52 protein-coding genes, 4 tRNA genes and 1 riboswitch (1 of these 57 only partly in view) are annotated in these 56460 nt (G+C 62.6%); of the genes, 37 read left to right on the top strand and 19 right to left on the bottom strand.

Annotation, left to right across the window (positions count from 1 at the left end; translation table 11 throughout):
• Positions 1-4188 (top strand): beta strand repeat-containing protein (locus tag NTD82_RS01045; RefSeq protein WP_262127462.1); only part of this gene is annotated, 4188 nt, incomplete at its 5' end.
• 276 nt (positions 4189-4464) lie between these two features.
• On the opposite strand, the gene NTD82_RS01050 is transcribed toward NTD82_RS01045, so the two are convergent.
• Both NTD82_RS01050 and NTD82_RS01055 read right to left on the bottom strand, forming a co-directional pair.
• Positions 4465-4848, bottom strand: coding sequence for a YbaN family protein (locus NTD82_RS01050; RefSeq protein ID WP_262127530.1), 384 nt, complete (start codon positions 4846-4848; stop codon positions 4465-4467).
• A complete protein-coding gene (locus NTD82_RS01055) occupies positions 4841-5428 on the bottom strand; it encodes a YecA family protein (protein ID WP_095160070.1) in 588 nt (195 codons plus the stop codon). The genes NTD82_RS01050 and NTD82_RS01055 overlap by 8 nt, the downstream gene beginning before the upstream one ends.
• 239 nt (positions 5429-5667) lie before the next feature.
• Here NTD82_RS01055 and recQ point away from each other — a divergent pair, with 239 nt between their 5' ends.
• Positions 5668-7800: a DNA helicase RecQ gene (recQ, locus tag NTD82_RS01060; RefSeq protein WP_262127463.1), complete on the top strand. Its 2133-nt coding sequence runs from the start codon at positions 5668-5670 to the stop codon at positions 7798-7800.
• A gap of 117 nt (positions 7801-7917) precedes the next feature.
• Positions 7918-8358 carry a MarR family transcriptional regulator gene (locus NTD82_RS01065; RefSeq protein ID WP_095160068.1) on the top strand — a complete coding sequence of 147 codons (441 nt, stop codon included), beginning with the start codon at positions 7918-7920 and terminating at the stop codon, positions 8356-8358.
• 84 nt (positions 8359-8442) lie between these two features.
• Here the strand turns inward: NTD82_RS01065 and NTD82_RS01070 are convergent, their stop codons facing one another.
• The gene (locus NTD82_RS01070) at positions 8443-10647 is read right to left on the bottom strand and encodes a patatin-like phospholipase family protein (protein WP_262127465.1); all 2205 of its coding nucleotides are present in this window, start codon (positions 10645-10647) and stop codon (positions 8443-8445) included.
• Positions 10648-10716: 69 nt separating this feature from the next.
• Between NTD82_RS01070 and NTD82_RS01075 the strand changes: the two genes are divergently transcribed.
• Entirely contained in the window at positions 10717-10998 is a 282-nt protein-coding gene (locus NTD82_RS01075) for a SelT/SelW/SelH family protein (protein WP_262127466.1), read from the top strand.
• A 3-nt stretch (positions 10999-11001) separates the two neighbouring features.
• Here NTD82_RS01075 and NTD82_RS01080 read toward each other — a convergent pair whose 3' ends face one another.
• Together NTD82_RS01080 and NTD82_RS01085 are read right to left on the bottom strand one after the other, a co-directional pair.
• The gene (locus tag NTD82_RS01080) at positions 11002-11886 is read right to left on the bottom strand and encodes a DMT family transporter (RefSeq protein WP_262127467.1); all 885 of its coding nucleotides are present in this window, start codon (positions 11884-11886) and stop codon (positions 11002-11004) included.
• Positions 11887-11963: 77 nt separating this feature from the next.
• Positions 11964-12728: an AraC family transcriptional regulator gene (locus tag NTD82_RS01085; RefSeq protein WP_262127468.1), complete on the bottom strand. Its 765-nt coding sequence runs from the start codon at positions 12726-12728 to the stop codon at positions 11964-11966.
• Positions 12729-12858: 130 nt separating this feature from the next.
• Between NTD82_RS01085 and NTD82_RS01090 the strand changes: the two genes are divergently transcribed.
• Positions 12859-13680: a UDP-2,3-diacylglucosamine diphosphatase gene (locus NTD82_RS01090; RefSeq protein ID WP_262127469.1), complete on the top strand. Its 822-nt coding sequence runs from the start codon at positions 12859-12861 to the stop codon at positions 13678-13680.
• A gap of 14 nt (positions 13681-13694) precedes the next feature.
• Here NTD82_RS01090 and NTD82_RS01095 read toward each other — a convergent pair whose 3' ends face one another.
• The gene (locus tag NTD82_RS01095) at positions 13695-14006 is read right to left on the bottom strand and encodes a DUF962 domain-containing protein (RefSeq protein WP_262127470.1); all 312 of its coding nucleotides are present in this window, start codon (positions 14004-14006) and stop codon (positions 13695-13697) included.
• 142 nt (positions 14007-14148) lie between these two features.
• Here NTD82_RS01095 and NTD82_RS01100 point away from each other — a divergent pair, with 142 nt between their 5' ends.
• Positions 14149-15228 carry an AraC family transcriptional regulator gene (locus tag NTD82_RS01100; RefSeq protein WP_095156805.1) on the top strand — a complete coding sequence of 360 codons (1080 nt, stop codon included), beginning with the start codon at positions 14149-14151 and terminating at the stop codon, positions 15226-15228.
• Here NTD82_RS01100 and NTD82_RS01105 read toward each other — a convergent pair.
• Complete coding sequence (locus NTD82_RS01105) at positions 15185-16639, bottom strand: TrkH family potassium uptake protein (protein ID WP_095156806.1); 1455 nt, start codon at positions 16637-16639, stop codon at positions 15185-15187. The two genes, NTD82_RS01100 and NTD82_RS01105, sit on opposite strands and share 44 nt — an antisense overlap.
• 129 nt (positions 16640-16768) lie before the next feature.
• On the opposite strand from NTD82_RS01105, the gene NTD82_RS01110 reads away from it, so the two are divergent.
• The gene (locus NTD82_RS01110; protein ID WP_095156807.1) at positions 16769-17323 is read left to right on the top strand and encodes a nitroreductase family protein; all 555 of its coding nucleotides are present in this window, start codon (positions 16769-16771) and stop codon (positions 17321-17323) included.
• Between the two features lie 54 nt (positions 17324-17377).
• On the opposite strand, the gene NTD82_RS01115 is transcribed toward NTD82_RS01110, so the two are convergent.
• The 6 genes from NTD82_RS01115 to NTD82_RS01140 all read right to left on the bottom strand — a co-directional run bounded on the left by NTD82_RS01115 (position 17378) and on the right by NTD82_RS01140 (position 21437).
• Complete coding sequence (locus NTD82_RS01115) at positions 17378-18718, bottom strand: sensor histidine kinase (RefSeq protein WP_262127531.1); 1341 nt, start codon at positions 18716-18718, stop codon at positions 17378-17380.
• 60 nt (positions 18719-18778) lie between these two features.
• Positions 18779-19210: an LTXXQ domain protein gene (locus NTD82_RS01120; protein ID WP_262127471.1), complete on the bottom strand. Its 432-nt coding sequence runs from the start codon at positions 19208-19210 to the stop codon at positions 18779-18781.
• 126 nt (positions 19211-19336) lie between these two features.
• A complete protein-coding gene (locus NTD82_RS01125) occupies positions 19337-20014 on the bottom strand; it encodes a response regulator transcription factor (RefSeq protein ID WP_095156810.1) in 678 nt (225 codons plus the stop codon).
• A 7-nt stretch (positions 20015-20021) separates the two neighbouring features.
• The gene (locus tag NTD82_RS01130) at positions 20022-20414 is read right to left on the bottom strand and encodes a translation initiation factor 2 (RefSeq protein ID WP_095156811.1); all 393 of its coding nucleotides are present in this window, start codon (positions 20412-20414) and stop codon (positions 20022-20024) included.
• A 125-nt stretch (positions 20415-20539) separates the two neighbouring features.
• Positions 20540-20839 carry a YciI family protein gene (locus tag NTD82_RS01135; protein WP_095156812.1) on the bottom strand — a complete coding sequence of 100 codons (300 nt, stop codon included), beginning with the start codon at positions 20837-20839 and terminating at the stop codon, positions 20540-20542.
• Between the two features lies 1 nt (position 20840).
• Complete coding sequence (locus tag NTD82_RS01140) at positions 20841-21437, bottom strand: septation protein A (protein ID WP_095156813.1); 597 nt, start codon at positions 21435-21437, stop codon at positions 20841-20843.
• Between the two features lie 67 nt (positions 21438-21504).
• On the opposite strand from NTD82_RS01140, the gene NTD82_RS01145 reads away from it, so the two are divergent.
• The 8 genes from NTD82_RS01145 to cysC all read left to right on the top strand — a co-directional run bounded on the left by NTD82_RS01145 (position 21505) and on the right by cysC (position 29090).
• Entirely contained in the window at positions 21505-22368 is an 864-nt protein-coding gene (locus tag NTD82_RS01145; protein ID WP_095156814.1) for a PHP domain-containing protein, read from the top strand.
• A 13-nt stretch (positions 22369-22381) separates the two neighbouring features.
• Positions 22382-23011 (top strand): L-threonylcarbamoyladenylate synthase, encoded by a 630-nt coding sequence (locus tag NTD82_RS01150; RefSeq protein ID WP_095157119.1) that lies wholly within the window; start codon positions 22382-22384, stop codon positions 23009-23011.
• Positions 23012-23139: 128 nt separating this feature from the next.
• On the top strand, positions 23140-23838 hold the full coding sequence (locus tag NTD82_RS01155; protein ID WP_175651932.1) for a segregation and condensation protein A: 699 nt from the start codon (positions 23140-23142) through the stop codon (positions 23836-23838).
• 16 nt (positions 23839-23854) lie between these two features.
• Complete coding sequence (gene scpB / locus NTD82_RS01160) at positions 23855-24667, top strand: SMC-Scp complex subunit ScpB (protein WP_262127472.1); 813 nt, start codon at positions 23855-23857, stop codon at positions 24665-24667.
• A gap of 150 nt (positions 24668-24817) precedes the next feature.
• On the top strand, positions 24818-25876 hold the full coding sequence (rluB, locus tag NTD82_RS01165) for a 23S rRNA pseudouridine(2605) synthase RluB (RefSeq protein WP_262127473.1): 1059 nt from the start codon (positions 24818-24820) through the stop codon (positions 25874-25876).
• Positions 25877-26535: 659 nt separating this feature from the next.
• The gene (locus NTD82_RS01170; protein WP_262127474.1) at positions 26536-27951 is read left to right on the top strand and encodes an amino acid permease; all 1416 of its coding nucleotides are present in this window, start codon (positions 26536-26538) and stop codon (positions 27949-27951) included.
• Between the two features lie 99 nt (positions 27952-28050).
• Positions 28051-28464 carry an alternative ribosome rescue aminoacyl-tRNA hydrolase ArfB gene (arfB, locus tag NTD82_RS01175; protein ID WP_095156819.1) on the top strand — a complete coding sequence of 138 codons (414 nt, stop codon included), beginning with the start codon at positions 28051-28053 and terminating at the stop codon, positions 28462-28464.
• A gap of 17 nt (positions 28465-28481) precedes the next feature.
• Positions 28482-29090: an adenylyl-sulfate kinase gene (gene cysC / locus NTD82_RS01180; RefSeq protein WP_262127475.1), complete on the top strand. Its 609-nt coding sequence runs from the start codon at positions 28482-28484 to the stop codon at positions 29088-29090.
• A 69-nt stretch (positions 29091-29159) separates the two neighbouring features.
• Here the strand turns inward: cysC and NTD82_RS01185 are convergent, their stop codons facing one another.
• From NTD82_RS01185 to phhA, 4 genes are all read right to left on the bottom strand, one after another.
• Entirely contained in the window at positions 29160-29291 is a 132-nt protein-coding gene (locus tag NTD82_RS01185; protein WP_256587790.1) for a hypothetical protein, read from the bottom strand.
• A gap of 207 nt (positions 29292-29498) precedes the next feature.
• Positions 29499-30692 carry an amino acid aminotransferase gene (locus NTD82_RS01190; protein WP_262127476.1) on the bottom strand — a complete coding sequence of 398 codons (1194 nt, stop codon included), beginning with the start codon at positions 30690-30692 and terminating at the stop codon, positions 29499-29501.
• Complete coding sequence (locus NTD82_RS01195) at positions 30692-31048, bottom strand: 4a-hydroxytetrahydrobiopterin dehydratase (protein ID WP_110969543.1); 357 nt, start codon at positions 31046-31048, stop codon at positions 30692-30694. The genes NTD82_RS01190 and NTD82_RS01195 overlap by 1 nt, the downstream gene beginning before the upstream one ends.
• A gap of 42 nt (positions 31049-31090) precedes the next feature.
• Positions 31091-31879, bottom strand: a complete 789-nt coding sequence (gene phhA / locus NTD82_RS01200) for a phenylalanine 4-monooxygenase (RefSeq protein ID WP_095156822.1) — start codon at positions 31877-31879, stop codon at positions 31091-31093.
• 271 nt (positions 31880-32150) lie between these two features.
• On the opposite strand from phhA, the gene NTD82_RS01205 reads away from it, so the two are divergent.
• Positions 32151-33710 carry a sigma-54-dependent transcriptional regulator gene (locus tag NTD82_RS01205; RefSeq protein ID WP_262127477.1) on the top strand — a complete coding sequence of 520 codons (1560 nt, stop codon included), beginning with the start codon at positions 32151-32153 and terminating at the stop codon, positions 33708-33710.
• A 101-nt stretch (positions 33711-33811) separates the two neighbouring features.
• Here NTD82_RS01205 and NTD82_RS01210 read toward each other — a convergent pair whose 3' ends face one another.
• A complete protein-coding gene (locus tag NTD82_RS01210; RefSeq protein WP_095156824.1) occupies positions 33812-34072 on the bottom strand; it encodes a DUF2790 domain-containing protein in 261 nt (86 codons plus the stop codon).
• A 404-nt stretch (positions 34073-34476) separates the two neighbouring features.
• Here NTD82_RS01210 and acs point away from each other — a divergent pair, with 404 nt between their 5' ends.
• The 13 genes from acs to astE all read left to right on the top strand — a co-directional run bounded on the left by acs (position 34477) and on the right by astE (position 49168).
• On the top strand, positions 34477-36432 hold the full coding sequence (gene acs, locus NTD82_RS01215; RefSeq protein WP_095156825.1) for an acetate--CoA ligase: 1956 nt from the start codon (positions 34477-34479) through the stop codon (positions 36430-36432).
• A 570-nt stretch (positions 36433-37002) separates the two neighbouring features.
• Positions 37003-37788, top strand: coding sequence for an ABC transporter substrate-binding protein (locus tag NTD82_RS01220; protein WP_262127478.1), 786 nt, complete (start codon positions 37003-37005; stop codon positions 37786-37788).
• A gap of 89 nt (positions 37789-37877) precedes the next feature.
• The gene (locus NTD82_RS01225) at positions 37878-38567 is read left to right on the top strand and encodes an ABC transporter permease (RefSeq protein WP_262127479.1); all 690 of its coding nucleotides are present in this window, start codon (positions 37878-37880) and stop codon (positions 38565-38567) included.
• Entirely contained in the window at positions 38564-39262 is a 699-nt protein-coding gene (locus tag NTD82_RS01230; protein WP_262127480.1) for an ABC transporter permease, read from the top strand. The genes NTD82_RS01225 and NTD82_RS01230 overlap by 4 nt, the downstream gene beginning before the upstream one ends.
• Before the next feature lie 66 nt (positions 39263-39328).
• Entirely contained in the window at positions 39329-40093 is a 765-nt protein-coding gene (locus NTD82_RS01235) for an ABC transporter ATP-binding protein (RefSeq protein ID WP_262127481.1), read from the top strand.
• A 135-nt stretch (positions 40094-40228) separates the two neighbouring features.
• Positions 40229-41209 carry a transcriptional regulator ArgR gene (gene argR, locus NTD82_RS01240; protein WP_095156829.1) on the top strand — a complete coding sequence of 327 codons (981 nt, stop codon included), beginning with the start codon at positions 40229-40231 and terminating at the stop codon, positions 41207-41209.
• Between the two features lie 323 nt (positions 41210-41532).
• Entirely contained in the window at positions 41533-42753 is a 1221-nt protein-coding gene (locus NTD82_RS01245; protein WP_095156830.1) for an aspartate aminotransferase family protein, read from the top strand.
• A gap of 132 nt (positions 42754-42885) precedes the next feature.
• Complete coding sequence (aruF, locus tag NTD82_RS01250) at positions 42886-43905, top strand: arginine/ornithine succinyltransferase subunit alpha (RefSeq protein WP_095156831.1); 1020 nt, start codon at positions 42886-42888, stop codon at positions 43903-43905.
• A 72-nt stretch (positions 43906-43977) separates the two neighbouring features.
• Positions 43978-45003: an arginine N-succinyltransferase gene (gene astA / locus NTD82_RS01255; RefSeq protein WP_095156832.1), complete on the top strand. Its 1026-nt coding sequence runs from the start codon at positions 43978-43980 to the stop codon at positions 45001-45003.
• Positions 45000-46466: a succinylglutamate-semialdehyde dehydrogenase gene (astD, locus tag NTD82_RS01260; RefSeq protein WP_262127533.1), complete on the top strand. Its 1467-nt coding sequence runs from the start codon at positions 45000-45002 to the stop codon at positions 46464-46466. Before astA ends, astD begins: the two co-directional genes overlap by 4 nt.
• 25 nt (positions 46467-46491) lie before the next feature.
• Positions 46492-47841 carry an N-succinylarginine dihydrolase gene (astB, locus tag NTD82_RS01265; protein WP_262127482.1) on the top strand — a complete coding sequence of 450 codons (1350 nt, stop codon included), beginning with the start codon at positions 46492-46494 and terminating at the stop codon, positions 47839-47841.
• 14 nt (positions 47842-47855) lie between these two features.
• Positions 47856-48146, top strand: a complete 291-nt coding sequence (locus tag NTD82_RS01270; protein WP_095156835.1) for a topoisomerase II — start codon at positions 47856-47858, stop codon at positions 48144-48146.
• Between the two features lie 11 nt (positions 48147-48157).
• A complete protein-coding gene (gene astE, locus NTD82_RS01275) occupies positions 48158-49168 on the top strand; it encodes a succinylglutamate desuccinylase (RefSeq protein ID WP_262127483.1) in 1011 nt (336 codons plus the stop codon).
• A 64-nt stretch (positions 49169-49232) separates the two neighbouring features.
• Here the strand turns inward: astE and NTD82_RS01280 are convergent, their stop codons facing one another.
• Positions 49233-49739, bottom strand: a complete 507-nt coding sequence (locus NTD82_RS01280) for a 6,7-dimethyl-8-ribityllumazine synthase (protein WP_095156837.1) — start codon at positions 49737-49739, stop codon at positions 49233-49235.
• Between the two features lie 95 nt (positions 49740-49834).
• A riboswitch (FMN riboswitch) is annotated at positions 49835-49987 on the bottom strand.
• A 225-nt stretch (positions 49988-50212) separates the two neighbouring features.
• On the opposite strand from NTD82_RS01280, the gene alaS reads away from it, so the two are divergent.
• The 8 genes from alaS to mgtE all read left to right on the top strand — a co-directional run.
• Positions 50213-52837 carry an alanine--tRNA ligase gene (gene alaS / locus NTD82_RS01285; protein WP_262127484.1) on the top strand — a complete coding sequence of 875 codons (2625 nt, stop codon included), beginning with the start codon at positions 50213-50215 and terminating at the stop codon, positions 52835-52837.
• A gap of 86 nt (positions 52838-52923) precedes the next feature.
• Entirely contained in the window at positions 52924-54159 is a 1236-nt protein-coding gene (locus tag NTD82_RS01290; protein WP_095156839.1) for an aspartate kinase, read from the top strand.
• Positions 54160-54339: 180 nt separating this feature from the next.
• Positions 54340-54528 carry a carbon storage regulator CsrA gene (gene csrA / locus NTD82_RS01295; protein ID WP_010226667.1) on the top strand — a complete coding sequence of 63 codons (189 nt, stop codon included), beginning with the start codon at positions 54340-54342 and terminating at the stop codon, positions 54526-54528.
• 72 nt (positions 54529-54600) lie between these two features.
• Positions 54601-54691: transfer RNA gene (locus tag NTD82_RS01300), tRNA-Ser, on the top strand.
• A 108-nt stretch (positions 54692-54799) separates the two neighbouring features.
• A tRNA-Arg gene (locus tag NTD82_RS01305) sits at positions 54800-54876 on the top strand.
• A gap of 76 nt (positions 54877-54952) precedes the next feature.
• Positions 54953-55029: transfer RNA gene (locus tag NTD82_RS01310), tRNA-Arg, on the top strand.
• A gap of 78 nt (positions 55030-55107) precedes the next feature.
• Positions 55108-55184, top strand: a tRNA-Arg gene (locus tag NTD82_RS01315).
• 371 nt (positions 55185-55555) lie between these two features.
• On the top strand, positions 55556-56460 hold the 5' portion of the coding sequence (gene mgtE, locus NTD82_RS01320) for a magnesium transporter (RefSeq protein WP_110969527.1). It continues 538 nt past the right edge of the window; the window shows 905 of its 1443 coding nt (coding positions 1-905); its start codon is at positions 55556-55558; its stop codon lies beyond the right edge, outside the window.

Genomic DNA, 56460 nt, shown 5'->3' on the forward strand with positions numbered 1-56460 from the left:
ATTGTTTCTGGCGGGGTAGCCTCCGGTTTCCCACAAACTGCTACGACGCCTTTGGGCAATACGCTGACCGTCACCGGCTACAACGCCAGTACTGGCGTGGTGACCTACAGCTACACGCTGCTGGACAACGAAGCGCATCCAAACGCTGGCGGTATCAACAATCTCACCGAAAGCTTCACCGTCACCGCGACGGACACCGATGGCAGCACTACCAGCGGCAGCCTCGACGTGAACATCGTCGACGACGTACCAACCGCTGCGCCTGACACCAACGCCGTCACCGCAACCGAAGCCCAACTGACCCTGACCGGCAACGTCCTGACCAACGATACCCAGGGTGCCGACCGTGTCACCGGACCGATCACCGCCGGCACCTTCACGGGCACCTACGGCACACTCGTACTGGCAGCAGATGGCTCCTACACCTACACCTTGAATCCCGCTGACCAGGACTTCTTCAACCTGCACGGCGGCGGTACTGGCACTGAGACGTTTGCCTACACCTTGAAGGACGCGGACGGCGACACCAGCACCGCCAATCTGGTTCTCAACATCAAGAACCTCAACGACCCAGTCACCCTCAACGGCCTGAACGTTGCGGGTGGTGAACTGACGGTCTACGAGAAAAACCTTAGCGACGGCAGCAACCCGAACACGCCGGCACTGACCCAAACCGGTACCTTTACCGTCACCGCTCCGGACGGTCTACAAACCCTGAGTGTGGGCGGTATCAACGTTGTTTCTGGCGGTGTGGCTGCTGGTTTCCCACAAACCGCAACGACTCCGCTGGGCAATACCCTGACCGTCACCGGCTACAACCCAAGCACCGGCGTAGTGACCTACAGCTACAAGTTGCTGGACAACGAAGCCCATCCAAACGCCGGCGGCATCAACAACCTCACCGAAAGCTTCACCGTCACCGCGACGGACACCGATGGCAGCACCTCCAGCGGTAGCCTCGACGTAAACATCGTCGACGATGTACCAACGGCTCGTCCCGATGCGGTCTCGGTCATCGAGGGCGATACGGTGATCGGCAATGTATTGACCAACGACACCAAGGGCGCCGATGACCCAGGCAGCAATGTGGTGGTGGGTGTCCGCTCCGGCTCCAACACCGCGACATCGGCCATTGGCTCGCTGAACACCAATGTCGCTGGCACCTACGGCACCTTGACCCTCGATGCCGCGGGGAATGCGGTGTATCACGCCAATCCGAACTCGGTGGCCGCTGCCGGTGCGCAGGATGTGTTCACTTACACCATCCGTGATGCCGACGGTGACGAAAGCACCACGACCCTCACCGTCAATGTGAAGGATTGTGCGCTGATAGCAGGTCAGGACCAGGATGTGACGGTGTATGAAAAAGCCCTGGACCTGATCAAGGATGGCCAAGACCTGGCCGCCGGTACTGTGGTCGGGAGCGATCCCGCTGCTACCACCGAAACCGGCAGTGGGACTCTGGTCGGGTCGGTGTCGGGCGGGTCTGGCGCCATCTCTTACAGCCTGATGGGAAGCTCGACTGGCACCTACGGCCAGATCCTGCTCAATGCCGACGGTTCCTACAAATACACCCTGACCTCTGCACCAAAAACGCCGGGTGGCGCCAACGATGGCGCGAATGTGATGACCGAGTCCTTCACCTACAAGGCGACGGATGCGTTGGGCAACTTCACCACCAGTACCATCCTGATCAACATCGTCGACGATGTGCCGAAGGCCGTGGGTGCAACCCGCTCTGTAACGCCGGGGCAGGTGGACTCTAACCTGCTGCTGGTCATCGACGTGTCGGGCAGCATGAACGATGCTTCCGGCGTGCCGGGGCTCACGCGTCTGCAACTGGCGAAACAGGCCATTGCCGCATTGCTCGACAAGTACGATGACTTGGGCGATGTGAAAGTGCAGATCGTCACCTTCTCCAGCGGCGCCACCGGGCAGTCGGCGGTGTGGGTCACGGTCGACCAGGCCAAGACCATCGTCAACGGCCTTAGCGCCGGTGGTTCGACCTACTACGACTCGGCCACTACCTCGGCGCAGAGTGCCTACACCACTGCCGGAAAAATTGTAGGTGCGCAGAACATTACCTACTTCTTCTCGGACGGTGAGCCGACCTCCGGGCACGCCATTTCCGGCACCCGGGAAACTACCTGGACCAATTTCCTCGATGCCAACGGGATCAAGTCCTACGCCATTGGCTTGGGCAGCGGGGTCAACGCCAGCAACCTCAATCCGCTGGCCTACGACGGCAGCACCCATACCGACACCAATGCCACTGTGGTGACTGATCTCAACCAGTTGAATTCGGTGCTCTCTGGCACGGTACAGGGGGCGCCGATCACCGGCAGCCTGATGAGCGGTGGGTACTTCGGCGCCGATGGCGGCTTCATCAAGTCGCTGGTGGTGGATGGCACGACCTACACCTACGATCCGAAAGGCAATTCCAACCAGGGTTCCTACGCCGCCAGTGGTACTGATCGCGGAACCTTCGACACCGTGACCAACAGCATCACCGTCAAGACGGTAATGGGTGGCTCGCTGGTGGTGAACATGGACAGCGGCGATTTCACCTACACCCCGCCGAAGGACACTGGCAGCAGTCAGGTGGAGAACGTCGGCTTTGTGGTCAGCGACAACGATGGTGACCTGAGCAATGCCAGCCTGGTGATCAATGTCTACACCAACGCCGCGCCAGTGGCGGGGGCCGACCACGTCATCACCAATATTCTCTCGGCCAATATCACGGTGCCGGCAGAGGCCTTGCTGGCTAATGACACCGATGCCAACAACGACCGCCTGACGGCCTCGCCGATCACCTTCAATACTGGCTGGGCCGCCCGGGGCGCCGACTTCACCGTGGGAAGTACTACGCCGACCGTTCCGTTCACGGGCAACGGGGACAGTCCGGCGAACCAGTTGAAGGACATTGCCCGCAGCACGTTTACCGGCACCAGCGGTTCCATGACCGCGGCGCTGATCGTCAGCGGCTATCTGGGGGCTGTCACGACCGCCAACGCCAACGATCAAGACGTGATCACGGTCACCCTGAAACAGGGCGAGAGCCTCAAGCTCGACCATGACCGGCCTGTCGGCAACATACTGATGGAATGGAAGGACGCGTCTGGCAGCTATCAGACGATTGCTGACGGCAGCTCCTTCGTCGCCGCTCATGACGGGCTCTACAGCATTCATGTGGTCAACCTCACCAACACGAGCGGCAGCGGCGTCAACAACGCCGAGAACTACCAGTTGACCATGACCGTCGATTATTCGGGCGCGGCCAACAGCACTCCGCAGTACAACGGCAGCTACACCGTCAGCGACGGTCACGGCGGCACCGCCACCGGCGCGCTGGATATCACCTACCAGGACAGTTCCACCCTGACCGGCACCGCCAATGCCGACACCCTGCTCGGCGGCAGCGGCAACGACACCCTCAACGGGGGAGACGGCAATGATGTGTTGGTGGGCGGCGCTGGCAACGACTCGCTGTACGGCGGCAACGGCAATGACTTGCTGATCGGCGGCCTTGGTAACGATCTGCTCGACGGCGGGGCCGGAATCGACACGGCGAGTTACGCAAGCGCCACGAGCGCCGTGACGGTCAACCTGAGTACCGCTGGCCAGCAGAACACGGTTGGTGCTGGGCTGGATACGCTGGTCTCGATCGAGAACCTGATTGGCTCGGACTACAACGACACCCTTACCGGTGACGGTGGCGCGAACCGTCTGGAGGGTGGCCTGGGCAATGACACGCTCAACGGCGGTGGCGGCGATGATGTGCTGATTGGCGGGCGCGGGGACGACACGCTCACCGGTGGGCCGGGCAGCGACACGTTCCTCTGGCAGCAGGGCGATATCGGCCACGATGTGGTGACCGACTTTACCCCGGGCACCGATCATCTGGACCTGTCGCAGTTGCTCCAGGGCGAAAACACTACGCCGGCCTCGCTGGATGACTACCTGCACTTCAAGGTGAGCGGCAGCGGCGCAAGCGTGGTGTCGACCATCGAGGTCAGTTCGGTGGCCGGGGCGGCGCCGACCCAGACCATCGACCTTGCGGGGATCGACCTGGCCCAGCATTACGGGGTGACGGCGGGGGCGGGAGGGGTGATCGCCGCGGGGGCGGACACGGCGACCATTATCAACGGCATGATCAATGACCATTCGTTGAAAGTGGATACGGTTTAAGGGCGGGGACCGCGGGAGTGGCGCAGCATGCGGCGCCGCTCCCGCTTTTTTGTTCCACAGAATACCGGGAGTGATAATCCTTGGGGGCGTTGAAGCGGTGCTGTCCTTGTAGGAGCTGGCTTGCCAGCGAATGAGCATGGACAGCGATGGCGTTTTATCCGGCGATGCTGAAGCTGTAGGAGCGAGCTTGCTCGCGAACGGCCCCAATACACACCCAAAAACCCAAGCCCAACCCGAAAGATCATCCTCCCCGAGCGTTCGCGAAAAAACCTTTTTTCAACGCGACCGGCGCAGCGTTTTCTGTCGAAGGATGTAGATCGTCACCAGCACCGCACTGGTCAACATGAAGCCACGCGCCCACGGCGAAGGCACCAGGTAACACGAGAAACTGATGCTGGCCCACATCAGGCCGATGGCGTAGACCTTGCCCTTGAGGGGAATGCCTTCGCCGCTGAGGTAGTCGCGGATCCACGGGCCAAGGCGCGGGTGATTCACCAGCCAATCATGGAAGCGGGGGGAGCTGCGGGCGAAACATGCGGCCGCGAGCAAAAGAAAGGGGGTGGTTGGCAACACCGGAAGGAAGATGCCAATCACCCCCAGCGCGACGCTGAGCCAGCCGATGGCCAGCAGCAGGTAGCGCACGAACGCGAACTCAGTGATGGCGTGGCTTGAGCAGGGCCGGCTTCTCGTCTGGCGCGTGGCAGAGCAGGTACAGCGCGGTCAGCGCTTCCGGAATCTGCACGATCATGTCGTCCATCAGGTTCGCGTCGCTGGCGATGTCGGCGAATTCCGGCTGTTCATCGAACAGGCCGGAACCGACCATGATCGGCAGGAGCATTTCGCTGACTTCTTCCTCGGCGCTTTCGAACCAGGCTTCCTCACGCAGGAAGACGCCTTCCATGAAACCGATGCACCAGCCACGCAGGTCGGAATCGTCAGGCTCGTCGCCCAGGTCGAGGTCGCATGGCAGCTCGAATTCCTCGTCGCTGGCCAGTTGGCGGGCGATGTGGGCCTTGAGCTGGATCAGCGTGGCTTCGATCTCGGCACGCTGTGCGTCGTTGGCGTAGTGAGGTTCCTCGGCGAACAGGGCGTCGATCCACTCACGGTCGGTCACCTCTTCGGCGCTGATCGACAGCGCGGTCAGGTAGCCGTGGGCGGCAACGTAGTCCAGCGCCTCTTCGTGCAGCTCGTCGGCGTCGAGGAAGGCTTGCAGGCGGGTCAATTGCTCAGCGAAGGACATTAGGGGCTACCTTGGAAATATAACGATGCTGAATTCTAGCATTTTGCAGCACCTGCAACGCAAAGGATGACGGTCTATCGTGCAACCCCCTTTGGCGTTGGGTGCTCGGGTATACTGCCGGCTTTTTTCCGGTGGGTGCGGATTTCCCCGGTAAAAGCTGCTTGCGCATTTTTGCGTGAGTCGCGGACGGTTTTCATCCAGCCTGTGGCCGGGATGGTTTCACGATTTTTGGAGTGGTTATGCTCGAACAGGCTCAGCGCGTCCTCAAGGATATCTTCGGCTACGACAGCTTCCGGGGACGCCAGGGGGCGATCATCGAACGCGTGGCCAACGGCGGCGATGCGTTGGTGCTGATGCCCACGGGCGGCGGCAAGTCGCTGTGCTTCCAGGTTCCGGCGCTGTTGCGCAATGGCCTGGCGGTGGTGGTGTCGCCGCTGATCGCGCTGATGGAAGACCAGGTCGCGACCCTCGACGAGCTGGGCGTGGCCGCCGCCTCGTTGAACTCCACCCTGAGCGCCGAGCAACAGCGCGAACTGGCCGGGCGGATCCGCCGCGGTGAGCTGAAAATGCTCTATCTCGCGCCGGAACGCCTGGTGCAGCCGCGCATGCTGGACTTCCTGCGTGAACTCGATATTGCCCTGTTCGCCATCGACGAGGCCCACTGCGTGTCGCAATGGGGCCATGATTTCCGCCCCGAATACCTGCAACTGGGCCAGTTGGCCGAGTACTTCCCCAATGTGCCGCGCATCGCCCTGACCGCCACGGCGGACATGCGTACACGGGAAGAAATCGTCACCCGCCTGCACCTGCAAGACGCCGAGCGCTTTCTCTCCAGCTTCGACCGTCCGAACATCTTCTACCGCATCGTACCCAAGGAGCAGCCGCGCAAGCAGTTGCTGGCGTTCCTCGGCGAGCGCCGCGGTAACGCCGGGATCGTTTACTGCCTGTCGCGCAAGAAGGTCGATGAGGTCGCCGCGTTCCTCTGCGACCAGGGCTTCCCGGCGCTGCCGTATCACGCCGGGCTGCCTGCCGAGACCCGTGCCGCCAACCAGCGCCGCTTCCTCAATGAGGAAGGGCTGATCATGGTGGCAACCATTGCCTTCGGCATGGGTATCGACAAACCCAACGTGCGCTTCGTCGCCCATCTCGACTTGCCCAAGTCACTGGAAGCCTATTACCAGGAAACCGGTCGCGCCGGCCGTGACGGTTTGCCCGCCGATGCCTGGATGGCCTACGGCCTGCAAGACATGGTGATGCTCAAGCAGATGCTGCAGAACTCCGAGGGCGATGAGCGGCACAAGCGCGTCGAACAGCACAAGCTCGACGCCATGCTCGCCCTCTGCGAAGAAACCCGCTGCCGTCGCCAGGCCCTGCTGCGTTACTTCGACGAGGAGCTGCCGCAGCCCTGCGGCCATTGCGACAACTGCGTCGACGGCGTGCAGACCTGGGATGCCACCGAGTCGGCGCGTCAGGCGCTTTCGGCGGTCTACCGCACCGGCCAGCGTTATGGCGTCGGGCACCTGGTGGATGTGCTGCTGGGCAAGGACAACGAAAAAATACGCAACTTCGGTCACGAGAAGCTGGCGGTCTACGGCGTCGGCAAGGCCCGCGCCGAGGGCGAATGGCGTTCGCTGTTCCGCCAGTTGGTGGCGCGCGGCCTGGTCGATATCGATCTGGAGGGTTATGGCGGCCTGCGTCTGTCCGACAGTTGCCGGCCGTTGCTGCGTGGCGAAGTCAGTCTGGAACTGCGCCGCGACCTCAAGCCGCAGACCAGCAGCAAGTCCAGCAGCGGCGGCAGCCCGGCCAGCCAACTGGTGCGCGGCGAGGAGCGCGAGCAGTGGGAAGCCCTGCGCGCCCTGCGCCGCAAGCTGGCCGAGGAGCACGGGGTACCGCCTTACGTGATCTTCCCCGATTCCACCTTGCTGGAAATGCTCCGCAGCCAGCCGACCAGCCTCAGCGAGATGGCCCAGGTCAGCGGCGTTGGTGCGCGCAAGCTGGAGCGTTATGGCCAGGCCTTCCTGGAAGTGCTGGGCGGCGCAGCCGAGGCGCCTCCGGTGGTTGCCGATCTGCGCCACGAACTCGTCACCCTGGCCCGCGCCGGCATGACCCCGGCACAGATCGCCGGGCAGTTGCAGTGCAGCGAGAAGAACGTCTACAGCCTGCTCGCCGAGGCCATCGGTCGCCAGGAACTGTCGTTGGAGCAAGCCCTGGACCTGCCGGAAGACCTGATGGCGGAAGTGCAGGACGCGTTCCTCGATGGCGAGGGCGAACTGCCGCCAGTGTCGGAGATCAGCCCGCTGTTTGGCGCGCGGGTGCCAGAAGGCGTGCTGTATTGCGTACGTGCTGCACTGGCGTCCGAATTCGAGATGTGACCGGCGCGCCTGTCATGATTTTTTACGTTTGCCGTGAAGCCTCGTCCAGATGAACCTTGCCTAAGGGCAACGGCCATGGTTAGCTGGCTAATAATTAGTTCTGATTATGAGTTTTTTATGCCGTTGACCGATCAACACCGCTTCGGGATGCAACTGGCCCATATGTCCCGGGGCTGGCGTGCCGAACTGGACCGCCGCCTGGCGGGCCTGAACCTGTCCCAGGCGCGCTGGCTTGTGCTGTTGCACCTGGCCCGCTTCGAAGAAGCACCGACTCAGCGCGAGTTGGCGCAGAGCGTGGGGGTTGAAGGTCCGACCCTGGCCAGGCTGCTCGACAGCCTCGAAGCCCAGGGGTTGGTGCGGCGTCAGGCGGTGGTGGAAGATCGACGCGCGAAGAAGATCGTCCTTTGCCCACCGGCAAAGCCACTGATCGACCAGATCGAAACCATCGCCAACGCCCTGCGACTGGAGTTGTTCATCGGCGTGGATGAAGAGGACCTGGCGGTGTGCATGCGGGTTCATACGCGGATTCTGGCGAACCTGGAAAAGTCCAAGGTCTGACCGGATCTGGCAAGACAAAAAAACCGATGCATTGTGCGTCGGTTTTTTTATGGCTTCAGCAAGGCGGCGGCTCCTAAGACCCCTTCAGAACGTCTGCCCCAAATTCAGATAAACCGCCTTCTCATCTTCGCTGTTGAAGCCATAACTGAAGCTCAGCGGCCCCAACGGTGTATCGAAACCGACGAAGACACTCGCCGCGTTGACATAACCGCTGTCGAATTCATTGTCGTTGTTCCAGATCCGCCCGCGCTCCAGCGAGCCACCCAGGTACAGCGGGAAGTCCAGCGGCAGGTAGGCGCGCGGCGTCAGCCGACGGTAATACACCATGCGCATCAGGCTCAGGTTCTGCCCGGACAACGAGTTCTGGCGGAAGCCCGAAAGCTGCCGCGGCCCACCCATCACCATGCTCGACACCACCACGTCGGCATCGTCCAGCGTCCGTCCATAACGCCCGCCCAGCACCCAGGTGTTCGGGCCGCTGCTCAGTGCCTTGTCCAGCTTGAAGTCCCATTGCCGGTAGCGTTGATCGGAACCGAGGTCCGGTTCGAACTGGCGCAGGGTCAGGCGGATGTCTTCGCCGCTGTGGGGGAAGTAGACGTTGTCCAGAGTGTCGAAGGAGTACTTCAGCTCGTAGAAACCTTCGTTGAAGTTGACCTTGGGCAGGTCCTGGTCGCCGACTCGCACCTCGGCCTTGCCCCAGGCCTGGCCTACGCCGAAGCGCACTTCACCGCTGTTGCCAATCTGCCGACCGAGGTTCAGGCCGAAGCCGTAGCGCTCCAGGCGGTATTCGGCGACGGGGTCGTTGTCCAGCGTCGCCTCGATGTTCTGCGAGCCGAGGTTCAGGTACGGTGCGACGAAATAGCGCGAGCCGGTATCCAGCGGCTGGTAGAACTCGCTGTACAGCTCCTGCACATCACCAATCTGTGCTCGGGTCAGCCATTCCGCGCCGAGCCTGTTGATGCCGTTCACCCGGTAGCTGGCGCCGAGGTTGAAAGCGCTGTCGCCGCGCATGTCGTCCGAGAGGTTGAGGCCCAGGCGCAGGTAGTCGGTGCCGCCGCGGCGACCGCGGGCGTTGATCACCAGGGTGTTGTCCTGGCCCTTGTGCACCACGCGGTATTGCACCCGGTCGAAGTAATCCAGGCCGTACAGGGTGCCCATGTCGGTCTGCAGACGGTCCAGTTCCAGCGGCTGGCCGACGGGTTGGCGGATGTAGTAGCGGATCACGTCGTCGCTGACCTTGGAGTCGTTCTCCACTTTGATCGCGGTGATCACCGGGGTCCGTTGCCCTGGCGAGCGGGCCACCGCCAGCTCGGCGCCGCTGCCTTCGACATGGCGCAGGGCGGCCAGGCGAGGTCCGAGAATTTGTGTCGCGCGGTAGCCGGCTTCGACCATTTCCGGGGCGCGCCCGAAGTCGGTGACGCCGAAGCTGGCCAGTGACGGCTGAATCAGGATGTCGTCGCGCTTGAGGGCGGCCAGTTGTTCTTCGGAGTTGCGCCGGGTCATCAGGGTGATGGACTGGTTGAGCACATCGACCACCGTCGCCAGTTGCTTGCGGTTGCGCAGCGGCGTGCCGATATCGACGACGATGGCGATGTCCACGCCCATTTCCCGCACGATATCCAGCGGGATGTTGTCCACCATGCCGCCGTCGACCAGCAACCGGCCCTCCAGCTCGACCGGGGCGAACACCGCCGGGATCGACATGCTGGCGCGAATCACCTGGGGCAGGTGGCCGCGGCTGAACACCACTTTTTCACCGCTGGCGATGTCGGTGGCCACGGCGCGGAAGGGGATCGGCAACTTGTCGAAGTCGCGGGTATCGCTGGTGTGGGCCAGCAGGCTTTCCAGCATCAGCGCCAGGTTCTGGCCCTGGATCACCCCCAGCGGGAGGCCGAGGCTGCCGTCGTCGCGGAAGCTGATTTTCTGTTTGATCAGGAAGTCGCGGTCGTCCTGTTTGCGGCGGAACGGGACGTCCTTGCGCGGCGGCGCATCGGAAAGGGCCTGCTGCCAGTCGATCGATAGCGCCAGTTTCTCCAGTTCCTCGATCTTGTAGCCGGAGGCATAGAGCCCGCCGATCACCGCGCCCATGCTGGTGCCGGCGATGGCGTCGATCTTCACGCCCTGTTCTTCCAGCGCCTTGAGCACGCCGATATGGGCCAGCCCGCGGGCGGCACCGCCGGACAGCACCAGGCCGACCTTGGACCGGGTAGCGCCAGGCTTGGCGGTCTCGGCGGCGAACAGGGAAAGGGACGTGGACAACAGCAGCAGACAGAGCAGCAGGCGGCGCATCGTGGCTCTCGGAGCGAAGGGCAAAGACCGCTAGTATAAGCGCCACACATTTTGTTTGAGGTTGTTACCGTGAGCGCGCCGAAGCCGGAAATTGTCATCACCTATTGCACCCTGTGCCAATGGCTGCTGCGCGCGGCCTGGCTGGCCCAGGAACTGCTCAGCACGTTCAGCGACGAGCTGGGCCGCGTGGCGCTGGAGCCGGCCAGCGGCGGTACGTTCCGCATCACCTGCGATGGCGTGCAGATCTGGGAGCGCAAGGCCGACGGCGGCTTCCCGGAAGCCAAGGTGCTCAAGCAGCGGGTGCGCGACCAGATCGACCCCGAGCGCGACCTCGGTCACAACGACCGCTGAGTTTCAGCTTTGCCCGGCGGCGGCCTTGCGAGGCTGAGCGCTGGCGGCGAGGCGACTGGACACCACGATCGCCAGGATAATCAGCGCACCGCCCAGCAGCATGCGCGGGGTGGGCGTCTCGGCGAATAGCAGCCAGGCCATGGCGATGCCGTAGATCGGCTCCATCGCGAAAACCACCGCGGCGGTGCGCGCCTTGATCACCGCCAGCGAGGCGACGAACAGGCTGTGGGCGACCCCGGTACAGAAGACGCCGAGCAAGGCGATCCACAGCCAGTCCATCGCTGGCACCTCGGCCAGGCCTGGCGCCGCGAACGGCAGCAGGCACAGGGCGACCACAAGGTTCTGGCACAGCGCCGCTTGCACTGCCGGAATGCGCCCGGAGCCGGCGCGGTTGGTCAGTGACAGCAATGAGAACAGCAGCCCCGAGAGAAGCGCCCAGAGCAGGCCGCCGGTGGCCTCGCTGGCCAGATTGAATTCCGGGGTGACCAGCACCAGACCGATGCTCACCAGCGCTACCAGCACCATCTCATTGCCGCGAATCCGCTCGCGGAACAGCAGCCCTTCGAGGATCACCGTGAAGGCCGGGAAGCTGGCGAAACCCAGGGTGGCGATGGCCACGCCACCAACCTTGACCGCGATGAAGAAGCTCACCCAGTGCCCGGCCAGCAGCACGCCGCCGAGTGCCAGGCGGCGCCAGTCCTGGGCCTGTAACGTCCGCCAGGCCGGGCCGGCGAGGCGGGCGAACAGGCCGAGGGCGAGCACCGCGAAGGCGGCGCGGCCGAAGACGATGATCGAGGGCGCGGCGCTGGCGAGCTTGCCGAAAACGCCGGTCAGGCCGAAAAACAGCGCGCCGATATGCAGGGCGCCGAGGGCGGTGCGGTGGTTCATGGGAGTCCTTGATGAGCAGGCGACAGCGCGGCCAGTGTAAGGCGGGCCACGCCGGGGTGTCTGTCGCGGTCCTCGCGTCAGTTGTCGCCAGACTCGCGGCGCAGCGCACCGGGGCTGCGACCGAAGGCCTTGAGCATGGCGGCGGCGAAGGCGCTCTGGGAACTGTAGCCAACCCGGCTGGCGATCTCGCCGACCGGCAAGGACGTGGCTTGCAGCAATTGCCGCGCACGCAGCAGGCGGCGCTGGCGAATGTAGTCCATCGGCGTTATGCCGCGTTCGGCCATGAAGCGGGCATGCAGGCGTGCGCTGGACAACCCGGCCAGCCGCGCCAGGTCGGCGACCTGCAACGGATAGGCCGCGTACTGCTCGATATGGGCGTCGAAGCTGGCGTAGGGCAGTTCGCGCTGGATCGGGCTGGCGCTGGCAGCGGCATTCAAGCTGGCGAGCAACAGCACCGCGCCCTGGCGGGCAATCAGCGGGTCGCTCACGGGACTGAGGGCCAGCCAGTCCACCAATTGCTGCTGGCGAGTGTCCAACAGCAGCGGGCCGGGCCGTTCCAGCAGACGGTGGCAGTCACCCGCATGTGCGCCGAGGCTGTTGGCCAGCCAGTTGTCGGCGGGCACATCCAGCACCAGGCAATGGCTGCCGGTGTCGCTGCCGCACGTGTGGTGGGCGCCGGCGGGAACCACCATGAGGTCCTGGCGCTCGACCCGCGCGCCGCGTCCGTCCACTTCGAAATCCAGGCGCCCGCGCAGGCCGAACACCAGTTGCGGGTGCTCGTGGCTATGGGCGATCAGGTCGTCGCGGTAGTGGCGCAGGGTGAGGATCGGGCCGCAGCTCATGGCGAGGGTCCAGGCGGGTGAAAGGCGCCAGTTTACTCTCGCCGCGGCTGTCATGGGACTGCCGCATGGCTGTCATGTTCGATTAACCGCCGACTGGCAAGCTCGCCCAAAGTCTGCCGGAGCCCCGCCCATGACCAGTGCCGCGTTGATCAAACCCTCGCGCAAGCAGCGCGTACGCACCCTGTGGATTTCCGATGTGCACCTGGGCACCCGCGACTGTCAGGCCGAGCACTTGTCGCAATTTCTCAAGCGCTATCACGCCGACCGCATCTACCTGGTCGGCGACATCATCGACGGCTGGAAACTGCGCGGCGGCATGTATTGGCCGCAGGCCCACACCAACGTGATTCGCCGCCTGCTGACCATGAGCAAGCGCGGCACCGAGGTGATCTACGTCACCGGCAACCACGACGAATTTCTCCGTCGCTACTCGAAACTGGTGCTGGGCAACATTCATCTGGTGGACCAGGCCGAGCACCTCACCGCCGACGGCCGCCGCTTGCTGGTGATCCACGGCGACCAGTTCGACGTCATCACCCGCTATCACCGCTGGCTGGCCTTTCTCGGCGACTCGGCCTACGAATTCACCCTGACCCTCAACCGCTGGCTGAATCACTGGCGGGCGCGCTACGGCTATGGCTACTGGTCGTTGTCGGCGTACCTGAAACACAAGGTCAAGAGCGCGGTGAACTTCATCAGCGACTTCGAGGAAGCCATCGCCCGCGAGTGCGTGAAACAGGGCTTCCACGGGGTGGTTTGCGGGCATATCCACCACGCCGAGATCCGCAAGGTCGGCGAGATCGACTACCTCAACTGTGGCGACTGGGTGGAGTCCTGCACGGCGCTGATCGAGCACTGGGACGGCCAGATCGAGCTGTATCGGCTGGCGGATGACCAAGCGCGGCAGGCGCAAGCGGACGCGGCGCGGCTGGCTGAATCCGTGCAGGGTTGATTTCAGCCAGGATTCTAGAAACTCACCTTCCCGCGCAGCATGTCGCGGTACATCGCGAAATCTCCCAACAGGCTGTAGAGCGGATAGCTGAAGGTGGCCGGGCGGTTCTTCTCGAAGAAGAAATGCCCGACCCAGGCAAAGCCGTAGCCGGCGAACGGCACGGCCAGCAGCAACAGCCACTTGCCGCTGCCGATGGTGTAGGCGAGTAGGGCAATCACCAGGGTGGTGCCGACGAAGTGCAAGCGCCGGCACGCGGGGTTGCTGTGCTCGCCCAGGTAATAGGGATAGAACTGCTCGAAGCTGTTGAAGCGCTGCAGATTGTCCACGGCTTTAGCCTCCCTGTTCTTGTAAGTTTGCAACCTATAGGGCGTGGAGCCTGAACTGAGTCTAGAGTCAGTAGCTGTATCAGCAAGTGACAATAGGCGCCACTTTAGTATCCTTTGCGTCTCCCCAAAACCTGAGCCCGCCATGAACGAGAGAACCACGTCAGCAAGCTGGGCCTCCGGGATTGTCAAAGCGCTCGAGCTTGAAGGGCTCGACTGTCCTGGCCTGTTTCGCAAGCTCGGCCTGGACTTCGCCGCGTTGGATGACCCTGACGCGCGCTTCACCCAGGACTCGATGACCCGTCTCTGGCAACTGGCCGAGGAATTGTCCGGCAACCACGCCATCGGCCTGAACATGGCCCGGGTGGTGCGACCGGCGTCGTTTCATGTGGTGGGTTATGCGCTGATGTCGAGCCGGACCCTGGCCGAGGGCTTCGAGCGTCTGGTGCGTTATCAGCGGATCATTGCCGAAAGCTCCGACCTGAGTTTTCACCTCGGCCCGGAAGGCCATGCCCTGATTCTTACCGTCCACGGCGACCATCTGCCGCCGACCCGACATAGCTCCGAAGCGTCGCTGGCCTGCGCGTTGTCGTTGTGCACCTGGTTGAGCGGGCGGGTGATCCAGCCACGGCGGGTGCTGATCCAGGGCCCGCAACCCCACGATATCGAACCCTACAAGACGGCATTTCACTCGCCGCTGGTGTTTGGCGCGCCCTATGACGCGCTGATCTTCGATCCGCAAGACCTGCAGGCGCCGCTACCCACCGCCAACGAGGCAATGGCGACCCTGCACGACCGCTTCGCCGGGGAATACCTGGCGCGTTTCTCCGAAAGCCGGGTGACCCATCGCGCTCGCCAGGTGTTGTGCCGGGTGCTGCCGCAGGGCGAACCCAAGCGCGAACTCGTGGCCCAGGCGTTGCACCTGTCCCAGCGCACCTTGCAGCGTCGTTTGCAGGAGGAGGGCACCAGTTTTCAGGCCCTGCTGGATGACACCCGGCGCGAACTGGCCGAGCAGTACCTGGCCCAGCCGGGCATGACCCTGCTGGAAACGGCCTACTTGTTGGGATTCGCCGACCCGAGCAATTTCTTCCGGGCCTTTCGCCGCTGGTTCGATGTCACCCCCGGCGAATACCGCGCCCGCCGCCACGGACTGAACCAGCCCGAGGCGGCGCAAGCGCCGGTCAGTGACGCCAGAACGCCGGCATACATAGAACCAGCACAGTAATGATCTCCAGGCGGCCGAGCAGCATGCCGCCGGCAAGGATCCATTTGGCGGCATCTGGCAGGGTGGCGAAGTTGCCCGCCGGGCCGATGGTCTCGCCAAGGCCGGGGCCGACGCCGGACACGGTGCTGGCGGCGCCCGTCAGGGCGGTCATCCAGTCGACGCCGAGCAGCGACAGTAGCAGGGCGATCACGCAGATGGTGATGGCGAAGAAGAACGAGAAGGTCAGGATCGAACGGACGATTTCCTCGTCGAGCCGGTGACCGTTGTATTTCTGCTTGATCACCGCCCGCGGGTGGATCAACTGGTTCAGCGACGCCTTGAGCAGGATATAGGCGACCTGGAAACGGAAGATCTTGATGCCGCCCGCGGTCGAGCCCGAGCAGCCACCGATGAAGCCCAGGTAGAAAAACAGCATCAGCGAGAAGTTGCCCCACAGGCTGTAGTCGCCCAGGGCGAAGCCGGTGGTGGTGACCACCGAGGTGACGTTCAGCGCGACGTGGCGCAGGGCATCGAGCCAGTGCAGCTTGGTGGTGGCCCAGTACCAGGTGCCGAGCACCAGCCAGGTCACCACCAGCAACAGCAGCAGGCCCTGGACCTGCTGGTCCTTGATCAGCGCCTTGCGGTTGCCGCGCAGGGTCGCCACATACAGGGTGAACGGCACGCTGCCGCAGATCATCACCACCACCGCGACCCAATGCACTGCCGGCTGTTGCCATTTGGCCAGGGACAGGTCCGAGGTGGAGAACCCGCCGGTGGAAATCGCCGACATGGCGTGGTTGATCGCATCGAACGGGTTCATGCCCGCCAGCCAGAAGGCCAGGCCGCCGACCGCGGTGATGCCGATGTACACCAGCACAATGGACTTGGCGACCATGTGCGAACGCGGCATGACCTTCTCGGAGCGGTCCGACGACTCGGTCTGGAACAGGCGCATGCCACCGATGCGCAGCAGCGGCAGGATCGCCACCGCCATGCCGATGAAGCCGATACCGCCGAGCCAGTGCAGCAGCGAGCGCCACATCAGGATCCCCGGCGACATGCTGTCCAGGCCGCTGAGCACCGTGGCGCCGGTGGCGGTGATGCCGGACATGCTTTCGAAGAAGGCGTCGGTGTAGCTGATGTGCTGGGTCAGCAGGAAAGGCAGCGCGGCGAAAATGCACACCACCAGCCAACTGCTGACGGTCAGCAGGTACATGTCCCGCGGGCGCAGATGCACGTGCTCCGGCCGGCCGGGAATCACCAGCGCGAGGCCCGCGATGAAGGTGATGAGGCTGGACCAGAGGAACGACGGCATGTCGCTGGTGCGTTCGAAGATGACCAGCGTCGCCATCGGCACGACCATGCTGACCGCCAGAGTGATGAGGAAGATGCCGATAATGAAACCGATGATCCTTAAGGTCGGCAACGCCATGTGATCTGCTCTGACTCGAAACGGAAGGGCGCCATTCTACCTGCGGGCCTTTTTAAGTAAACGTCGCTGTGGTGTTTGATCGGCAGGGCACTAGAATGGGCCCTCATTTTTCGACCTGGAGGGTAGCCGATGGAGGCTCTCGACGTTTTGCTCAACCGTGTTTCCGTTCCGCGCCTGACGGACCCGGCGCCCAACGCCGCCCAGCGTGAAGGCCTGTTCCAGGCGGCCTTGCGTGCACCGGATCACGGCCAGTTGCGGCCTTGGCGTTTCCTCACGGTCGAAGGCGAGGCGCGGGCCCGTCTGGGCGAGCTGTTCGCCGAAGTGGTCGCGCTCAAGGGTGATGCTACCGAAGCCGCCCTCGACAAGGCGCGCGCCATGCCACTGCGGGCGCCGCTGCTGGTGCTGGTGATTGCCCGGACCCAGGAACACTTCAAGGTGCCGGTGTCCGAGCAGGTGCTGGCGGCGGGGTGTGCCGCCCACGGGATTTTGCTGGCGGCCCATGCGCAAGGCATCGGCGCGGTGTGGCGGACCGGCGAGATGGCCTACTCGGCGCATGTGGCCAAGGGCCTGGGTCTGGAAGCGGGGGAAGAGTTGATTGGCTTCCTGTACCTCGGCACGCCAATGGGTGAGCCGCGGACTGCGCCGGTATTGAAGACCGAGGACTTTGTCAGCGCCTGGGGCTGATTTCCGGGCTCATCGCGACGGCTAGGCGTGCCGAACCGTCGCGAACGCTACAAATCAGGCACCCCCACCCGCCTGAACCGGCAATACCAGCGTCGCCACAAACCCGCCCTGCGGGTGGTTGGCCAACTGCAAACTCCCGCCATGGCGCTCCGCCGCCCGCCGCGCAATCGCCAGGCCCAGACCATGCCCCGGCGCACTCTGCCCAGGTGCACGGAAAAACGGCTCGCCCAACTGCTCCAGATGCTCCGGCGCCACGCCCGGCCCGTGATCGCGCACGCTGATGACGATCCGCTCGCCCTCCTGTAATGCCGTGACCTCGATCGGTCGACCTTCCGGACTGAAGCGCAAGGCATTGCGCAGCAGGTTGTCCAGCGCCCGCTCCACCATCGTCGGCCAGCCCTGAAGCGTGAGGCCCGGGGCTTCCTGGATCTGGATCTCCTGCTCCGGCGCGCTCAGTTGCGCGTCCTTGCACACGCTGTTCAACAGCGCATTGAGGTCGACGGGCTCGGCGTGGGCATGCTCGGCATCGACCCGCGCCAGCACCAGAATCTCGCTGATCAAGGCTTCCAGCCGGTCGCACTCGCGGGTCAGGCGTGGCCAGTAGGTTTCCCGTTGTTCCGGTTCCGCTCGCTCGGCCAAGGCCAGGGCGATGCGCAACCGTGCCAACGGCGAACGCAACTCGTGGGAAACGTCGCGCAACAATTGGCGCTGGCTGCCGATCAGGCTTTGCAGGCGTGAGCCCATGCGGTTGAAGTCGTTGGCCAGAACGCCGAATTCATCACGACGGCTGGCCAGCCGCGCCAGGCTGTTCTGCTGGTAGCTGGCCTGGCCGAGGTCATGTACCGCACCGCGCAGGCGACTGAGCGGGCGGGTAATGGACAGCGTGACCAGCAGGCTGAACAGGGTCAGCACCACCAAGGTGATGCCCAGTGCACTCAGGGGCCAGATCAGGCTCTCGCGGTGCCAGGCATCCAGTTCGGGATGCGGGATGCGATAAATCAACAGGTAGGTAGTGCCGCTGCCGGGGCTGGTGTATTCCTCGGTGAGGCGGCGCCAGGGCAGCGGGCGATCGTCATTGCCTTGCCGCGCTTCGAACACCGCCGCCCGGCGCGGGAACGTACCCGGTACCACGGCTTCGCCGGCCTCGTTGAGCACCTGCGTATCGATGTGGTAGCGGTGTTTGCGTTGTTCGAGGTAGCGCTGGGCGATTTCCGGGCCTTGCTGCTCGTAGCGCTCTGCCCAGTTTTTCGCCAGAACGTTGAGTCCTGGATGACGACTGAGAATCCAGGCGTCCTGGTTGAGTGTGTGCCCGAGCAGGATCGACAGACCGGCGACCAGGGCGATGGCGAGCCAGAAGCTGGCCAGGATACGCCAGAACAGTGAACGCAAGGGCAGTCCCTCTAATGACGGAAGCCCGGCCTGCATGAGCAGGCCGGGCGGGGGAGGTGTGACAGCTTACTGGGCCTTCTTGCCGTTTTCAGCTTTCCAGGCCTGGAACTGTTGCCATTCGGCGCGGCGTTCCTCGCGTTTCTTCTGCAGTTCGTCGAACTGCTTCTGCTGGTCCGGCTTGAGCAGGGCGCGAATGTCAGCCTGGGTCTTGTCCTGTTTGGCCTTGAGCTCGTCTTTCATGGCTTTCTGCTCGGCGGCCGGCAGTTTGTCCAGGTAGCGCTGGGTGACATCGCGGCGGTTCTTCATTTCTTCGCCCATCAGCTTGCCGACTTGCTGGCGCTGCTCGCGGGACAGGTCCAGTTGGGCGAAAGGCGCGTCACCGCGGTGGTGCTCGCCGTGGCGTGGACCAGGGCCTGGGCCTGGGCCACCTTCGGGCATGGCCATGGCGACGGTGGGCAGGGCGGCAGCGAACATCAGGGCGATAAGGGTCTTGCGCATGGTGTCTCTCCTATCTGTAGGCCGGTCGTTACCGGATGTGGCCAGTCTATGGAGATCAAGGTCAGCGGCGGTCAGCCAAGGGTAAAGCCTGGGTAAAGACCGCCGGGAACCTGACTGACACAGCGCTTACAGGCTGTAGTAGTAGCCGCGGCTGCGCAGCGCGACGATGCGCGGGCGACCGTCAGGGTGGGGGCCGATCTTCTTGCGCAGGTTGCTGACGTGCATGTCGAGGCTGCGGTCGTAGAGCGTCAGTTTGCGGCCGAGGGCGATCTGCGCCAGTTCCTGCTTGTCCAGCGGTTCGCCGGGTTGGCGGAGCAGGGCTTCGAGGATGCGGCTTTCGGAGAGGGTCAGGGTCAGCTCGCGTTCGTCGATCTCGACCACGCCACGCGCCGGGCTGAAGTTCAGGTCGCCAATTTCAAGCTGGCTCGGTGCTGCGGGGGCATGGCTGCGGCGTAATACGGCGCGCAGGCGGGCGGTCAGTTCGCGAGGGTCGCAGGGTTTGGCCAGGTAATCGTCGGCGCCCAGTTCCAGGCCGAGGATGCGGTCCAGTGGTTCGCCGCGGGCCGATAGCATCAGCACCGGCAACTCGGGGTGCTCGCTGCGCAACTGCTTGAGCAACTCCAGGCCGCTGCCGTCGGGCAGCATCACATCCAGCACCACCGCTGCCGGAGCCTGTTCGGCCAGGGCTTTGCGGGCGCTCTGGCCATCGTGGCAGGCACGGACCTGGAACCCTTCCTGGCTCAGCCAGTGGGCGAGCAACTCGCAGAGTTCCTGGTCGTCGTCAATCAGTAACAGCTCACTCATGTCTCACTCAATTCAACCATTGCTTGCGCCTTCTGTGGCTACCGCTGACAAAGATACCGCAGAGCACGGCGATCAGGGTGACCGCGCTGCCGATCACGAACCATTGCTGCTGATCGGTCAGCAGTTTAGGGGCCGTGCTGGCCTGAGACTCCTTGAGCATCAGCTTGAGGCGCTGGTTTTCCTGGCGTAGTCGGCCCAGTTGCGCGTTTTCGCGCTCGCTGTCGGTATTTTGCAGTTGCTGGGTCAGTGCTTCGCGTTGAAGCTCGCTCTCTTTCAGTCGCTGCTGCAACTCGGTGATCTGGCTGCCCGCACTCAGCGACAGCGGTGTGGCCTCTTCGGCCTGGGTGAACGGGCTCAGCAACAACAGGCACAGCAGCATGGACAACGGACCTTGACGCATCGGAACTCCTGTAATTCCAGTCGAGTGTTCAGGGTGTTGTCGGCCGCGCGATGAGAATAATGAGCAACTGCCCCGATTAAAAAACGGGGCACGGCGCGCCAGGCTCGGCCGGCGCGCCGTGGGTGTTACGGCAGGACTTGCTTGAAGGGTTTGACGATGACGTTGTCGTAGACGCCGGCGGCGATGTACGGGTCGGCGTCGGCCCAGGCCTGGGCGGCGTGCAGCGAGTCGAACTCGGCGACGATCAGGCTACCGCTGAAACCGGCGGCGCCCGGATCGTTGCTGTCGATGGCCGGGTGCGGGCCGGCCAGGACGATGCGTCCTTCAGCCTTCAGTTGTTGCAGACGCTCCAGGTGCGCCGGGCGTGCGGCCAGACGGTTTTCCAGCGAGTTGGCAACATCGGTGGCGATGATGGCGTAGAGCATGTCATTCCTCGGGTTTGGGAGTGGTGGGGTCGCTGTCGTGCATGTGACGGGACAGGTAGACACCCTGGCCGACCAGGAACAGCACGGTCATGCCCAGGCTGCCGAACACTTTGAAGTCGACCCAGAAGTCCTGGAACGTGAAGGCGACGAACAGGTTGGCCGCGCCGCAGATCAGGAAGAAGGCGATCCAGGCCAGGTTCAGGCGGGTCCAGACCGGGTCCGGGAGGGTCAGCGCGTGGCCCATGATGCGCTTGATCAGCACCTTGTCGCCGACGAAGTGACTGCCGAGGAACGCCAGGGCGAACAGCCAGTTGACCACCGGGGCTTTCCACTTGAGGAAGGTTTCGCTGTGGAAGGCCAGCGTCAGGCCGCCGAACACCAGGCAGGCGACCAGGGTCAGCCATTGGCCTTTTTCCAGCTTGCGCTGGCGGATGAGCAGGGTGCCGTAGACCACCAGCGAGCTGATGATCAGCACTGCGGTGGCGCTGTAGATGCCGCCCAGGCTGAAGCTCTGGCCGGCGACGTCGACGACGCGGGGATCGAGTTTGTAGACGATGAAAAACAGGAGCAGCGGGATGAAATCGATGAATTGTTTCACGGTGGCAGCCAGGAGCGGGATGTGTCGGCATAATAACAAACCTCAATGAGAGGGAAAGCGTCACCCCATGAATGTTGATCTGCACTGCCACAGCACCGCGTCGGACGGCTCGCTGACTCCCACCGATCTGGTTGCCCGCGCCTATGAACAGGGCGTCCGGATGATGGCCCTGACCGACCACGACACCCTCGAAGGCCAGCTTGAGGCCCGCGAGGCGATGCACGCGCGCGGCATGCAATGGGTCAGCGGGATCGAGCTGTCGTGTACCTGGTCGGGCGTCACCATCCACGTCCTGGGTTACGGATTCCCGCTGGATGCCCCGCCGTTGCTGGAGGCCGTCGAGTCCCTGCACCGCGGCCGCTGGCTGCGCGCCGAGGAAATCAGCCGGCGCCTGGCGGCCAAGGGCATGCCCGGCGCGCTGGAAGGCGCGCGGGCGATCCAGCAGGCGCTCGGTGACAGCGGCAACGCGCCGGCGCGCCCGCATTTCGCCGACTTCCTGATCAGCGCCGGCTACGTCAAGGACCGCGCCGAAGCGTTCCGCAAATGGCTCGGCGCCGGCAAGCTGGGTGACGTCAAGCTGCACTGGCCGACCCTCGACGACACGGTAGAGACCCTGCGCGCCGCTGGCGCCTGGGTCAGCCTGGCCCATCCGATGCATTACGAACTCACCCGCAGCAAGCGCCGCCGGCTGATTGCCGACTATATTCAAGCAGGGGGACAGGCGCTTGAAGTGGTCAACGGCATGCAGCCGGCCGAACAGGTCGGCACGTTGTCCATCCTGACCCGTGAGTTCGGTCTGCTGGCCAGTGCTGGCAGCGACTTCCATGGCCCGGGCACCTGGTCCGAAATCGGTGTCTACCGGCCTCTGCCGGAGGATCTGCCACCTCTGTGGCGTCGATTCAAACATGAGCAGCCATCCGCGGCCGTCTGAACAGGAAGACAATGTGAGTCAATTTTTCCAGATACATCCGGAGAATCCGCAGCCGCGCCTGATAAAACAGGCGGTCGAGATTATCCGCAAGGGCGGGGTGGTGGTGTATCCGACCGACTCGTCCTACGCCATGGGTTGCCAGATCGGCGACAAGAACGCCGTGGAGCGGGTACGTCAGTTGCGCAAGCTGGACAAGAACCACAACTTCACGCTGATCTGCTGCGACATGTCGCAACTGGGGCTGTTCGCCAAGATCGACACCGGCACCTTCCGCCTGCTCAAGGCCCATGTGCCGGGGCCTTACACGTTCATCCTCAACGCCACCCGCGAGGTGCCGCGCCTGCTCTTGCATGAAAAGCGCCGCACCATCGGCCTGCGCGTGCCGGACCATCCCATCGCCCTTGCGCTGCTGGAAGAGCTCGGCGAGCCGCTGATGAGCGTCAGCCTGGTGATGCCCGGCGAGTCCGAGCCGATGACCGATCCCTATGAAATGCGCCAGGCGCTCGAGCACCACGTCGACCTGATCATCGACGGCGGTTTCGGCGGCCTGAAAGCCTCCACCGTGATCAATTTGTCCGGAGACGAGCCGGAAGTCATACGGGTCGGTTGCGGCGACCCTGCGCCTTTCATGGTCGAAGCGTGAGCATGGTCGAAGAGGTAGAGGCTCCGGTCGATCCCCAGGCCGGCGCCCAACAGGAACTGCCGCTGGTCATGGTCTATGGCCAGGCCCTGACCGAAATGCCGGTGGACCTGTACATCCCGCCGGACGCCCTGGAAGTGTTCCTCGAAGCCTTCGAAGGCCCGTTGGACCTGCTGCTCTACCTGATCCGCAAGCAGAACGTCGACATTCTCGATATCCCGGTGGCGGAAATCACCCGCCAGTACATGGGCTATGTCGAGCTGATGAAGACCGTGCGCCTGGAGCTGGCCGCCGAATACCTGGTGATGGCGGCGATGCTGGCCGAGATCAAATCGCGCATGCTCCTGCCGCGGGCCGAGCAGGCCGAGCAAGAAGAAGACGACCCGCGCGCCGAGCTGATTCGTCGCCTGCAGGAGTACGAACGCTTCAAGGCCGCCGCCGAGGACATCGACCAACTGAGCCGGGTCGGCCGCGACATCATCGTGCCGCGCCTCGACGCCCCGCAGGCCAAGGCGCGCAAGCTGCTGCCGGATGTCTGCATCGAAGAAGTGCTGATGTCCATGGCCGAGGTGTTGCGCCGCAGTGATCTGTTCGAAAGCCACCAGATCAGCCGTGAGGCGCTGTCGACCCGCGAGCGCATGAGCGAAGTGCTTGAGCGCCTCAAGGGCGGTGGCTTCGTGCCGTTCGTCGAGCTGTTCACCGCGGAGGAGGGCAAGCTTGGCGTGGTGGTGACCTTCATGGCGATTCTTGAGCTGGTCAAGGAATCGCTGGTCGAACTCGTGCAGAATGAGCCCTTCGCGCCGATCCACGTCCGGGCCCGGGCAGAATGAATTCAAGAGCAACCGCATGAACCTGAACGACCCGCGCGACCTGGCGCCCCTGCTCGAAGCCTTCCTCCTGGCCTCGGGTAAACCGCAATCGCTGGAGCGGCTTTTCGAGTTGTTCGAGGAAGCCGAGCGCCCTGACTCCAGCGTGTTCAAGGAAGCCCTCGAAGTGCTGCGGGCATCCTGTGCCGGGCGGGCTTTCGAGCTGGTGGAGGTTGCTTCCGGTTATCGCCTGCAGATTCGCGAGACCTACGCGCCGTGGGTCGGCCGGTTGTGGGAAGAGCGTCCGCAGCGCTATTCCCGAGCCTTGCTGGAGACCCTGGCGTTGATCGCCTATCGCCAGCCGATCACCCGCGGCGAGATCGAGGATGTGCGTGGCGTCGCGGTCAACACCAATATCGTCAAGACGCTCCTGGAGCGCGAGTGGGTGCGGATCGTCGGCTACCGCGAGGTGCCCGGCCGGCCGGCGATGTTCGCCACCACCAAGGGCTTCCTCGACCACTTCAACCTGAAAAGCCTCGACGAACTGCCATCCCTGGCCGAACTGCGGGAAATGGAGCCGGCGCCGATGCCGCCAATGGACCTCGACGACTTGCCCGTGCCCGCGCATTTGCAGGCCCTGGCCGACGCCAGCGCCGAGCCTGACGGCGAGGCGCCGGTGGAAGAAACCAGCTTCCGCACCTTGCTGGTGGAGCTGGATGCGATGGAAGAAGGCTTGAAAACCGATTTCGACGACCTGCTGCGTGACCTGCCCGAAGCGCCTGGCGAGACGGCGGATGACGCGGTGGACACCGACGACAGCCCCGACGCTTTGCCCGAAGCATCCCGCGACTGATCCACCGTCCGGCGCAAAGCGCGGCACCGATGGCGATATACCGCTACGCTCTGATGCGTTTGCGCCGGGATCAGCGTATGATTCGCGACCTTTTTGGTGCTTGGCGCACCAGAAACCCAGATTTGAATCTCTACACCGGGAGGTGCCCAGATGAGTGAACAAGACCTGCAAGACAGCCCACCACGTCCGTCCGGCGAAAAACTGCAAAAAGTACTCGCGCGCATTGGCGTGGGTTCGCGCCGTGACGTCGAAGCCTGGATCGGCGAAGGCCGCATCAAGGTCAACGGCGTTGTCTCCACCCTCGGCCAGCGCGTCGACCTGCACGACGCCATTTCCGTCGACGGTCGCCTGATCAAGCGCGAAGAAAAAGCCGAAGCCGTACGCCGCGTCATCATGTACAACAAGCCCGACGGCGAGATCTGCACCCGTGACGACCCGGAAGGCCGTCCGACCGTGTTCGATCGCCTGCCGCGGCCGAAAGAGGGCCGCTGGATCAACGTCGGCCGCCTCGACATCAACACCACTGGCCTGCTGCTGTTCACCACTGATGGTGAGCTGGCCAACCGTTTGATGCACCCGTCCTACGAGATGGACCGCGAGTACGCCGTGCGCGTGCGTGGTGAAGTCGATGACGACATGATCGCCCGCCTCAAGGAAGGCGTGGTGCTGGAAGACGGTCCGGCACGCTTCACCGATATCCAGCAGGCGCCGGGCGGTGAAGGTTTCAACCACTGGTATCACTGCGTGGTGATGGAAGGCCGTAACCGTGAGGTTCGCCGCCTGTGGGAATCCCAGGGTCTGGTGGTCAGCCGCCTGAAGCGCGTGCGTTTCGGTCCGGTGTTCCTCAACTCCGACCTGCCGATGGGTCGCTGGCGCGAAATGAGCCAGGGCGAAATCGACATCCTGGCCGCCGAAGTGGGCCTGACCCCAGTGGCGATGCCGGCGATGAATGCCAAGGCCAAGGACAAGCTGGAGCGCATGCAGCGTAAATCCAGCAAGCCGGTCGGTCGTGGCGAGCGCGTGCGGACCCTGCGTCCGGCGAAGGAGGGCGCCACCGAGCGTTCGCCGCGCCAGCCGCGCGACGATTCCGCGCGTAAAGGCCGCAGCACTGTTGCCGAGCGTCCGAGCGACGTGCGTCGCAAGCCGGCGGGCACGCCGAAGCGTCCGGGTGGCGGCGGTAGTGGTCGTGGCAAGCCTCGCTCTGAGTAAGGGCCGGGTGTGAAAAAAGCCAACCTTCGGGTTGGCTTTTTTTTGTCCCGGTTTTTTGTAGCGCATAGGCGTGCAGCGATGACCGCCCCTGTTGGCTACCCAAACAATCTCTGCCTGGCAATTTTTTGAACCACTTTGTAAATAATTTGTTACGAGGTCGGGCCGCTTCTCCAGCCAATCCGCAGCGCCATTCGTCTTGTAAACATTCCGTGCCGAAAATCCCCTTCCGACCCGCTTTACGTTCGCGTCAACACCTTGCTACAGCCCCCGTGGCACGGTGTTATGTGGGCCATTGCCATGTGCCTGACCCGCCGCAGAGTGGGCCAGAAAAAAACAACAAGAACGGAGGGCGCCATGTACGCCATTCACTTTCCCAGGCTTCATTCCTCCCGCTGGAACGCTGCGTGCCGTCAACAGAACGTTACGCGATGTGTTGACCCCTGCGTCAATGCAAGGGTATACAGTGCGCCGCGTTTTACCTGTGACCCTATTGCGTACCACGCAACCTTGCTGATGCCAGGCTGAGCGACCGGGCCCGTTGCCCGTGTCGAATTGCCCGTATTCAAGCGCCAAGGTAACCACCCCTTGTCAATTCCGCTGCGCCACGAGCGCGGTGGGTCCGATCCCGTCACAGATAAAAACAACAGGTGACTTCGTTCATGAGTGGACAAAACCCACATTCAGGTGAGCTCAAGCGCGGCCTGAAAAATCGCCACATCCAGTTGATCGCCCTTGGCGGTGCAATTGGTACCGGACTGTTCCTCGGTTCGGCCGGGGTGATGAAATCGGCCGGTCCGTCGATGATCCTCGGTTACGCCATTTGCGGCTTCATCGCCTTCATGATCATGCGCCAGCTCGGCGAGATGATCGTCGAAGAGCCAGTCGCCGGCTCCTTCAGCCACTTCGCGCACAAATACTGGGGCGGTTTCGCCGGCTTTCTGTCGGGCTGGAACTGCTGGATGTTGTACATCCTCGTGGGCATGTCCGAGCTGACCGCGGTCGGCAAGTACGTCCATTACTGGTGGCCAGAGATCCCGACCTGGGCCTCGGCCGCGGCGTTCTTCATCCTGATCAACGCGATTAACCTGGCCAACGTGAAAGTGTTCGGCGAGGCCGAGTTCTGGTTCGCCATCATCAAGGTCCTGGCCATCGTCGGCATGATCGCCCTGGGCAGCTACATGCTGGTCAGCGGCAGCGGCGGCCCGGAAGCCTCGGTCAGCAACCTCTGGGAACACGGCGGGTTCTTCCCCAACGGGGTCAGCGGCCTGGTCATGGCCCTGGCGATCATCATGTTCTCCTTCGGTGGCCTGGAAATGCTCGGCTTCACCGCAGCCGAGGCCGACAAGCCGAAGACCGTGATCCCGAAAGCGATCAACCAGGTCATCTACCGCATCCTGATTTTCTACATCGGTGCCCTGGTTGTGCTGCTGTCGCTGACCCCATGGAACAGCCTGGTGGCCAACATCGATGCGTCCGGCGGTTCCTATAGCGGCAGCCCGTTCGTCCACGTGTTCTCGATGCTGGGCAGCAACACTGCGGCGCACATCCTCAACTTCGTGGTCCTGACTGCGGCGCTGTCGGTGTACAACAGCGGCACTTACTGCAACGCCCGCATGCTCTACGGCATGGCCGAGCAGGGCGATGCCCCGGCAGGCCTGGCGAAGATCGACAAGCGCGGTGTGCCGGTGCGTTCGATCCTGGCCTCGGCGGCGGTGACCCTGGTGGCGGTGCTGCTCAACTACTTCATGCCGCAGCACGCGCTGGAAATGCTGATGTCGCTGGTGGTCGCGGCGCTGGTGATCAACTGGGCGATGATCAGCTACTCGCACCTGAAATTCCGTCAGCACATGGACCGCACTGGCCAGAAGTCGCTGTTCAAGGCGCTGTGGTACCCCTATGGCAACTACCTTTGCCTGGCGTTCGTGGTGCTGATCCTCGGCATCATGCTGCTGATCCCGGGCATCCAGAATTCGGTGTATGCGATTCCGGTCTGGCTGCTGGTGATGTGGGTGGGTTATGTGCTCAAGAGCAAGCGTTCCGCGGCGACCCCTGCGGTAAGCTCGGCGGTCAAGTAAGTCAGGGCGCGACGGTTCACTGCGCCGAACCGTCGTGAGCAGCCCCAAAACCGACAACACCGAGTATCCTGACGCCCAGCCACCCAACTGGGCGTTTCCATGCTTGTCCTCTCCAACACCGTCCACATTCCCGACGAAGAAATCGAGTTGAATGCCATCCGCGCGCAAGGCGCGGGCGGGCAGAACGTCAACAAGGTCTCCAGCGCCGTGCACCTGCGCTTCGACAGTCAGGCATCATCGCTGCCGCCGTTCTACAAGGAGCGCCTGCTGCAGGTCAGCGACAGCCGGATCACCCGCGACGGTGTGATCGTGATCAAGGCCCAGCAACACCGCACCCAGGAACAGAACCGCGCCGACGCTCTCGAGCGCTTGCGCGAGCTGATTCTCGCGGCAGTGAAGGTGGAAAAGGCGCGGCGTCCCACGCGTCCGACCCTGGGTTCGAAGACCCGGCGCCTGGACACCAAGAGCAAGCGTGGGGCAATCAAGGCAGGCCGCGGAAAAATCGACTACTGATACGCGAAAGGACACTCATGGCTTCTGAACGGAATCTGACCTGGCAGCCGACCGCGCTCGATCCTGCCACCCGCAACGCCAACGGCCAGCGCCCGCTGACGCTCTGGTTCACCGGTTTCAGCGGTTCGGGCAAGAGCACCCTGGCTTTTGCCATGGAGCGCTTGCTGGTCGGGCAGGGCATTGCCTGCTGCGTGCTGGATGGCGACAACATCCGCCATGGCTTGTGCAGCGACCTGGGCTTCGATGCCCACAGCCGGACGGAAAATATCCGTCGCGTGGCGGAGGTGGCGCGCTTGATGAACGATGCCGGGCTGGTGGTGATGGCCGCGTTCATTTCACCCTACCGACGTGATCGCGATAGGGCGCGGGACATCATTGGCGCCGAGCGCTTCCACGAAATCCATGTCAGTGCGCCGCTGGACGTGTGCGAGGGGCGTGATCCCAAGGGGCTGTATCGCAAGGCGCGGGCGGGGGTGTTGAGCGGATTTACCGGGATCGACGATCCCTACGAAGCACCGCTGGCGCCGGACGAGGCGCTGAATACCGACAGCCTGTCGCTGGAGCGTTGCATGGAGATTCTGCTGGCGCGGGTGCGCGGCGGAGAAGGCGGGGAACGTTGTTCTTGAGCGTGTGAAAACCGGTTGGTGAGGTTGTCCCCCGGTAACCGAGGTTTTCACACGTCCTGTAGTGCGCGGTTATTCCTGGTCGGCGCTCGGGTTTTCGTCGCCGTGTTGTTCAGCCGCTTGGGCTGTTTCGGCGCTGTGAGTGGCGGGCGTCTGTTCGACGGGGTTCAGGCTTGGGAAGGGAAGATTCGGGATTTCATGCATCTCGTCGTTCCTCGCAAGTTCGATAGTTGAAAGATTACGCGATTGCGCGTGTGGCTCCTGAGAAGCCGGGGGCAGAATACAGCAGTCTGAGTGACAGAATGAATTTTCCTGCTATTTGGTAGGAAATTTACGACATTCGAGCTGTGAAGCCCGCCCCTGCGGTTTGTGCTTGGGCAGGCGCGAGCTTGTTTTGCGATGCAAATGGCCTTAGCCGCAGACGTCCGCGATCGCCGCCGCCAGCACGTCCAGCCTGGCTTCATCTGCGCCGGCGACGTTCGCCCGCCCGGTGCTCACCATGTAGATGCTGTGCCGTTCCCGCAACGCCGCCACTTGCTGTGGCGACAACCCGGTGTAGGAAAACATCCCGCGCTGCTCGGCAATATGGGCAAACCGCTCACTCAGCCCATGCGGCGCCAGCGCGTCCACCAGGCCGACCCGCAGCCGGGCGATTCGCTGGCGCATGGCCTCGACTTCTTCGATCCACAGGCATTTCAGCGCCGGGTCGCCGAGAATCTCCGCGACCACCGCCGCGCCATGGTCCGGCGGGGTGGACCACAGGTTGCGGGCGATAAACGCCAACTGGCTGCGCACATCCAGCAACTTCGGCGCATCGTGGCTGCACACCAGCAGGGCGCCGGTGCGTTCGCGGTAGAGGCCGAAGTTCTTCGAGCAGGAACTGGTGATCAGCAACTCGGGCAGTTCGGCGGCAAACAGCCGCACAGCCCAGGCGTCTTCTTCCAGCCCGTCGCCGAAGCCCTGGTAGGCGAAGTCGATCAGGGGCAGCAGCGAGCGGCGGCGCACCACCTCCAGCACCGCCTGCCAGTCATCCCGCGACAGGTCGAAACCGGTCGGGTTGTGGCAGCAGGCGTGCAGCAGGACGATATCGCCCTCCGGCGCCGTTTCCAGCGCGGCGAGCATGCCGGCGACGTTCAGGCGGTTATCCGCGCCCACATAGGGATAGTGGCTGACCGTCAGGCCAGCGCTGGCAAAGATGGTTTCGTGGATCGGCCAGGTCGGGTCGCTGAGCCAGATCCCGCGGCCCGGCAGACACTGCCGGGCGAATTCCGCGGCCAGGCGCAGGGCGCCAGTGCCGCCCGGGGTCTGGGTGGCGCCGACGCGTTGTTCCGTCAGCAACGACGAGGCGCTGCCCAGCACCAGCTCGCAGAGCAGCCGGCCGAACGCGGCATCGCCGTGTCCGCCGACATAACTCTTGCTGACCTGCCGATCGACAAGACGCTGCTCCGCCTGTTTGACCGCCGCCGGTACTGGCGTCAGGCCCTGGGCGTCCTTGAACACGCCGACACCCAGGTCGAACTTGGCGGGATTGCTGTCCTTGGCGTACGCCTCCATGAGGCCGAGGATCGGGTCACCCGGAACCCGGGTGATGGCCTCGAAGTGCATCACTTGCGGCCTTCGGCGGTCTGGGCGACCTCGTCGGTGCGCGCGGCCATGATGAAGTCGTTACGGTGCAGGCCCTTGATCGAGTGGCTCCACCAGGTGACGGTGACTTTGCCCCACTCGGTCAGCAGGCCTGGGTGATGGCCTTCGGCTTCGGAGATTTCGCCGACGGCGTTGGTGAAGGCCAGGGCGTGCTTGAAATTCTTGAACAGGAAGACTTTTTCCAACTGCATGATCCCGTCGCGGACTTCGATGTTCCAGTCAGGAATCTGCGCGATCAGTGCTGGCAGTTCGTCGTCGCTGACTTTCGGCGCGTCGGCACGGCAGGCTTCGCAGTGGGCTTGGTTCAAGGCGTTCATAAAGTTTTCCGCAAGTGGATTGTTATAGGTGTACAGGGCGGCTCAGGCGGCCGCCTTGGGTGGAAATTTCGGCGCGTGCAGGCCGAGCTGCATGGCCTGCGCGACGATGCCCATGATGTCTTCGTGCGCCAGGTCGAACAGGCGCTTGAGGCTCGGCAGGGCAAAGTAGACCGGCTGCAGAATGTCGATGCGGTAAGGCGTGCGCATCGCTTCCAGCGGGCTGAATGGCTGATGTTCGGGCTCGTCGGAGAGACTGTAGACCGTCTCTTTCGGCGAGGACAGGATGCCGCCGCCGTAGATCCTGCGGCCTTGCGGCGTATCGATCAGGCCGAACTCGATGGTCATCCAGTACAGGCGGGCGAGGTACACGCGCTGTTCCTTGGTGGCGGCCAGGCCGAGCTTGCCGTAGGTGTGGGTGAATTCGGCGAACCACGGGTTGGTCAGCAGCGGGCAGTGGCCAAAGATCTCGTGGAAGATGTCCGGCTCTTGCAGGTAGTCGAGTTCTTCTTCGCTGCGAATGAAGGTCGCCACCGGGAAGCGCTTGCTCGCCAGCAGTTCGAAAAAGGTCTGGAAGGGGATCAGCGCCGGCACCCGGGCAACTTGCCAGCCGGTGGTGGCGCCCAGTACCGCGTTGATTTCGGAGAGCTGCGGGATGCGGTCATGGGGCAGGTTGAGCTGTTCGATGCCGTCCAGGTATTCCTGGCACGCGCGCCCCTCAATCACCTTTAGTTGCCGGGTGATCAGGGTGTTCCACACCGCATGTTCCTGCGGCGGGTAATCGATAAAACCTTGCGCATCGGGCTCACGGGCCACGTATTGCGTCTGTTTCATGCTGCTCTCCTGATGAGGGCTCTTATTGTTTTGAAGGCTTGCGCCGTGCCCTTAGAGATAGCCGCTGGCTTTGAATTTTTCAGCTACCCGCGTAGAGGAAGACCCGCGCCAGTAGGCGGTTTTTGTAACGCAGATTTTACGAATCAGGTCGGGATCCGCAAAATCGCGGCCCTATGACCCTGTGAAAGCCGATTTTTGTAACGTATTATTTACAAATTTTCCGGCGCTCAAGCAGAAAAATCGTCGGTCTCACTGCTTTGTAGGACCTTTCATGCGTATCAAAGTGCATTGCCAGAACCGCATCGGCATTCTCCGGGACATCCTCAACCTGCTGGTGGCCTATGGCATCAACGTGGCTCGGGGCGAGGTGGGCGGTGAGCACGGCAACGCCATCTATTTGCACTGCCCGAACCTGATCAACCTGCAATTCCAGGCGCTGCGGCCGAAATTCGAGGCGATCACCGGGGTCTTCGGAGTCAAGCGCGTGGGTCTGATGCCGAGCGAGCGGCGGCACATGGAGTTGAATGCGCTGCTTGGCGCGCTGGATTTCCCGGTGCTGTCGATCGACATGGGCGGCTCGATCGTTGCCGCCAACCGTGCGGCGGCGCAGTTGCTCGGGGTGCGGGTCGATGAGGTGCCGGGCATTCCGCTGTCGCGCTATGCCGAGGATTTCGACCTGCCGGAACTGGTGCGGGCCAACAAGTCGCGGATCAATGGGTTGCGGGTCAAGGTCAAGGGCGATGTGTTCCTGGCGGATATCGCGCCGCTGCAATCCGAGCACGATGACAGCGAGGCGCTGGCCGGCGCGGTGTTGACCCTGCACCGCGCCGACCGTATCGGCGAGCGCATCTACAACGTGCGCAAGCAGGAACTGCGCGGGTTCGACAGTATTTTCCAGAGTTCGCGGGTGATGGCTGCGGTGGTGCGCGAGGCGCGGCGCATGGCGCCGCTGGACGCGCCGCTGCTGATCGAAGGCGAAACCGGCACCGGCAAGGAGTTGCTGGCCCGGGCCTGTCACCTTGCCAGCCCGCGGGGGCAAGCGCCGTTGATGGCGCTGAATTGCGCCGGGTTGCCTGAGTCGATGGCCGAGACCGAGTTGTTCGGTTATGGCCCCGGCGCGTTCGAGGGCGCGCGCGCCGAAGGCAAGCTGGGCCTGCTGGAACTGACCGCGGGCGGCACGCTGTTTCTCGATGGTGTCGATGAGATGAGTCCGCGTTTGCAGGTGAAGTTGCTGCGCTTCCTGCAGGACGGCTGCTTCCGCCGCGTGGGCAGCGACGAAGAGGTTTACCTGGATGTACGGGTGATCTGTGCGACCCAGGTGGATTTGTCCGAACTCTGTGCCCGTGGCGAATTCCGCCAGGACCTCTATCACCGCCTCAATGTCTTGTCGCTGCACATTCCGCCGCTGCGCGAATGCCTTGATGGCCTGCCGCCGCTGGTGGAGCACTTCCTCGATCAGGCCAGCCGGCAGATCGGTTGCCCCTTGCCGCGCCTGGCGCCGGCGGCGCTGGAACGGTTGAGCCAGTACCACTGGCCGGGCAATGTCCGGCAACTGGAGAACGTGCTGTTCCAGGCGGTTTCGCTTTGCGAGGGCGGGGTGGTCAAGTCTGAACATATTCGTCTGCCGGACTACGGCGCCCGCCAGCCATTGGGTGAGTTCTCCCTGGAAGGCGATCTGGCGCAAATTGTCGGACGATTTGAAAAGGCAGTGCTGGAATGTTTGCAGGGCGACTATCCAACCAGTCGGGCATTGGGTAAACGGCTGGGCGTTTCCCATACAACCATTGCCAACAAGTTGCGTGATTATGCAATTGGAAAGTCCGGCGAATAATTCGCGGAACTATAAAAAAGGCGGGAGCTTTATTAAGGGCGTGTTATCAGGGCGTGGCGCCTCTTTTGGGTAAAAGAGGCGCGACAGCCACGCTAGGTTGATTAGCCGTTAGAGCAACCGTTACCCATGACGCGGTATTCGAGGATGTGCTTCTGGCCTTGGGAGTCTTCATAGGTCATGCGGGCTGGAACCACTTCGCAGACGTTCGGGATCTCGCTCATCGAAATGACTTTGGCGATGTCCAGATGTTGCGAGTAACTGTACTGTTCAACCGGGATCTGCTCGGCGGTGGAGTTTGCAACTTCGTCGGCCATGGCCGCTGCGCAAAAACTACCGAGTGCCAATACCAGTAAAGCTTTCATCTTCAATTTACCTGTCCAGGGTCGAAAGAGGGGGCGTAGCGCTTGTGGCGCTACGTTGCAGCAAAGTAAAAGCGGAAAGTTATCTCGGGATTAACGTGCCTTCGTGGGGGCTGTTACCTGAAGTTAATCGCGTTGCCGTTGCTGGCGAGGTGAATTTTAGGGCGGGGCATGAAACTGAAACAGTCGGTGTTTTGATAAACACTGTTGGCAAATTTTGTAACAATCGCCCTCGGCAGGCCTTTTGTTTCTTTGGGATTAGAGATCGATGCCCGTTCTAGAGCGGTTCCGGCCATGTGGTGGCCGAAAAGACCGCCCTGTTACTACCAACGTCGAATGGCCTGAGAGGCTCTGTTACAGTTAAAACAAGGTCATACAAAAACAACTATTACACCGAGGTAAAAAAGATGAGTGCGGCTTCCCTGTACCCCGTTCGTCCCGAGGTTGCGGCGAATACCCTGACTGACGAGGCTACCTACAAGGCCATGTATCAGAAGTCGGTGATCAACCCGGATGGCTTCTGGCGTGAGCAGGCTCAGCGCCTCGACTGGATCAAGCCGTTTACCAAGGTCAAGCAGACCTCGTTCGACGACCACCACGTCGATATCAAGTGGTTCGCCGATGGCACCCTGAACGTTTCCTACAACTGCCTGGACCGTCATCTGGCCGAGCGTGGCGATCAGCTCGCAATCATCTGGGAAGGCGACGACCCTTCCGAACACCGCAACATCACCTACCGCGAACTGCACGAGCAAGTCTGCAAATTCGCCAACGCCCTGCGTGGCCAGGACGTTCACCGCGGCGACGTGGTAACCATCTACATGCCGATGATCCCCGAGGCCGTGGTCGCCATGCTGGCCTGCGCCCGTATCGGTGCGATCCACTCCGTGGTCTTCGGCGGCTTCTCGCCGGAAGCCCTGGCCGGCCGCATCATCGACTGCAAGTCCAAAGTGGTGATCACCGCCGACGAAGGCCTGCGTGGCGGTCGCCGCACGCCGTTGAAAGCCAACGTCGACGACGCGCTGACCAACCCGGAAACCAACAGCATCCAGAAAGTCATCGTGTGCAAGCGCACAGGTTCCGATATCAAGTGGAACCAGCACCGCGACATCTGGTACGAAGACCTGATGAAAGTCGCTGGCAGCGTCTGCGCCCCGAAAGAAATGGGTGCCGAAGAAGCGCTGTTCATCCTCTACACCTCCGGTTCCACCGGCAAACCGAAGGGCGTGCTGCACACCACCGGCGGTTACCTGGTCTACGCCGCCATGACCCATGAGCGCGTGTTCGACTACCGTCCGGGCGAAGTCTACTGGTGCACCGCCGACGTCGGCTGGGTCACCGGCCACAGCTACATCGTCTACGGCCCGCTGGCCAACGGCGCGACCACCCTGCTGTTCGAAGGCGTGCCGAACTACCCGGATATCACCCGCGTGTCGAAGATCATCGACAAGCACAAGGTCAACATCCTCTACACCGCGCCGACCGCCATTCGCGCCATGATGGCCGAAGGTCAGGCCGCTGTTGCCGGCGCCGATGGCTCCAGCCTGCGCCTGCTGGGTTCGGTCGGCGAGCCGATCAACCCGGAAGCCTGGAACTGGTACCACCAGGCGGTCGGCAAAGAGCGTTGCCCGATCGTCGACACCTGGTGGCAGACCGAAACCGGCGGCGTGCTGATCAGCCCGTTGCCAGGCGCTACCGCACTGAAGCCAGGCTCGGCGACCCGTCCGTTCTTCGGCGTGGTGCCGGCGCTGGTGGACAACCTGGGCAACCTGATCGAGGGCGCCGCCGAAGGCAACCTGGTGATCCTCGACTCGTGGCCGGGCCAGGCGCGTTCGCTGTACGGCGACCACGACCGCTTCGTCGATACCTACTTCAAGACGTTCCGCGGCATGTACTTCACCGGTGACGGTGCCCGTCGCGACGAAGACGGCTACTACTGGATCACCGGCCGTGTCGACGACGTGCTCAACGTTTCCGGTCACCGCATGGGCACCGCCGAGATCGAAAGCGCCATGGTCGCCCACCCGAAAGTCGCCGAAGCGGCGGTGGTCGGTGTGCCGCACGACATCAAGGGGCAGGGCATCTACGTCTACGTCACCCTCAACGGTGGCGAGGAGCCGACCGAGGCGCTGCGCCTGGAGCTGAAAAACTGGGTGCGCAAGGAGATTGGCCCGATCGCTTCGCCAGACGTCATCCAGTGGGCGCCGGGCCTGCCGAAGACCCGTTCGGGCAAGATCATGCGCCGTATCCTGCGCAAGATCGCCACGGCCGAGTACGACGCACTGGGCGACATTTCCACCCTGGCCGACCCAGGCGTCGTGGCGCATCTGGTCGAGACCCACAAGACCATGAGCGCCGCCTGAAGCGCCGAGTGTTTCGCAGGGTAAGCCAGCAGTCGCTCCGCGGAGGAGCTGTGTAGTACCTCCCGGGCGTGGCTTGCTCCGCGATCTTTCGAAGAAAACCCAAGGCCCCGCCAGCATGCGCTGCGCGGGGCCTTGGGTTTTTTGTTACTTCGACTTTCATCGGTAACCCTTCTGTCACTGCATTCGTACAAAAACGGGGCAATAGGAAACGTGAATGTGCGTTATTGGTGCGCTATTTCATGAAATTTCCGACACTCAAACGGCTGGGCTTGCCGTGATACAAGGCTTTGCCAATAATGGGCCCGGTTATTGCTTTGGTTACAGGTTATTTGTTTTTCGCTTTTGCATATTCCCCGAAAACTGTCAATATCCCCCGGCCATTCTTCCAGCGCTTCTGTAACTACTTGTCGCTTTGAAGAAATATCGGCTTCCGAGCTGTCGTTAAAATGCCGATCACTCGCTCGTGGCACCGGACCGGTGGTCAGGCCCCGCGCAGCTCTGCGTTGTACTCATTCGCATAGTGGGCAGTCAAACTGCCTGGCATTGCCCTTTACCGATTGGAGTTCCCAGATGAAAAAACTCGCACTGCTTGGCGCACTGGCGCTATCCGTGTTTTCCCTGGCATCGCTGGCTGACGAAAAACCGCTGAAAATCGGCATCGAGGCCGCTTACCCACCCTTCGCGTCGAAAGCGCCGGATGGCAGCATCGTTGGCTTCGACTACGACATCGGCAACGCCCTGTGCGCCGAGATGAAGGTCAAGTGCACCTGGGTCGAGCAGGAATTCGACGGCCTGATCCCGGCCCTGAAGGTCCGCAAGATCGACGCCATCCTGTCGTCCATGTCTATCACCGAAGACCGCAAGAAGTCGGTTGATTTCACCAACCGCTACTACCTGACCCCGGCTCGCCTGGTCATGAAGGACGGCACCGCTGTCAGCGAAAGCCTGAGCGAACTGCAAGGCAAGAAAATCGGTGTGCAGCGCGGCTCGATCCACGACCGCTTCGCCAAGGAAGTTTTCGCTCCGAAAGGCGCCACCATCGTTCCTTACGGCACCCAGAACGAAATCTACCTGGACATCACCGCGGGCCGTCTGGATGGCACCGTGGCCGATGCTACGCTTCTCGAAGACGGTTTCCTGAAGACCGACGCCGGCAAGGGCTATAGCTTCGTAGGCCCGGCCTTCACCGACTCGAAATACTTCGGTGACGGCATCGGCATCGCCGTACGCAAGGGCGACAAGGAAAACCTGGAGCGCATCAACGCCGCCATCGCCGGTATTCGCGCCAGCGGCAAGTACAAAGAGATCCAGGACAAGTACTTCAACTTCGATATCTACGGCCCGGAAAGCAAGTAACCGTCGTCGTGTCACCTGTTCAATGGTGCAAGCAGCAGAAGCGCTGAGGCTTGCACCATTTTTTCATCCCTAAGGTCGAGGACCTCATCATGTTGAAAGGCTACGGGGCAGTCATCCTCGATGGAGCGTGGCTGACGCTACAGCTCGCCTTGTCGTCCATGGCCCTGGCCATCGTGCTCGGCCTGATTGGCGTGGCCTTGCGCCTGTCGCCGGTGCGCTGGCTGGCCTGGCTGGGCGATCTTTATGCCACGGTGATTCGCGGCATTCCCGATCTGGTACTGATCCTGCTGATCTTCTATGGCGGCCAGGATCTTCTCAACCGTGTCGCGCCGCTGTTCGGCTTCGACGACTACATCGACCTCAATCCGCTGATGGCGGGTATCGGCACCCTGGGCTTCATCTTCGGTGCCTACCTGTCGGAAACCTTCCGCGGCGCGTTCATGGCCATTCCCAAGGGGCAGGCCGAAGCCGGCATGGCCTACGGCATGAGCAACCTGCAGATTTTCTTCCGGGTGCTGGTGCCGCAGATGATCCGCCTGGCGATCCCCGGCTTCACCAACAACTGGCTGGTCCTGACCAAGGCGACCGCGCTGATTTCGGTGGTGGGCCTGCAAGACATGATGTTCAAGGCCAAGCAGGCGGCCGACGCCACCCGCGAGCCTTTCACCTTCTTCCTGGCAGTGGCGGCTCTGTACCTGGTGATTACCAGTGTTTCGTTGCTGGCCCTGCGTTACCTGGAAAAACGCTACTCGGTTGGCGTAAAGGCGGCTGAACTATGATTTTCGACTACAACGTCATCTGGGAAGCCCTGCCGCTGTACTTCGGCGGCCTGTTGACCACGCTCAAGCTGTTGGCGATTTCCCTGTTGTTCGGTCTGCTGTCGGCAATCCCGCTGGGTCTGATGCGGGTGTCGAAGCAGCCGGTGGTGAACTTCACCGCCTGGCTCTACACCTATGTGATCCGCGGGACGCCAATGCTGGTGCAGCTTTTCCTTATCTACTACGGGCTGGCCCAGTTCCAGGCGGTGCGGGAAAGCTTCCTCTGGCCATGGCTGTCCAGCGCCACGTTCTGTGCCTGCCTGGCGTTCGCCATCAACACCAGCGCCTACACCGCGGAAATCATCGCCGGCAGCCTCAAGGCCACGCCGCACGGTGAGATCGAGGCGGCCAAGGCGGTCGGCATGTCGCGCTACAAGATGTACCGCCGGATCCTGCTGCCCTCGGCCCTGCGCCGGGCGCTGCCGCAGTACAGCAACGAAGTGATCATGATGCTGCAGACCACCAGCCTGGCCTCGATCGTCACCCTGATCGACATCACCGGTGCGGCGCGGACCGTCAACGCCCAGTTCTACCTGCCGTTCGAGGCGTATATCACCGCCGGCGTGTTCTACCTGTGCCTGACGTTCATCCTGGTCCGCCTGTTCAAGCTTGCCGAACGCCGCTGGCTCGGCTACCTGGCGCCGCGCAAGGGCTGAGGCCCGCGGCTAATTTTTCGCCCTTGGCGTGTGTTCACGACTGAACGCTTTGTGAGAACCGACAGCATGTACAAACTCGAAGTCCAAGACCTGCATAAACGCTATGGCAGCCATGAAGTGCTCAAGGGTGTATCGCTGGCCGCCAAGGCCGGTGACGTGATCAGCATCATCGGCTCCAGCGGTTCTGGCAAAAGTACTTTCCTGCGCTGCATCAACCTGCTGGAGCAGCCGCACGCCGGCAAGATCCTGCTCAACAACGAAGAGCTCAAGCTGGTGCCGAACAAGGACGGCGCGCTCAAGGCCGCCGATCCCAGGCAGTTGCAGCGCATGCGTTCGCGGCTGTCGATGGTGTTCCAGCACTTCAACCTGTGGTCGCACATGACCGCGCTGGAAAACATCATCGAAGCGCCGGTGCACGTGCTCGGCATGAGCAAGAAAGACGCGCTGGAAAAGGCCGAGCATTACCTGGCCAAGGTCGGCGTCGCCCATCGCAAGGACGCCTATCCTGGCCACATGTCCGGCGGCGAGCAGCAGCGCGTGGCGATCGCTCGTGCCCTGGCGATGGAGCCGGAGGTGATGCTGTTCGACGAGCCGACCTCGGCGCTCGACCCGGAACTGGTGGGCGATGTCCTCAAGGTCATGCAGTCGCTGGCCCAGGAAGGTCGGACCATGGTGGTGGTGACCCACGAAATGGGCTTCGCCCGTGAGGTTTCCAATCAACTGGTGTTCCTGCACAAGGGGCTGGTGGAAGAAACCGGCAACCCGCGTGAAGTGCTGGTCAATCCACAGTCCGAGCGTCTGCAGCAGTTCCTTTCGGGCAGCCTGAAATAAGCCGGTGGCTCACCAAGCTGCCGCTTTGCACCAAAATAGGTCATGCTGCGCCACCCGCGCAGCCTGCACCAGGCATTATCCCGCCCGTCTACAGTGACGGGCGTCAGACTCACTTCAGGTTTCGGACCGCACCTTATGACCAACCAGCGAATCGGTTTTCTCATCTGGCCCAGCACCAAGGCGCTGACCCTTGCGCTGGCCGAAGAGGTGCTGCGGGTGGCGCAGAAGGTGCACCCGGACGTGACCTACGAATTGGCCTTTCTCCAGGCCGAAGCCCCGGTCGAAGGTGACTGGCGCCTGCCGGGCGAGCCATGGACCGGGCGCCTGGAAAACTGCCAGAAGCTGTTTTTGCTGGCCGATGAACCGCCGGTGACGGTTGGCGCGGCGCTGGCCGGGGCGCTCAAGCAACTGGTGCGTTCCGGTTGCGTGGTGGGCGGCTTGTCGGCGGGGGTCTATCCGCTGGCGCAGCTTGGTTTGCTGGATGGCTACCGCGCCGCGGTGCACTGGCGCTGGCAGGATGATTTTTCCGAGCGTTTCCCCAAGGTGATCGCCACCAGTCATCTGTTCGACTGGGACCGTGATCGCCTGACCGCCTGTGGTGGCATGTCGGTGGTGGACCTCCTGCTCGCGGTGCTGGCGCGGGATCACGGCGCCGAGCTGGCTGGCGCGGTGTCCGAGGAACTGGTGGTGGAGCGCATCCGCGAAGGCGGCGAGCGTCAGCGCATTCCCCTGCAGAACCGTCTTGGCTCCAGCCATCCGAAGCTGACCCAAGCCGTGCTGCTGATGGAAGCCAATATTGAAGAGCCGCTGACCACTGATGAGATTGCCCAGCATGTCTGTGTGTCGCGTCGGCAACTGGAGCGGATCTTCAAGCAGTACCTGAACCGCGTGCCGAGCCAGTATTACCTGGAACTGCGCCTGAACAAGGCACGACAGATGCTGATGCAGACCAGCAAGTCGATCATTCAGATCGGCTTGTCCTGCGGCTTCTCTTCCGGTCCGCACTTCTCCAGCGCGTACCGCAACTTCTTCGGTGCCACCCCGCGGGAGGACCGCAACCAGCGCCGCAGCAGCTCGCCGTTCGAATTGTCCTCGGTGCCTGCCGAGCGGGGGTGAGCGTCCGGGCTCATCGCTGGCTTGCCAGCGATGAGGCCGGAACAGCCCCCCTTATCCTCCAATCGCCCCACCCCCATGACCGCCTGGTCATCTCCCCGTAGAAAAACCCTCAATCCCCCGCATCGCTTCTCCCCGTCAGCACCCCGCACCGTTTAAACTGCGCCTTTGCGACCCTATTTGTCGCATTGCCGAAAGCCTTGGAAAAACAGGGTTTGGCGCTATAAGAAGTTGTCGCTTGGCGGCAAGGCCGAGTGTTCATCTCTCCTTACAATCCCCCCATCGCTCGCCAGTTCCAGGCAGGCGTTCCTCTTCAGGAGACTCCGATGTCCGTTGAGCAAGCTCCGGTGCAACGCGCCGATTTCGACCAGGTAATGGTTCCCAACTATGCGCCAGCAGCGTTCATTCCCGTGCGTGGCGCCGGTTCCCGAGTCTGGGACCAGTCGGGCCGCGAGCTGATCGATTTCGCTGGCGGCATCGCCGTAAACGTTCTGGGGCATGCCCATCCGGCATTGGTCGCGGCACTGACCGAACAGGCCAACAAGCTGTGGCATGTGTCCAACGTGTTCACCAACGAGCCGGCTTTGCGCCTGGCCCGCAAGCTGGTCGACGCGACCTTCGCCGACCGCGCGTTCTTCTGCAACTCCGGCGCCGAGGCCAACGAGGCCGCGTTCAAGCTGGCCCGTCGCGTTGCCCACGACCGTTTCGGTCCTGAAAAGAACGAAATCATTGCCACCGTCAACAGCTTCCACGGTCGCACCCTGTTCACCGTGAGCGTCGGCGGCCAGCCGAAGTACTCCGACGGCTTCGGCCCGAAGATCACCGGTATCAGCCATGTGCCGTACAACGACCTGGAAGCGCTGAAAGCGCAGATTTCCGACAAGACCTGCGCCGTCGTGATCGAGCCGATCCAGGGCGAGAGCGGTGTGGTCCCGGCCGACAAGGCCTACCTGCAAGGCGCCCGCGAACTGTGCGACAAGCACAATGCGCTGCTGATCTTCGACGAAGTGCAGACCGGCGTTGGCCGTACCGGCGAGCTGTATGCCTACATGCACTACGGCGTGACCCCGGACATCCTCTCCAGCGCCAAGAGCCTGGGCGGCGGTTTCCCGATTGGCGCAATCCTGACCACCGACGACCTGGCCAAGCACCTGGCCGTCGGCACCCACGGCACCACCTACGGCGGCAACCCGCTGGGCTGCGCCGTCGCCAACGCCGTGCTGGACATCGTCAACACCCCTGAAGTGCTGGACGGCGTCAAAGCCAAGCACGAGCGCTTCAAGTCCCGCCTTGAGCAGATCGGTGAGAAATACGGCCTGTTCAGCCTGGTGCGCGGTCGCGGCCTGCTGATCGGCTGCGTGCTGACCGAGGCCTGGAAAGGCAAGGCCAAGGACGTGTTCAACGCTGCAGAGCAAGAGGGCCTGATGGTCCTGCAGGCCGGCCCGGATGTGGTGCGTTTCGCCCCGAGCCTGGTGGTCGAAGATGCCGACATCGATGAAGGTCTGGACCGTTTCGAGCGCGCTGCCGCCAAGCTGACCAAGGCCTGATAAGCCTCCACTGTCCCGTCGCTGGCCGTCACTGGCCAGCGAACCGATTTCATGTGGCCTGTGCCTGGTGTGCACACGCCGCTTTTTTTGCGCCGACCGTTGTCGGCCCGTATACCCGAAAGGAGTGACACCATGCTGGTGATGCGCCCCGCGCAAATGGCTGACCTGGGTGAAGTACAGCGTCTGGCTGCGGACAGTCCCATTGGTGTCACGTCCCTGCCGGATGATGCCGGTCGCCTGAGCGACAAGATCGCCGCGTCCGAGACCTCGTTCGCCGCCGAAGTCAGCTTCAATGGCGAGGAGAGCTACTTCTTCGTCCTCGAAGACAGCGCCACCGGCAAGCTGGTCGGCTGTTCGGCCATCGTCGCCTCGGCGGGTTATTCCGAGCCGTTCTACAGCTTCCGCAACGAGACTTTCGTGCATGCGTCCCGCGAGCTGAAGATCCACAACAAGATCCACGTCCTCTCGCAATGCCATGACCTGACCGGCAACAGCCTGCTGACCAGCTTCTATGTGCTGCCGGAACTGGTGAACAGCGCCTGGGCCGAGCTGAATTCCCGTGGTCGCCTGCTGTTCATGGCCGCCCACCCCGAGCGTTTCGCCGATTCGGTGGTCACCGAAATCGTCGGCTACAGCGACGAGAACGGCGACTCGCCGTTCTGGGACGCCATCGGCCGCAACTTCTTCGATCTCAACTACGCCGAGGCCGAGCGCCTGTGCGGCCTGAAGAGCCGTACCTTCCTCGCCGAGCTGATGCCGCATTACCCGATCTACGTGCCACTGCTGCCGGACGAGGCGCAAGAGGCCATGGGCCAGGTTCATCCGCGGGCGCAGATCACCTTCGACATCCTGATGCGCGAAGGCTTCGAGACCGACCATTACATCGACATTTTCGACGGCGGCCCGACCCTGCATGCGCGGGTGTCCGGCATCCGTTCGATTGCCCAGAGCCGGGTCGTGCCGGTCAAGCTGCAGGAGCAGCCGACCAAGGGCGGCCGTCAGTACCTGGTATCCAATGGCCAGTTGCAGGATTACCGCGCGGTACTGCTGGAACTGGACTGGGTGCCGGGCAAACCGGTTCACCTGAGCCCGGACGCCCTGGAAGCGCTGGGTGTTGGCGAGGGCGCCAGCGTGCGCCTGGTCGCGGTTTGATACTGCGGTTCTGATACCAAGAATTCGGCCGAGTTTCGCAGGTGCCAGCAGGCGCCTGCCCGAGGAGATAGCATGATCGTTCGTCCCGTACGCAGCAGCGACCTACCGGCGCTGATCGAGCTGGCGCGCAGCACCGGCACCGGCCTGACCACCTTGCCGGCCAACGAAGAGCGCCTGGCCCACCGAGTCGGCTGGGCCGAGAAGACCTTTCGCGGCGAGGCCGAGCGTGCCGACGCGGACTACCTGTTCGTGCTGGAAAACGACGACGGCGTGGTCGTGGGCATTTCCGCCATCGCCGGTGCCGTCGGCCTGCGCGAGCCTTGGTACAACTACCGGGTCGGCCTGACCGTCAGCGCTTCCCAGGAGCTGAACATCTATCGGGAGATCCCGACGCTGTTCCTGGCCAACGACCTGACCGGCAACTCCGAGCTGTGCTCGCTGTTCCTGCGGGCCGACAGCCGCAGCGGCCTGAATGGCCGCCTGCTGTCCAAGGCGCGGATGCTGTTCATCGCCGAATTCCCCGACCTGTTCGGCAACAAGATCATCGCCGAAATGCGCGGCATGTCCGACGAACTGGGCCGCTCGCCTTTCTGGGAAAGCCTGGGCCGGCACTTCTTCAAAATGGAGTTCAGCCAGGCCGACTACCTCACCGGCGTCGGCAACAAGGCCTTTATCGCCGAGCTGATGCCCAAGTTCCCGCTCTATACCTGCTTCCTTTCGGAGGCGGCGCGCAGCGTTATCGGACGCGTCCACAGCGATACCGAGCCAGCGCTGGCGATGCTCAAGAGCGAAGGTTTCAGTTACCAGGGCTACGTCGACATCTTCGACGCCGGCCCGGCCATCGAGTGCCAGACCAGCAAGATCCGCGCGGTCCAGGACAGCCAGTCCCTGGTACTGGCCGTCGGTACGCCGGGCGACGATGCCACCCCTTACATCATCCACAACCGCAAGCGTGAAGACTGCCGCATCGCCGCGGCGCCCGCCCGCCTGGCGGCCGGCACCCTGGTGGTCGATCCACAGACCGCCAAGCGCCTGCGCCTGAGCGTCGGCGACCAAGTGCGCGCGGTGCCGCTGTCCGCTGCCCGGGAGGCCAAATAATGAGCACTCACTACATCGCAGGCCAATGGCTGGCCGGTCAGGGCGAGACCCTTGAATCGCTGGACCCGGTCAGTCAGGCCGTGGTCTGGAAAGGACAGGGCGCCAGCGCGGAGCAGGTCGAGCAGGCCGTTGCGGCCGCTCGCCAGGCGTTCCCGGGCTGGGCTCGGCAGTCGCTGGACATGCGCATCGCTGTGCTGGAGGCCTTCGCCGCGCAACTCAAGGCCAACGCTGACGAACTGGCCCGTTGCATCGGTGAGGAAACCGGCAAGCCGCTGTGGGAATCCGCGACCGAAGTGACCAGCATGGTCAACAAGGTGGCGATCTCGGTGCAGAGCTACCGCGAACGTACCGGCGAGAAAAGCGGCCCGCTGGCCGACGCCACCGCCGTCTTGCGTCACAAGCCGCATGGCGTGGTAGCGGTGTTCGGTCCTTACAACTTCCCGGGCCACCTGCCCAACGGTCACATCGTGCCGGCACTGCTGGCGGGTAACGCCGTGGTGTTCAAGCCGAGCGAACTGACGCCCAAGGTCGCCGAACTGACGGTCAAGTGCTGGAATGACGCCGGCTTGCCGGCGGGGGTGCTCAACCTGGTGCAGGGCGCGCGGGAAACCGGCGTGGCCCTGGCTGCCAATCCCGGCATCGACGGCCTGTTCTTCACCGGCTCCAGCCGTACCGGCAACCTGTTGCACCAACAATTCGCCGGTCGCCCGGACAAAATCCTCGCCCTGGAGATGGGCGGCAACAACCCGCTGGTGGTGGACGAGGTCAAGGACCTGGACGCCGCGGTCTACACCATCATCCAGTCCGCGTTCATCTCCGCTGGCCAGCGCTGCACCTGCGCCCGCCGCCTGCTGGTGCCGCAAGGCGCCTGGGGCGACACGCTGCTGGCGCGTTTGGTGGACGTGAGCAAGAACATCTCGGTCGGTGCCTTCGACCAGCAGCCGGCGCCGTTCATGGGCTCGGTGGTTTCCCTGGCGGCGGCCAAGGCCTTGATGGATGCCCAGGCGCACCTGCTGGCCAACGGTGCCACCGCGTTGCTGGAAATGACCCAGCCGCAAGCCGGCGCCGCGTTGCTGACCCCGGGCATTCTCGATGTCAGCGCCGTGGCCGATCGCCCGGACGAAGAGTTCTTCGGCCCGCTGCTGCAAGTGATCCGCTACAGCGATTTCCCGGCGGCCATCGCCGAGGCCAATAACACCCAGTACGGCCTCGCCGCGGGTTTGTTGTCGGACTCCCATGCGCGCTACCAGCAGTTCTGGCTGGAAAGCCGCGCCGGTATCGTCAACTGGAACAAACAACTGACCGGCGCCGCCAGCAGCGCGCCGTTCGGTGGCGTCGGCGCCAGCGGCAACCACCGCGCCAGTGCCTATTACGCGGCGGATTACTGTGCCTACCCGGTGGCTTCGCTGGAAACCGCGAGCCTTGTCCTGCCTGCCACGCTGACGCCCGGCGTCGCCCTATAACAACAGGTTCACGGAGCCTTAGCCGATGAAATCGTTTGAAGTGAATTTTGATGGTCTGGTCGGACCGACGCACAACTACGGCGGCCTGTCCTACGGCAACGTTGCCTCGCAGAGCAACAGCCAGCAGGGCTCGAACCCGCGTGAAGCGGCGCGTCAGGGCCTGGCGAAGATGAAAGCGCTGGCCGACATGGGCTTCAAGCAAGGCGTGCTGGCCCCGCAGGAGCGCCCGGACGTGGCCGCGCTGCGCCGCCTGGGCTTCAGCGGTAGCGATGCCGAGGTCATCCAGCGTGCGGCGAAAGAAGCCATGCCGTTGCTGGTCGCCAGTTGCTCGGCATCGAGCATGTGGGTGGCCAACGCCGCGACGGTCAGCCCGAGCGCCGACACCGCCGATGGCCGCGTGCATTTCACCGCCGCCAACCTGAACTGCAAGTACCACCGCAGCATCGAGCACCCGACCACCAGTCGCGTGCTGGGCGCCATGTTCGCCAACCAGCAACACTTCGCCCACCACGCCGCGTTGCCGGCGGTGGCGCAGTTCGGCGATGAAGGCGCGGCCAACCACACCCGCTTCTGCCGTGCCTACGGTGAGCCGGGCGTCGAATTTTTCGTCTTCGGTCGCAGTGCCTTCGACATCCGCTACCCGGCGCCGCAGAAGTACCCGGCGCGGCAGACCCTCGAAGCGTCCCAGGCCGTGGCCCGCCTGCATGGCTTGAGCGATGACGGCGTGGTCTATGCTCAGCAGAATCCGTCGGTCATCGACCAGGGCGTGTTCCACAACGACGTGATCGCGGTCGGCAACGGCGAAGTGCTGTTCTACCACGAGGACGCCTTCCTCGAGACCGAGCGGGTACTGGCTGAACTGAAGGCCAAACTGGCCAAGCGCGGCGGCGACTTCAAGGCGATCTGCGTGCCGCGAGCCCAGGTTTCGGTGGAGGACGCGGTGCGTTCCTACCTGTTCAACAGCCAGTTGCTGTCGCGCGACGACGGTTCGATGCTGCTGGTGGTGCCGGAAGAGTGCCGTAACAACGAGCGGGTCTGGGCTTACCTGTCGGCGCTGGCCGGCCAGGGCAGTGCGATCAGCGAGGTGCGCGTCTTCGACCTCAAGCAGAGCATGCAGAACGGTGGTGGTCCGGCTTGCCTGCGCCTGCGCGTGGCCCTGAATGAAACGGAACTGGCGGCGGTCAATCCAGGGGTTATCATGACGGCGCCGTTGTACGACACCCTGACCCAATGGGTCGACAAGCACTACCGCGACCGCCTGGTTGAAAGCGACCTGGCCGATCCGCAACTGCTGACGGAGTGTCGTACGGCACTGGATGAACTGACCCGGATTCTGCAACTGGGTTCGGTCTATCCGTTCCAACTCCAACCCTGAAAGAGCACTTGAACATGTCCGACGCCCTGCAACTGATCCTTGAAGATGAAGATGGCACCTCGCGCGAAGTCTCCACCAGCCGCTTTGCGGTGATCTGGCAAGGCAAGGAAGTCTGGATCCAGCAGGATGGCCGCGGCCAGTTGCTGATCGGCGTCGACGTGGAAGAGGGCGATAGCGAATACGCCACCCTGCTGCTGCGTCCGCTGGCCACCAACCTGGTCAGCCTGGAACTGGAAATGGAGCCGGCCGATGCCGGCGACGATGACGATCACGTCCACGGTCCCGATTGCGGACATCATCACTAAGGAACGACACCATGCTCGCCCTCGGCAAACTGCTTGAGCTGACCCTTGCCGGTCGTGAACCGGCAGAGAAGACCCAGTTGACGGTCGAGGGCGTGCGCTTGCGCTGGCTCGCCGAGGGCGCGCTGGAAGTCCGCCCGCCGGAATCGCCGGATATCGGCCTGGACATCCTGCTGTCCGCCGGCATCCACGGCAATGAAACCGCGCCCATCGAGCTGCTCGACGAACTGCTGCACGGCATCGCCCGCGGTGACGTGAAGCCCCGGGCGCGGATTCTGTTCCTGTTCGGTAACCCCGAGGCGATTCGGCGCGGTGAGCGTTACCTTGAACAGGACGTCAATCGTCTGTTCAACGGTCGACATGAGCTGTCCAGCGGTTCGGAGGCGTTGCGCGCCTGTGAACTGGAACGCCTGGCGACCACCTTTTTCAGCCTGCCGGGGCGTACCCGGCTGCACTACGACCTGCACACCGCCATCCGTGGTTCGAAGATCGAGCAGTTCGCCCTCTATCCTTATAAAGAGGGGCGCCAGCACTCTCGCCGCGAACTGGCCCGTCTGCGCGCCGCCGGCATGGAAGCGGTCTTGCTGCAAAGCAAGACCTCCATCACCTTTACCGCCTTCACCTACGAACAGCTCGAGGCCGAGTCCTTCACCCTGGAACTTGGCAAGGCGCGGCCTTTCGGACAGAACGAGCAGGTCAATCTCGACCGGCTCCAGGCGCGGCTGATCCAGATCATCGAAGGCACCGAGCCCGAGCAGCCGGAAGGGCTGGATGGCCTGCAACTGTTCAGCGTCGCCCGCGAGATCATCAAGCACAGCGACAACTTCCACCTGCACTTGCCGGCGGACATCGAGAATTTCTCGGAATTGTCCAAGGGCTATCTGCTGGCCGAAGACTTGGCCGAGACGCGCTGGGTCGTCGAGGAGGAGGGGGCTCGCATCATCTTCCCCAACCCGAAGGTCAAGAACGGCTTGCGCGCGGGCATCCTGATCGTGCCCGCCTCGACAGAGGGCCTGGGCCAGTAGTCGCTGGCAAGCGATTAGGTCAGGGCAACGAAAAAGGCCGCGGATCACTCCGCGGCCTTCTCATTTATACCGCGACTTTCTGCGGCACTTCGCTGCGACGCAGTGCCCGCAGCTTCAACAGCGTGTCAGCGCAGGTGTTCGCCGCTTCCTGGCCCTTGAGCACGAAATGCTCGAAGAAGAACTTCTGGTGCTCGTCGCCGGCGTGGAAGTGGTGGGGGGTCAGGACCACCGAGAACACCGGCACTTCGGTTTCCAGTTGAACCTGCATCAGGCCGCTGATCACCGACTGGGCGACGAACTCATGACGGTACAGGCCGCCGTCCACCACCAGGCCGGCGGCGACGATGGCGCCATAGCGGCCACTGCGGGCCAGTAGCTTGGCGTGCAACGGGATCTCGAAGGCGCCGCCGACTTCATAGAAATCGATATCGCCGGCCTGATAGCCGTGCTTGGCCATTTCCTCGACGAAGCCTTTACGGCTTTGATCAACGATATCTTTGTGCCAGCACGCCTGGACGAAAGCGATACGTTCGTTGCCGTGGGACTTGCTGTCGATTGGGGTTGGTTGCATTGAAACGGACTCCTGTTTATATGAAAAACAGGGCATCTGGATCGAAAGGGATGGTCGTCCCGCAATGCGTGGACGAACGGACACAGCGGTGTCTATCCCGTTCTCTCTTTATCCGGACTATGACCGTCGGCCCCGGAATCACACCGGGTCTGCTGACCTTGCAAGCCGTGCCTGCAAGCGCTCGCGGGCTATACGCATTGCGCGCAATTACCGCCGGTGGGGAGTTGCACCCCGCCCTGAGAACGTTGCCATCACCTGTGATGGCGACGCCGTTTGTAACATAGTTTTTAGCGGAACGTATAGCCTGCTAACTAAATCGCCTGGATAAACGTCATTTCATCCTGAATGCAGGCTTCGATCGTATAAACACACTGCACCCGGCACTCAGGCTAGATATAATGCGGCCCTTTGCCGTCGTTTCGTCTATTTGACGCGCACATTTGCCTCAGGCCGCCGTTTCCGTGGAAGAACCTATGAAAAGCGCAGAAATCCGTGAAGCCTTCCTTCGATTCTTCGAAGAGCAGGGACACACCCGAGTCGCCTCCAGCTCCCTGATTCCGGGCAACGACCCGACCCTGCTGTTCACCAACGCCGGTATGAACCAGTTCAAGGACTGTTTCCTCGGCCAGGAAAAGCGCGCCTACACCCGCGCGGTCAGCAGCCAGAAATGCGTGCGTGCCGGCGGCAAGCACAACGACCTGGAAAACGTCGGCTACACGGCGCGCCACCACACCTTCTTCGAAATGCTGGGCAACTTCAGTTTCGGCGACTATTTCAAGCGTGACGCGATCACCTACGCCTGGACCTTCCTGACCTCGGACAAGTGGCTGAACCTGCCTAAGGAAAAGCTCTGGGTCACGGTCTACGCCTCCGACGACGAAGCCTATGACATCTGGACCAAGGAAGTCGGCGTTCCGGCCGAGCGCATGGTCCGCATCGGCGACAACAAGGGCGCGCCCTACGCCTCCGACAACTTCTGGACCATGGGCGATACCGGCCCGTGCGGCCCGTGCACCGAGATCTTCTACGATCACGGCGCCGACATCTGGGGCGGCCCGCCCGGTTCGCCGGAAGAAGACGGAGACCGCTACATCGAGATCTGGAACAACGTTTTCATGCAGTTCAACCGCACCGCGGACGGCGTCCTGCACCCGTTGCCAGCGCCTTCGGTGGACACTGGCATGGGCCTGGAACGCATCAGCGCGGTCCTGCAGCACGTTCACTCGAACTATGAAATCGACCTGTTCCAAAGCCTGCTGGCCGCTTCGGCCAAGGCCATCGGCTGCAGCAACGACGCCCAGCCGTCGCTCAAGGTGGTCGCTGACCACATTCGCTCCTGCGGTTTCCTGATCGCCGACGGCGTGCTGCCATCGAACGAAGGCCGTGGCTATGTGCTGCGCCGCATCATTCGCCGCGCTTGCCGTCACGGCAACAAGCTCGGCGCCAAGGGCAGCTTCTTCTACCAGATCGTCGCCGCGCTGGCGGGCGAGATGGGCGAAGCCTTCCCTGAACTGAAATCCCAGCAGGCGCACATCGAGCGCGTGCTGAAAACCGAAGAAGAGCAATTCGCCAAGACCCTGGAGCAGGGTCTGAAGATCCTTGAGCAGGACCTGGCCGAACTCAAAGGCAACGTGGTACCGGGCGACGTGGTGTTCAAGCTGTACGACACCTACGGCTTCCCGATGGACCTGACCGCCGACATCGCCCGCGAACGCGAGCTGACCATCGACGAAGCTGGCTTCGAGCGTGAAATGGACGCCCAGCGCGAGCGCGCCCGTTCCGCCAGCTCCTTCGGCCTGGACTACAACAGCCTGGTCAAGGTCGACGTGGACACCGTGTTCACCGGCTACACCACCACAGAAGACAGCGCCAAAATCGTCGCCCTGTACAAGGACGGCCAGTCTGTCCAGCAACTGGGCGAAGGCGAGGAGGGCGTGGTGATCCTCGATCGCACGCCGTTCTACGCCGAATCCGGCGGCCAGGTGGGCGACACCGGTTACCTGCTGGCGGGCGCCGTGCGTTTCGACGTGCGTGATACTACCAAGACCGGTGGCGCGTTCCTGCACCACGGCGTGGTTGCCAGCGGCAGCCTGAGCGTTGGTGCCCAGGTCGAAGCCAAGGTCGATGCCGACGTCCAGCACGCCACCTCGCTCAACCACTCCGCCACCCACCTGCTGCACGCCGCGCTGCGTCAGGTGCTGGGCGATCACGTACAACAGAAAGGCTCGCTGGTGGACAGCCAGCGCCTGCGTTTCGACTTCAGCCACTTCGAAGCGATCAAGCCAGAGCAGATCAAGGCGCTGGAAGAGATCGTCAACCGCGAAGTGCGCAAGAACTCCGAGGTGCAAACCGAAGAGACCGATATCGAAACCGCCAAGCGCAAAGGCGCCATGGCACTGTTCGGCGAGAAGTACGGCGACAATGTGCGCGTCCTGAGCATGGGCGGCGACTTCTCGGTCGAGCTGTGCGGTGGCATCCATGCCAAGCGCACTGGTGATATCGGCCTGCTCAAGATCATCAGCGAAGGCGGTGTGGCCTCCGGCGTCCGTCGTATCGAAGCGGTCACCGGTGCTGCGGCGCTGGCTTACCTGAACGCCGCCGAAGAGCAGTTGAAGGAAGCCGCGCAACTGGTCAAGGGCAGTCGCGACAACCTGATCGACAAGCTGTCGGCTGTGCTCGAGCGCAACCGCCAGTTGGAAAAACAACTGGAGCAACTGCAGGCCAAGGCCGCCAGTGCCGCCGGTGACGACCTGGCCAACAGCGCGGTGGACGTCAAGGGCGTCAAGGTGCTGGCTGCGCGTCTCGACGGTCAGGATGGCAAGGCCCTGCTGGCGCTGGTCGATCAACTGAAGAACAAACTCGGCCGCGCAGTGATCCTGCTCGGCAGTGTCCACGAAGAGAAGGTCGTACTGGTCGCAGGCGTGACCAAGGACCTTACCGGCCAACTCAAAGCCGGTGATTTGATGAAGCAAGCCGCTGCGGCGGTGGGCGGCAAGGGCGGTGGTCGTCCGGACATGGCGCAAGGCGGTGGCGTGGACGCCGCGGCGCTGGACGGCGCACTGGCCCTGACCGTGCCATTCGTAGAGCAGGGTGTCTGAGGCGCCTGCGGCCCGTCGTCTAGTGGCGGGCCGCGGGCGTTGTGATTGTTTATTGGGTGCCCTTCACGGGCTGAGGCGGCTTTGAAATGGCGTTGATCGTACAGAAATTTGGCGGCACTTCGGTCGGCACAATCGAGCGAATCGAACAGGTTGCCGAAAAGGTCAAGAAATTCCGCGAAGCTGGCGATGACCTGGTGGTTGTGCTGTCGGCGATGAGCGGCGAAACCAACCGCCTGATCGACCTTGCCAAGCAGATCAGCGATCAGCCGGTTCCGCGTGAACTGGATGTGATCGTTTCCACTGGTGAGCAGGTGACTATCGCCTTGCTCGCCATGGCACTGATGAAGCGTGGCGTTCCGGCGGTTTCCTACACCGGCAACCAGGTGCGGATTCTCACCGACAGCGCGCACAACAAGGCGCGCATTCTGCAAATCGACGATCAGAAGATCCGTGGCGACCTCAAGGCCGGCCGCGTGGTTGTGGTCGCAGGTTTCCAGGGTGTCGATGAGCACGGCAACATCACCACCCTCGGTCGTGGCGGCTCCGACACCACCGGCGTGGCCCTTGCGGCAGCGCTGAAGGCTGATGAGTGCCAGATCTACACCGACGTGGACGGTGTCTACACCACCGACCCGCGCGTCGTGTCCCAGGCCCAGCGCCTGGACAAGATCACCTTCGAAGAGATGCTGGAAATGGCCAGCCTCGGTTCCAAGGTGCTGCAGATCCGTGCCGTCGAGTTCGCCGGCAAGTACAACGTTCCGCTGCGCGTGCTGCACAGCTTCCAGGAGGGTCCGGGTACCCTCATTACTATTGATGAAGAGGAATCCATGGAACAGCCGATCATTTCCGGCATCGCCTTCAACCGCGATGAAGCCAAGCTGACCATCCGTGGCGTACCGGATACTCCGGGCGTTGCCTTCAAGATCCTCGGCCCGATCAGCGCCGCCAACATCGAAGTCGACATGATCGTGCAGAACGTTTCGCACGATAACACCACCGACTTCACCTTCACCGTGCACCGCAACGACTACGCCAAGGCGCAGCAAGTGCTGGAAAACACCGCACGTGAAATCGGCGCTCGGGAAATCATTGGCGATACCAAGATCGCCAAGGTGTCGATCGTCGGCGTCGGTATGCGCTCCCACGCGGGCGTTGCCAGCCGCATGTTCGAAGCGCTGGCCAAGGAGAGCATCAATATCCAGATGATCTCCACTTCCGAGATCAAGGTCTCCGTGGTCATCGAAGAGAAGTACCTGGAACTGGCTGTACGCGCACTGCATACGGCTTTCGAGCTGGACGCTCCGTCCCGTCAGGGCGAGTAAGCGTTGGTCCCCAGGGGCGCGGCCAGGCCGCGCCCCTTCTTTTTTGGCTGGTGTGGAATCTGTTCTTTTGTCCGCGCTGGTCAATACTTAGGCGTAGGTCGATAGCCATTCTGGTTGTAGGCTGAAGCCCTTTTTTTTGCAGACTGTTGTCCCTGAACTGAATTGCGTGAGGAGAAAGGTATGTTGATTCTGACTCGTCGGTGCGCAGAGAGCCTGATTATTGGCGATGGCGAAATCACCGTGACCGTGCTCGGCGTCAAAGGAAATCAAGTGCGGATCGGCGTGAACGCCCCCAAGGAAGTGGCCGTACACCGTGAGGAAATCTACCTTCGGATCAAGAAAGAGAAGGACGAAGAACCAACCCATTAATTTTTATCGATTTTTTTTCAAAAAAGAGTTTGCAAACGGGGAAAGCTCTGGTTATTATACGCCCCGTGTTGCGGAGAGGTGGCCGAGTGGCCGAAGGCGCTCCCCTGCTAAGGGAGTATACCTCACAAGGGTATCGGGGGTTCGAATCCCCCCTTCTCCGCCATTATTCATGTAGGGCGCTGTAATCTGATCCAAATTGCTAAGTCGTTGAAATTAAACGAAAAAGCACTTGTAAAAACGATTAAGTGAACTATAATGCGCGGCTTCAAATGCACTCGTAGCTCAGCTGGATAGAGTACTCGGCTACGAACCGAGCGGTCACAGGTTCGAATCCTGTCGAGTGCACCATATAAAGAAGCGGTTTCCAACAGGAAGTTGCTTCTGCTTCAACCAGAGGTGATCTGGTCCATCAAATACCAACCCTGCACTCGTAGCTCAGCTGGATAGAGTACTCGGCTACGAACCGAGCGGTCACAGGTTCGAATCCTGTCGAGTGCACCATATATAAAGAAGTAGTTTCCAATCGGAAGTTGCTTCTGCTTCAACCAGAGGTGATCTGGTCCATCAAGTACCAACCCTGCACTCGTAGCTCAGCTGGATAGAGTACTCGGCTACGAACCGAGCGGTCACAGGTTCGAATCCTGTCGAGTGCACCATATAACGAAGAGCCCGCCTTAATGGCGGGCTTTTTGTTTTCCGCGTTTATTTCTCCGATTAATAAAATGTCATCGAGCACTCGATAGGGCGTGCTAATTTTTAGTTGGCGCATGTGTTCTTTTTCGGGCGCTTGCCGTCGCATTGATGGATTCGGGCGTTTGCGTCGGTCATTTCCGCAAACGATTGTTTTCGCCGATATTTTCAGCCTCTGGCAGCTCAAGCGGTGTATGATTGCGCCCGTCAGCCCCGCCGGGGCTTGTGGAATACCACCATGGACTTACCCAGTAGTTACTCAATAGCTCGTTTTGCCAATCACGATGTGACTGATTGATCTCCCGGCGTGCTCCGCTGCTGGGAGTGGAGTTCGCCTATGACTGAAGTCGAAGTAAAAAAGACGCAAGATAGCCTGCAGGATCGCCTGGCCCAGGTGGTCGAGTTGCTCCATCGCCAGCGCGTGGTGGAAGATCTCACTCACCGCCAGGAAGGCCATCATCAAGACCGGGTAGAAAACCTGGTTCACCGGCAGAATCTGGTCGAGCTGCAACGCAAGCTCGATGACCTGCACTCCGCCGACGTTGCCCATATTCTCGAAGCATTGCCCCTCGACGACCGCCTGACGGTCTGGCAACTGGTCAAGGCTGAGCGAGACGGCGACATTCTCCTCGAAGTATCCGACGCGGTGCGTGAAACCCTGATCGCCGACATGGACGATCATGAGTTGCTCGCCGCCGCCAAGGAAATGGACGCCGACGAACTCGCCGACCTCGCCCCTGAACTGCCCCGTGACGTTGTCCATGAGTTGATGGAAACCCTCGATGGCCAGCAGCGTGAGCGTGTGCGCTCAGCCCTGAGCTACGACGAGGAGCAGGTAGGTGCGTTGATGGACTTCGAGATGGTCACCATCCGCGAAGACGTCAGCCTGGAAGTGGTTCTGCGTTACCTGCGCCGGCTCAAGGAGCTGCCAGGGCACACCGACAAGCTCTTCGTGGTCGATTACGACGGCATCCTCAAAGGCGTGCTGCCGATCAAGCGCTTGCTGGTCAACGACCCGGACAAGCAGGTTTCCGAAGTAATGGCCAGCGACCCGGTCAGCTTCCACCCCGACGAGGACGCCTATGACGCGGCCCAGGCGTTCGAACGTTATGACCTGGTATCAGCGCCCGTGGTCGATAAGAACGATCGTCTGATCGGCCGTCTTACCATCGACGAGATGGTCGACCTGATCCGCGAAGAAAGCGAAAGCGAAGTGTTGAACATGGCGGGTCTGCGCGAAGA

It is taken from the genome of Pseudomonas sp. 5P_5.1_Bac1 (assembly GCF_025466015.1).
GTDB lineage: Bacteria > Pseudomonadota > Gammaproteobacteria > Pseudomonadales > Pseudomonadaceae > Aquipseudomonas.

Excerpts from the sequence above, each read along its gene's own strand:
- cysC (WP_262127475.1), top strand. The coding sequence starts at position 28,482 with ATGGCTTCTGAACGGAATCTGACCTGGCAGCCGACCGCGCTCGATCCT.
- NTD82_RS01225 (WP_262127479.1), top strand. The coding sequence starts at position 37,878 with ATGTTGAAAGGCTACGGGGCAGTCATCCTCGATGGAGCGTGGCTGACG.
- NTD82_RS01135 (WP_095156812.1), bottom strand. The coding sequence starts at position 20,839 with ATGCTCTACGCCATCATCGCCACCGATGTTGCCAACTCGCTGGAAAAC.
- rluB (WP_262127473.1), top strand. The coding sequence starts at position 24,818 with ATGAGTGAACAAGACCTGCAAGACAGCCCACCACGTCCGTCCGGCGAA.
- NTD82_RS01220 (WP_262127478.1), top strand. The coding sequence starts at position 37,003 with ATGAAAAAACTCGCACTGCTTGGCGCACTGGCGCTATCCGTGTTTTCC.
- argR (WP_095156829.1), top strand. The coding sequence starts at position 40,229 with ATGACCAACCAGCGAATCGGTTTTCTCATCTGGCCCAGCACCAAGGCG.
- NTD82_RS01105 (WP_095156806.1), bottom strand. The coding sequence starts at position 16,639 with ATGGCGTTGCCGACCTTAAGGATCATCGGTTTCATTATCGGCATCTTC.
- NTD82_RS01080 (WP_262127467.1), bottom strand. The coding sequence starts at position 11,886 with ATGAACCACCGCACCGCCCTCGGCGCCCTGCATATCGGCGCGCTGTTT.
- NTD82_RS01090 (WP_262127469.1), top strand. The coding sequence starts at position 12,859 with ATGACCAGTGCCGCGTTGATCAAACCCTCGCGCAAGCAGCGCGTACGC.
- NTD82_RS01210 (WP_095156824.1), bottom strand. The coding sequence starts at position 34,072 with ATGAAAGCTTTACTGGTATTGGCACTCGGTAGTTTTTGCGCAGCGGCC.
- astB (WP_262127482.1), top strand. The coding sequence starts at position 46,492 with ATGAAATCGTTTGAAGTGAATTTTGATGGTCTGGTCGGACCGACGCAC.
- NTD82_RS01170 (WP_262127474.1), top strand. The coding sequence starts at position 26,536 with ATGAGTGGACAAAACCCACATTCAGGTGAGCTCAAGCGCGGCCTGAAA.
- astA (WP_095156832.1), top strand. The coding sequence starts at position 43,978 with ATGATCGTTCGTCCCGTACGCAGCAGCGACCTACCGGCGCTGATCGAG.
- NTD82_RS01120 (WP_262127471.1), bottom strand. The coding sequence starts at position 19,210 with ATGCGCAAGACCCTTATCGCCCTGATGTTCGCTGCCGCCCTGCCCACC.
- astE (WP_262127483.1), top strand. The coding sequence starts at position 48,158 with ATGCTCGCCCTCGGCAAACTGCTTGAGCTGACCCTTGCCGGTCGTGAA.
- NTD82_RS01070 (WP_262127465.1), bottom strand. The coding sequence starts at position 10,647 with ATGCGCCGCCTGCTGCTCTGTCTGCTGCTGTTGTCCACGTCCCTTTCC.
- NTD82_RS01205 (WP_262127477.1), top strand. The coding sequence starts at position 32,151 with ATGCGTATCAAAGTGCATTGCCAGAACCGCATCGGCATTCTCCGGGAC.
- NTD82_RS01145 (WP_095156814.1), top strand. The coding sequence starts at position 21,505 with ATGAATGTTGATCTGCACTGCCACAGCACCGCGTCGGACGGCTCGCTG.
- NTD82_RS01290 (WP_095156839.1), top strand. The coding sequence starts at position 52,924 with ATGGCGTTGATCGTACAGAAATTTGGCGGCACTTCGGTCGGCACAATC.
- aruF (WP_095156831.1), top strand. The coding sequence starts at position 42,886 with ATGCTGGTGATGCGCCCCGCGCAAATGGCTGACCTGGGTGAAGTACAG.
- phhA (WP_095156822.1), bottom strand. The coding sequence starts at position 31,879 with ATGAAACAGACGCAATACGTGGCCCGTGAGCCCGATGCGCAAGGTTTT.
- NTD82_RS01185 (WP_256587790.1), bottom strand. The coding sequence starts at position 29,291 with ATGCATGAAATCCCGAATCTTCCCTTCCCAAGCCTGAACCCCGTCGAA.
- acs (WP_095156825.1), top strand. The coding sequence starts at position 34,477 with ATGAGTGCGGCTTCCCTGTACCCCGTTCGTCCCGAGGTTGCGGCGAAT.
- alaS (WP_262127484.1), top strand. The coding sequence starts at position 50,213 with ATGAAAAGCGCAGAAATCCGTGAAGCCTTCCTTCGATTCTTCGAAGAG.
- NTD82_RS01100 (WP_095156805.1), top strand. The coding sequence starts at position 14,149 with ATGAACGAGAGAACCACGTCAGCAAGCTGGGCCTCCGGGATTGTCAAA.
- NTD82_RS01055 (WP_095160070.1), bottom strand. The coding sequence starts at position 5,428 with ATGTCCTTCGCTGAGCAATTGACCCGCCTGCAAGCCTTCCTCGACGCC.
- NTD82_RS01085 (WP_262127468.1), bottom strand. The coding sequence starts at position 12,728 with ATGAGCTGCGGCCCGATCCTCACCCTGCGCCACTACCGCGACGACCTG.
- NTD82_RS01280 (WP_095156837.1), bottom strand. The coding sequence starts at position 49,739 with ATGCAACCAACCCCAATCGACAGCAAGTCCCACGGCAACGAACGTATC.
- arfB (WP_095156819.1), top strand. The coding sequence starts at position 28,051 with ATGCTTGTCCTCTCCAACACCGTCCACATTCCCGACGAAGAAATCGAG.
- NTD82_RS01245 (WP_095156830.1), top strand. The coding sequence starts at position 41,533 with ATGTCCGTTGAGCAAGCTCCGGTGCAACGCGCCGATTTCGACCAGGTA.
- NTD82_RS01270 (WP_095156835.1), top strand. The coding sequence starts at position 47,856 with ATGTCCGACGCCCTGCAACTGATCCTTGAAGATGAAGATGGCACCTCG.
- scpB (WP_262127472.1), top strand. The coding sequence starts at position 23,855 with ATGAACCTGAACGACCCGCGCGACCTGGCGCCCCTGCTCGAAGCCTTC.
- NTD82_RS01110 (WP_095156807.1), top strand. The coding sequence starts at position 16,769 with ATGGAGGCTCTCGACGTTTTGCTCAACCGTGTTTCCGTTCCGCGCCTG.
- NTD82_RS01130 (WP_095156811.1), bottom strand. The coding sequence starts at position 20,414 with ATGCGTCAAGGTCCGTTGTCCATGCTGCTGTGCCTGTTGTTGCTGAGC.
- NTD82_RS01125 (WP_095156810.1), bottom strand. The coding sequence starts at position 20,014 with ATGAGTGAGCTGTTACTGATTGACGACGACCAGGAACTCTGCGAGTTG.
- NTD82_RS01230 (WP_262127480.1), top strand. The coding sequence starts at position 38,564 with ATGATTTTCGACTACAACGTCATCTGGGAAGCCCTGCCGCTGTACTTC.
- NTD82_RS01190 (WP_262127476.1), bottom strand. The coding sequence starts at position 30,692 with ATGCACTTCGAGGCCATCACCCGGGTTCCGGGTGACCCGATCCTCGGC.
- NTD82_RS01065 (WP_095160068.1), top strand. The coding sequence starts at position 7,918 with ATGCCGTTGACCGATCAACACCGCTTCGGGATGCAACTGGCCCATATG.
- csrA (WP_010226667.1), top strand. The coding sequence starts at position 54,340 with ATGTTGATTCTGACTCGTCGGTGCGCAGAGAGCCTGATTATTGGCGAT.
- NTD82_RS01235 (WP_262127481.1), top strand. The coding sequence starts at position 39,329 with ATGTACAAACTCGAAGTCCAAGACCTGCATAAACGCTATGGCAGCCAT.
- NTD82_RS01195 (WP_110969543.1), bottom strand. The coding sequence starts at position 31,048 with ATGAACGCCTTGAACCAAGCCCACTGCGAAGCCTGCCGTGCCGACGCG.
- recQ (WP_262127463.1), top strand. The coding sequence starts at position 5,668 with ATGCTCGAACAGGCTCAGCGCGTCCTCAAGGATATCTTCGGCTACGAC.